The sequence below is a fragment of the Sphingomonas sp. genome (assembly GCF_003248515.1).
Taxonomy (GTDB): Bacteria; Pseudomonadota; Alphaproteobacteria; order Sphingomonadales; family Sphingomonadaceae; genus Sphingomonas_I.
In genome coordinates this window covers 1-54768 of sequence record NZ_QFOB01000008.1, presented here as the reverse complement: position 1 = coordinate 54768, position 54768 = coordinate 1, and the positions used below count along the sequence as shown (strand labels likewise).

At 67.6% G+C, this 54768-nt stretch carries 58 protein-coding genes (1 of these 58 only partly in view); 18 read left to right on the top strand and 40 right to left on the bottom strand.

What is annotated here, in order from left to right; all coding sequences use genetic code 11:
• Window positions 1-116: the start of an alpha/beta fold hydrolase gene (locus DI605_RS14090; protein WP_293975070.1), read on the bottom strand. It extends 2149 nt beyond the left edge of the window; 116 of the gene's 2265 nt are visible here — the first part of the coding sequence; it begins with the start codon at window positions 114-116; its stop codon lies beyond the left edge, outside the window.
• Window positions 117-255: 139 nt separating this feature from the next.
• Between DI605_RS14090 and DI605_RS14085 the strand changes: the two genes are divergently transcribed.
• Window positions 256-939: a hypothetical protein gene (locus tag DI605_RS14085; protein ID WP_293975067.1), complete on the top strand. Its 684-nt coding sequence runs from the start codon at window positions 256-258 to the stop codon at window positions 937-939.
• Between the two features lie 130 nt (window positions 940-1069).
• On the opposite strand, the gene dnaJ is transcribed toward DI605_RS14085, so the two are convergent.
• Both dnaJ and dnaK read right to left on the bottom strand, forming a co-directional pair.
• Window positions 1070-2197 carry a molecular chaperone DnaJ gene (dnaJ, locus tag DI605_RS14080; protein ID WP_293975064.1) on the bottom strand — a complete coding sequence of 376 codons (1128 nt, stop codon included), beginning with the start codon at window positions 2195-2197 and terminating at the stop codon, window positions 1070-1072.
• Window positions 2198-2301: 104 nt separating this feature from the next.
• Window positions 2302-4212: a molecular chaperone DnaK gene (dnaK, locus tag DI605_RS14075; RefSeq protein WP_293975061.1), complete on the bottom strand. Its 1911-nt coding sequence runs from the start codon at window positions 4210-4212 to the stop codon at window positions 2302-2304.
• A 211-nt stretch (window positions 4213-4423) separates the two neighbouring features.
• Between dnaK and DI605_RS14070 the strand changes: the two genes are divergently transcribed.
• Entirely contained in the window at window positions 4424-4873 is a 450-nt protein-coding gene (locus DI605_RS14070) for a copper chaperone PCu(A)C (protein ID WP_293975058.1), read from the top strand.
• A gap of 4 nt (window positions 4874-4877) precedes the next feature.
• Here the strand turns inward: DI605_RS14070 and DI605_RS14065 are convergent, their stop codons facing one another.
• From DI605_RS14065 to DI605_RS14035, 7 genes are all read right to left on the bottom strand, one after another.
• Window positions 4878-5897: a glycosyltransferase family 61 protein gene (locus DI605_RS14065; RefSeq protein ID WP_293975056.1), complete on the bottom strand. Its 1020-nt coding sequence runs from the start codon at window positions 5895-5897 to the stop codon at window positions 4878-4880.
• Entirely contained in the window at window positions 5897-7075 is a 1179-nt protein-coding gene (locus DI605_RS14060) for a glycosyltransferase family 4 protein (RefSeq protein ID WP_293975053.1), read from the bottom strand. Before DI605_RS14060 ends, DI605_RS14065 begins: the two co-directional genes overlap by 1 nt.
• 92 nt (window positions 7076-7167) lie before the next feature.
• Window positions 7168-7704: a nucleotide exchange factor GrpE gene (grpE, locus tag DI605_RS14055; RefSeq protein WP_293975051.1), complete on the bottom strand. Its 537-nt coding sequence runs from the start codon at window positions 7702-7704 to the stop codon at window positions 7168-7170.
• Complete coding sequence (hrcA, locus tag DI605_RS14050) at window positions 7701-8738, bottom strand: heat-inducible transcriptional repressor HrcA (RefSeq protein ID WP_293975048.1); 1038 nt, start codon at window positions 8736-8738, stop codon at window positions 7701-7703. The genes grpE and hrcA overlap by 4 nt, the downstream gene beginning before the upstream one ends.
• 170 nt (window positions 8739-8908) lie before the next feature.
• Window positions 8909-10183 carry an MFS transporter gene (locus tag DI605_RS14045; RefSeq protein WP_293975045.1) on the bottom strand — a complete coding sequence of 425 codons (1275 nt, stop codon included), beginning with the start codon at window positions 10181-10183 and terminating at the stop codon, window positions 8909-8911.
• Window positions 10180-10608 (bottom strand): MarR family winged helix-turn-helix transcriptional regulator, encoded by a 429-nt coding sequence (locus tag DI605_RS14040; protein ID WP_293975042.1) that lies wholly within the window; start codon window positions 10606-10608, stop codon window positions 10180-10182. Before DI605_RS14040 ends, DI605_RS14045 begins: the two co-directional genes overlap by 4 nt.
• A gap of 194 nt (window positions 10609-10802) precedes the next feature.
• Window positions 10803-11441: an alpha/beta hydrolase gene (locus DI605_RS14035; protein WP_293975039.1), complete on the bottom strand. Its 639-nt coding sequence runs from the start codon at window positions 11439-11441 to the stop codon at window positions 10803-10805.
• Between the two features lie 114 nt (window positions 11442-11555).
• On the opposite strand from DI605_RS14035, the gene DI605_RS14030 reads away from it, so the two are divergent.
• Genes DI605_RS14030 through DI605_RS14020 form a run of 3 tightly spaced genes read left to right on the top strand, consistent with a single transcriptional unit; the run spans window position 11556 to window position 14103 of the window.
• The gene (locus tag DI605_RS14030) at window positions 11556-12659 is read left to right on the top strand and encodes an aminotransferase class V-fold PLP-dependent enzyme (protein ID WP_293975323.1); all 1104 of its coding nucleotides are present in this window, start codon (window positions 11556-11558) and stop codon (window positions 12657-12659) included.
• Complete coding sequence (locus DI605_RS14025; RefSeq protein WP_293975036.1) at window positions 12656-13768, top strand: cysteine desulfurase family protein; 1113 nt, start codon at window positions 12656-12658, stop codon at window positions 13766-13768. The genes DI605_RS14030 and DI605_RS14025 overlap by 4 nt, the downstream gene beginning before the upstream one ends.
• Complete coding sequence (locus DI605_RS14020) at window positions 13765-14103, top strand: 2Fe-2S iron-sulfur cluster-binding protein (protein WP_293975034.1); 339 nt, start codon at window positions 13765-13767, stop codon at window positions 14101-14103. The genes DI605_RS14025 and DI605_RS14020 overlap by 4 nt, the downstream gene beginning before the upstream one ends.
• Before the next feature lie 24 nt (window positions 14104-14127).
• Here DI605_RS14020 and DI605_RS14015 read toward each other — a convergent pair whose 3' ends face one another.
• From DI605_RS14015 to DI605_RS13985, 7 genes are all read right to left on the bottom strand, one after another.
• Window positions 14128-16920, bottom strand: coding sequence for a [protein-PII] uridylyltransferase (locus tag DI605_RS14015; protein ID WP_293975031.1), 2793 nt, complete (start codon window positions 16918-16920; stop codon window positions 14128-14130).
• Between the two features lie 139 nt (window positions 16921-17059).
• The gene (locus DI605_RS14010) at window positions 17060-17770 is read right to left on the bottom strand and encodes an SIMPL domain-containing protein (protein WP_293975028.1); all 711 of its coding nucleotides are present in this window, start codon (window positions 17768-17770) and stop codon (window positions 17060-17062) included.
• A gap of 44 nt (window positions 17771-17814) precedes the next feature.
• On the bottom strand, window positions 17815-19713 hold the full coding sequence (locus DI605_RS14005; RefSeq protein ID WP_293975024.1) for an ATP-binding protein: 1899 nt from the start codon (window positions 19711-19713) through the stop codon (window positions 17815-17817).
• 120 nt (window positions 19714-19833) lie between these two features.
• A complete protein-coding gene (ligA, locus tag DI605_RS14000) occupies window positions 19834-21981 on the bottom strand; it encodes an NAD-dependent DNA ligase LigA (RefSeq protein WP_293975021.1) in 2148 nt (715 codons plus the stop codon).
• Window positions 21968-22981 carry an arginine N-succinyltransferase gene (locus DI605_RS13995; protein WP_293975018.1) on the bottom strand — a complete coding sequence of 338 codons (1014 nt, stop codon included), beginning with the start codon at window positions 22979-22981 and terminating at the stop codon, window positions 21968-21970. Before DI605_RS13995 ends, ligA begins: the two co-directional genes overlap by 14 nt.
• A complete protein-coding gene (locus DI605_RS13990; protein WP_293975016.1) occupies window positions 22981-23979 on the bottom strand; it encodes a YdiY family protein in 999 nt (332 codons plus the stop codon). Before DI605_RS13990 ends, DI605_RS13995 begins: the two co-directional genes overlap by 1 nt.
• Window positions 23976-24455, bottom strand: coding sequence for an RNA pyrophosphohydrolase (locus tag DI605_RS13985; RefSeq protein WP_293975013.1), 480 nt, complete (start codon window positions 24453-24455; stop codon window positions 23976-23978). Before DI605_RS13985 ends, DI605_RS13990 begins: the two co-directional genes overlap by 4 nt.
• A gap of 140 nt (window positions 24456-24595) precedes the next feature.
• On the opposite strand from DI605_RS13985, the gene DI605_RS13980 reads away from it, so the two are divergent.
• Complete coding sequence (locus DI605_RS13980) at window positions 24596-25009, top strand: hypothetical protein (RefSeq protein ID WP_293975010.1); 414 nt, start codon at window positions 24596-24598, stop codon at window positions 25007-25009.
• Window positions 25010-25081: 72 nt separating this feature from the next.
• Window positions 25082-26458: a deoxyribodipyrimidine photo-lyase gene (locus DI605_RS13975; protein ID WP_293975008.1), complete on the top strand. Its 1377-nt coding sequence runs from the start codon at window positions 25082-25084 to the stop codon at window positions 26456-26458.
• A 34-nt stretch (window positions 26459-26492) separates the two neighbouring features.
• Here DI605_RS13975 and DI605_RS13970 read toward each other — a convergent pair whose 3' ends face one another.
• Window positions 26493-27203 (bottom strand): SDR family NAD(P)-dependent oxidoreductase, encoded by a 711-nt coding sequence (locus tag DI605_RS13970; protein WP_293975005.1) that lies wholly within the window; start codon window positions 27201-27203, stop codon window positions 26493-26495.
• Between the two features lie 39 nt (window positions 27204-27242).
• Window positions 27243-28712, bottom strand: a complete 1470-nt coding sequence (gene purF, locus DI605_RS13965; protein WP_293975002.1) for an amidophosphoribosyltransferase — start codon at window positions 28710-28712, stop codon at window positions 27243-27245.
• A 248-nt stretch (window positions 28713-28960) separates the two neighbouring features.
• Here purF and hisI point away from each other — a divergent pair, with 248 nt between their 5' ends.
• A complete protein-coding gene (gene hisI, locus DI605_RS13960; protein WP_293974999.1) occupies window positions 28961-29323 on the top strand; it encodes a phosphoribosyl-AMP cyclohydrolase in 363 nt (120 codons plus the stop codon).
• Between the two features lie 284 nt (window positions 29324-29607).
• On the opposite strand, the gene gshB is transcribed toward hisI, so the two are convergent.
• From gshB to rsmI, 3 genes are all read right to left on the bottom strand, one after another.
• Window positions 29608-30564 carry a glutathione synthase gene (gene gshB / locus DI605_RS13955; RefSeq protein WP_293974996.1) on the bottom strand — a complete coding sequence of 319 codons (957 nt, stop codon included), beginning with the start codon at window positions 30562-30564 and terminating at the stop codon, window positions 29608-29610.
• A 184-nt stretch (window positions 30565-30748) separates the two neighbouring features.
• On the bottom strand, window positions 30749-31102 hold the full coding sequence (locus DI605_RS13950) for a YraN family protein (RefSeq protein WP_293974993.1): 354 nt from the start codon (window positions 31100-31102) through the stop codon (window positions 30749-30751).
• Window positions 31099-31950, bottom strand: a complete 852-nt coding sequence (gene rsmI / locus DI605_RS13945; protein ID WP_293974990.1) for a 16S rRNA (cytidine(1402)-2'-O)-methyltransferase — start codon at window positions 31948-31950, stop codon at window positions 31099-31101. The genes DI605_RS13950 and rsmI overlap by 4 nt, the downstream gene beginning before the upstream one ends.
• A gap of 10 nt (window positions 31951-31960) precedes the next feature.
• On the opposite strand from rsmI, the gene DI605_RS13940 reads away from it, so the two are divergent.
• Window positions 31961-33148 (top strand): penicillin-binding protein activator, encoded by a 1188-nt coding sequence (locus DI605_RS13940; protein ID WP_293974989.1) that lies wholly within the window; start codon window positions 31961-31963, stop codon window positions 33146-33148.
• A 171-nt stretch (window positions 33149-33319) separates the two neighbouring features.
• Here the strand turns inward: DI605_RS13940 and hemW are convergent, their stop codons facing one another.
• The 3 genes from hemW to rph are packed head-to-tail and all read right to left on the bottom strand — an operon-like array spanning window position 33320 to window position 35897.
• Window positions 33320-34477 carry a radical SAM family heme chaperone HemW gene (gene hemW / locus DI605_RS13935; RefSeq protein WP_293975321.1) on the bottom strand — a complete coding sequence of 386 codons (1158 nt, stop codon included), beginning with the start codon at window positions 34475-34477 and terminating at the stop codon, window positions 33320-33322.
• Between the two features lie 53 nt (window positions 34478-34530).
• Window positions 34531-35184 carry an RdgB/HAM1 family non-canonical purine NTP pyrophosphatase gene (gene rdgB / locus DI605_RS13930; protein ID WP_293974986.1) on the bottom strand — a complete coding sequence of 218 codons (654 nt, stop codon included), beginning with the start codon at window positions 35182-35184 and terminating at the stop codon, window positions 34531-34533.
• Window positions 35181-35897 (bottom strand): ribonuclease PH, encoded by a 717-nt coding sequence (gene rph / locus DI605_RS13925; protein WP_293974984.1) that lies wholly within the window; start codon window positions 35895-35897, stop codon window positions 35181-35183. Before rph ends, rdgB begins: the two co-directional genes overlap by 4 nt.
• 221 nt (window positions 35898-36118) lie before the next feature.
• Here rph and DI605_RS13920 point away from each other — a divergent pair, with 221 nt between their 5' ends.
• Window positions 36119-36265, top strand: a complete 147-nt coding sequence (locus DI605_RS13920) for a hypothetical protein (RefSeq protein ID WP_293974982.1) — start codon at window positions 36119-36121, stop codon at window positions 36263-36265.
• A 45-nt stretch (window positions 36266-36310) separates the two neighbouring features.
• Here DI605_RS13920 and DI605_RS13915 read toward each other — a convergent pair whose 3' ends face one another.
• From DI605_RS13915 to petA, 4 genes are all read right to left on the bottom strand, one after another.
• Window positions 36311-36484, bottom strand: coding sequence for a hypothetical protein (locus tag DI605_RS13915; RefSeq protein WP_293974980.1), 174 nt, complete (start codon window positions 36482-36484; stop codon window positions 36311-36313).
• Between the two features lie 109 nt (window positions 36485-36593).
• Entirely contained in the window at window positions 36594-37430 is an 837-nt protein-coding gene (locus tag DI605_RS13910; protein ID WP_293975318.1) for a cytochrome c1, read from the bottom strand.
• Window positions 37431-37451: 21 nt separating this feature from the next.
• Complete coding sequence (locus DI605_RS13905; protein ID WP_293974977.1) at window positions 37452-38759, bottom strand: cytochrome b/b6; 1308 nt, start codon at window positions 38757-38759, stop codon at window positions 37452-37454.
• A gap of 16 nt (window positions 38760-38775) precedes the next feature.
• Complete coding sequence (petA, locus tag DI605_RS13900; protein WP_293975315.1) at window positions 38776-39363, bottom strand: ubiquinol-cytochrome c reductase iron-sulfur subunit; 588 nt, start codon at window positions 39361-39363, stop codon at window positions 38776-38778.
• A 178-nt stretch (window positions 39364-39541) separates the two neighbouring features.
• On the opposite strand from petA, the gene hemF reads away from it, so the two are divergent.
• Both hemF and DI605_RS13890 read left to right on the top strand, forming a co-directional pair.
• Window positions 39542-40399: an oxygen-dependent coproporphyrinogen oxidase gene (gene hemF, locus DI605_RS13895; protein ID WP_293974974.1), complete on the top strand. Its 858-nt coding sequence runs from the start codon at window positions 39542-39544 to the stop codon at window positions 40397-40399.
• A gap of 4 nt (window positions 40400-40403) precedes the next feature.
• Window positions 40404-41000, top strand: a complete 597-nt coding sequence (locus DI605_RS13890; RefSeq protein WP_293974971.1) for an N-acetyltransferase — start codon at window positions 40404-40406, stop codon at window positions 40998-41000.
• On the opposite strand, the gene DI605_RS13885 is transcribed toward DI605_RS13890, so the two are convergent.
• Window positions 40997-41785: a hypothetical protein gene (locus DI605_RS13885; protein WP_293974968.1), complete on the bottom strand. Its 789-nt coding sequence runs from the start codon at window positions 41783-41785 to the stop codon at window positions 40997-40999. The genes DI605_RS13890 and DI605_RS13885 overlap by 4 nt on opposite strands.
• Before the next feature lie 99 nt (window positions 41786-41884).
• On the opposite strand from DI605_RS13885, the gene lipB reads away from it, so the two are divergent.
• The 3 genes from lipB (at window position 41885) to DI605_RS13870 (ending at window position 43777) form a co-directional block, all read left to right on the top strand.
• On the top strand, window positions 41885-42595 hold the full coding sequence (lipB, locus tag DI605_RS13880) for a lipoyl(octanoyl) transferase LipB (protein ID WP_293974965.1): 711 nt from the start codon (window positions 41885-41887) through the stop codon (window positions 42593-42595).
• Window positions 42596-42690: 95 nt separating this feature from the next.
• Entirely contained in the window at window positions 42691-42897 is a 207-nt protein-coding gene (locus DI605_RS13875) for a hypothetical protein (protein ID WP_293974962.1), read from the top strand.
• A gap of 202 nt (window positions 42898-43099) precedes the next feature.
• Window positions 43100-43777, top strand: coding sequence for a hypothetical protein (locus DI605_RS13870; protein ID WP_293975312.1), 678 nt, complete (start codon window positions 43100-43102; stop codon window positions 43775-43777).
• 115 nt (window positions 43778-43892) lie between these two features.
• Here the strand turns inward: DI605_RS13870 and queE are convergent, their stop codons facing one another.
• The 8 genes from queE to DI605_RS13830 all read right to left on the bottom strand — a co-directional run bounded on the left by queE (window position 43893) and on the right by DI605_RS13830 (window position 50672).
• The gene (queE, locus tag DI605_RS13865) at window positions 43893-44567 is read right to left on the bottom strand and encodes a 7-carboxy-7-deazaguanine synthase (RefSeq protein WP_293974960.1); all 675 of its coding nucleotides are present in this window, start codon (window positions 44565-44567) and stop codon (window positions 43893-43895) included.
• Window positions 44564-45298 (bottom strand): 7-cyano-7-deazaguanine synthase QueC, encoded by a 735-nt coding sequence (queC, locus tag DI605_RS13860; protein WP_293974958.1) that lies wholly within the window; start codon window positions 45296-45298, stop codon window positions 44564-44566. Before queC ends, queE begins: the two co-directional genes overlap by 4 nt.
• A 247-nt stretch (window positions 45299-45545) precedes the next feature.
• A complete protein-coding gene (locus DI605_RS13855) occupies window positions 45546-46439 on the bottom strand; it encodes an Hsp33 family molecular chaperone HslO (protein WP_293974956.1) in 894 nt (297 codons plus the stop codon).
• A gap of 91 nt (window positions 46440-46530) precedes the next feature.
• A complete protein-coding gene (gene argF / locus DI605_RS13850) occupies window positions 46531-47460 on the bottom strand; it encodes an ornithine carbamoyltransferase (protein WP_293974953.1) in 930 nt (309 codons plus the stop codon).
• A 138-nt stretch (window positions 47461-47598) separates the two neighbouring features.
• A complete protein-coding gene (locus DI605_RS13845; RefSeq protein ID WP_293974950.1) occupies window positions 47599-48795 on the bottom strand; it encodes an aspartate aminotransferase family protein in 1197 nt (398 codons plus the stop codon).
• A 212-nt stretch (window positions 48796-49007) separates the two neighbouring features.
• Window positions 49008-49391: a PilZ domain-containing protein gene (locus DI605_RS13840; RefSeq protein WP_293974947.1), complete on the bottom strand. Its 384-nt coding sequence runs from the start codon at window positions 49389-49391 to the stop codon at window positions 49008-49010.
• A 92-nt stretch (window positions 49392-49483) separates the two neighbouring features.
• Window positions 49484-49942, bottom strand: coding sequence for an RNA polymerase-binding protein DksA (dksA, locus tag DI605_RS13835; protein ID WP_293974944.1), 459 nt, complete (start codon window positions 49940-49942; stop codon window positions 49484-49486).
• A gap of 160 nt (window positions 49943-50102) precedes the next feature.
• Complete coding sequence (locus DI605_RS13830; protein ID WP_293974941.1) at window positions 50103-50672, bottom strand: hypothetical protein; 570 nt, start codon at window positions 50670-50672, stop codon at window positions 50103-50105.
• A gap of 390 nt (window positions 50673-51062) precedes the next feature.
• Between DI605_RS13830 and serS the strand changes: the two genes are divergently transcribed.
• Genes serS through DI605_RS13815 form a run of 3 tightly spaced genes read left to right on the top strand, consistent with a single transcriptional unit; the run spans window position 51063 to window position 54078 of the window.
• Window positions 51063-52340, top strand: coding sequence for a serine--tRNA ligase (serS, locus tag DI605_RS13825; RefSeq protein WP_293974938.1), 1278 nt, complete (start codon window positions 51063-51065; stop codon window positions 52338-52340).
• On the top strand, window positions 52340-53104 hold the full coding sequence (surE, locus tag DI605_RS13820) for a 5'/3'-nucleotidase SurE (protein WP_293974936.1): 765 nt from the start codon (window positions 52340-52342) through the stop codon (window positions 53102-53104). The genes serS and surE overlap by 1 nt, the downstream gene beginning before the upstream one ends.
• Complete coding sequence (locus tag DI605_RS13815; RefSeq protein ID WP_293974934.1) at window positions 53101-54078, top strand: peptidoglycan DD-metalloendopeptidase family protein; 978 nt, start codon at window positions 53101-53103, stop codon at window positions 54076-54078. The genes surE and DI605_RS13815 overlap by 4 nt, the downstream gene beginning before the upstream one ends.
• A gap of 48 nt (window positions 54079-54126) precedes the next feature.
• On the opposite strand, the gene DI605_RS13810 is transcribed toward DI605_RS13815, so the two are convergent.
• Window positions 54127-54414, bottom strand: a complete 288-nt coding sequence (locus DI605_RS13810; RefSeq protein WP_293974931.1) for a hypothetical protein — start codon at window positions 54412-54414, stop codon at window positions 54127-54129.
• Window positions 54414-54768: transketolase C-terminal domain-containing protein (locus tag DI605_RS13805; protein WP_293974929.1), on the bottom strand; the 355-nt coding region annotated here is incomplete at its 5' end. The genes DI605_RS13805 and DI605_RS13810, both read right to left, overlap by 1 nt.

Sequence of the window (54768 nt, the reverse complement as noted above, 5' to 3'; positions counted from 1 at the left end):
TCCAGCGTGAGATCGGCGGCGGGCGACGCGGATGCGGCGGGCGGAGTGGCGGCGGGGGAGGTGGTGGCTGTCACGAGGCTCACGGTGGTGATGGCGGCTGCCAGAAGAATCTTCATGGCAATGTCTTGTAACGACTGAAAGAGGCCGCGCCAGCCCATGCGCTCTCCCCCGCTCTCCACCAGCGCTCGCCGGCCCTGCTTGCCAGCCTTGCACCGTCCGGCGATGATCGCCGCCGCCGGATGGCCGGGGGGCATCATGCGTCAACTCTATTGGGCGTTTCTGTTCGCGTTCGTCGTGATGGTGGCGGGCTTCTGGCCGACGACGGCGGGTTCGTCCGTGCCGCTCGGGCCATTGCGCATCGTCCATGGCAGCCTCGCCGCGCTCTGGATGGCGATGCTGGTCGCGCAGAGCTTCCTCGCCGGGCGCCGGAAGCTCGCATGGCACCGGCGGATCGGCTGGGCCTCGGTCGTGGTGGTGCCGGCGTTCGTGGTGACGGCCTTCCTCGTCGTGCGGGATGGCCTGCGCCACTCCACCTATTTCCCGCGCGATCTGCGGCTGACGCTGACGTGGATCGATCTGTGGTCGCTGGTGCTGTTCACCGGCCTCTGGGGCGCCGCCATCGCCAGGCGCAGGCGCTGGCCGCTCCATGCGCGCTATATGGGCTGCACCGTGTTCGTCGCGATCATCCCCGCGCTCGGGCGCCTGCTGGGGATCAATCTGCCCGCGATCGGCGGCCTCTCGGGCGCGCTCCACCCCAGCTACTGGATCGTGGAGGCGATCCTGATCGGCCTGATCGCGCGCGATATGCGGAAAGGCGGGCATCCCGCGCCTTATGCGATCACGCTGGCGGGGCTGGCGCTTTCGGAGATGACGATGTTCGCGGCACCCCATTGGGGCTGGTTCAACGCCATCGCCGAGGCGATCGGGCCGGTGGGCTAAGTCGCCAACCCGCCACGCCAGACCCGTTCCGGGGTCGAGCGGGCAGGAGCAGGGGCCGTGGAGCGAGCGGACGTGCGGATGCCGGAACAGGCCGGATGTGATGGAGCGCCCGCCACACCCGGCCCGACGCTCAATTGCCCGCCAGCTTGTCCTTCAGGAAGGTGAAGAAGCCGGTCGCCTGCGGGCATTCCTCGCCCGTTTCGGTCGAGCGGAATTCCTCGAGCAATTCCTTCTGGCGCGCCGTCAGCTTGGTAGGCGTCTCCACATCGATCTGGATCACCAGATCGCCCTGCCCGCGCCCGTTCAGCACGGGCATGCCCGCCGCGCGCTGGCGCAGCTGCTTGCCGGACTGGATGCCCGCCGGAATGCGGATTTCATGCGCCGTGCCATCCAGCCCCGGCACCGTGATCGTGCCGCCCAGCGCGGCGGTCGTGATGCTGATCGGCGCATGCGCGAAAAGCGTCGTGCCATCGCGCTGGAACAGATCGTGGCGGGAGACGTGGATGAATACGTAGAGATCGCCGGCCGGCCCGCCGCGCGCGCCCGCCTCGCCCTCGCCGGTCATGCGGATGCGCGTGCCTTCGTCCACGCCGCGCGGAATCTTCAGCTCCAGTGTCTTGGTCTTCTCCACCCGGCCTTCGCCATGGCAATCGCCGCAGGGGCTGGAGATGGTCTGGCCGCGCCCGTGGCAGGTGGGGCAGGTGCGCTCCACCACGAAGAAGCCCTGTTGCGCGCGCACCTTGCCGTGGCCCGCGCAGGTGCCGCAGGTGCGCGGCGCCGATCCTTCGGCGGCGCCGGATCCGTGGCACGTATCGCATGCCGCGGCGACATCGACGCGGATCTGCTCGGTGCGGCCGTGAAATGCGTCTTCGAGGCTGATTTCCAGATCGTAGCGCAGATCGGCGCCGCGCAGGGCAGAATTGCCGCCACGACCGCCCCGGCCGCCGCCGCCCATGAATTCGCCGAAGATATTCTCGAAAATGTCGGAGAAGCCCTCGAAGCCTTGCGCCCCGTGGCCGCCGCCGCCACCATTCTGGAAGGCGGCATGGCCGTAGCGATCATAGGCCGCGCGCTTCTGCGGATCCTTCAGCACATCATAGGCGACGCTGATCGCCTTGAACTTGGCTTCACTGTCGGAACAGCCCGGATTGCGATCCGGATGGCATTGCATGGCAAGGCGCCGGTAAGACGTCTTGATCGTCTTGTCGTCGGCGGTCCGCTCGACCTCGAGCAATTCGTAATAATCGACGTCTGCCATTCAGCGCCCCGGCCAATCGCCCTGCCGATGAGCCCCCGTCCGCCCATCGAAGTTGAGGAAGTTGAAGGACACATCCAACCTGCGCCAGACGCGTCCCTCAGCCCTTACTTGGTGTCGTCGACTTCCGAGAATTCGGCATCGACCACGTCTTCACCCTGGCTCGCGCCCGAGGCACCGGCACCGGCCGCGCCCTCGGCGCCGCCCGCTGCCTGCTGCTTTTCGTAAATGGCCTGACCGAGCTTCATCGCGACCTGGGCGAGCGCGTTGCTCTTCTCGGTCATCTTCTCGGCATCGCCACCTTCGACGGCGGCGCGTGCCTCGACGATCGCGCCCTCGATCTCGGACTTCAGGCCCGCCTCGATCGCGTCGCCATGCTCGCGCAGCTGGCTCTCGGTCGAGTGGATCAGGCTTTCGGCGTTGTTCTTGGCTTCCGCCGAGGCACGACGCTTCTTGTCCTCTTCGGCGAACTGCTCGGCATCCTTCACCATCTGATCGATGTCGGAGTCCGAAAGGCCGCCCGAGGCCTGGATCTTGATCTGCTGTTCCTTGCCCGTGCCCTTGTCCTTGGCGGACACGTTCACGATGCCGTTCGCGTCGATATCGAACGTCACCTCGATCTGCGGCACGCCGCGCGGCGCGGGCGGAATGCCGACCAGATCGAACTGGCCCAGCATCTTGTTGTCCTGCGCCATTTCGCGCTCGCCCTGGAAGACGCGGATCGTCACGGCGTTCTGGTTGTCATCCGCCGTGGAATAGGTCTGCGACTTCTTGGTCGGGATCGTCGTGTTGCGGTCGATCATCTTGGTCATGATGCCGCCCAGCGTCTCGATGCCCAGCGACAGCGGGGTCACGTCGAGCAGCAGCACGTCCTTCACGTCGCCCTGCAGTACGCCCGCCTGCACCGCGGCGCCGATCGCGACCACCTCATCGGGGTTCACGCCGGTGTGCGGCTCCTTGCCGAAGAAATTCTTCACGGCATCGCGCACCTTGGGCATGCGCGTCATGCCGCCGACGAGAACAACCTCGTCGATGTCGCTCGCCGAAAGGCCGGCATCCTTCAGAGCCTTCTTCATCGGCTCGATCGTGCGCGTGATGAGCGGCTCGACCAGACGCTCCAGATCGGCGCGCGTGATCTGCTTCACCAGATGCTTCGGGCCAGTGGCGTCGGCGGTGATGAAGGGCAGGTTGACCTCGGTCGTCGCGGTCGACGACAGTTCGATCTTCGCCTTTTCGGCGGCTTCCTTCAGGCGCTGGAGAGCCAGACGATCCTTGGTCAGATCGATGCCCTCGGAGGCCTTGAAGCCCTGCGCCAGATATTCGACGACCTTGGCGTCGAAATCCTCGCCGCCCAGGAACGTGTCACCGTTCGTGGACTTCACCTCGAACACACCGTCGCCGATTTCCAGCACGGACACGTCGAACGTGCCGCCGCCAAGGTCATAGACCGCGATCGTCTTGTTGGTGTCCTTGTCGAGACCATAGGCCAGCGCCGCGGCCGTCGGCTCGTTGATGATGCGCAGCACTTCCAGGCCCGCGATGCGGCCGGCATCCTTGGTCGCCTGGCGCTGCGCGTCGTTGAAGTAAGCCGGAACCGTGATGACGGCCTGCGTGACGGTTTCACCGAGGTAGGACTCGGCGGTTTCCTTCATCTTCTGGAGCGTGAAGGCGGAAATCTGGCTGGGCGAATAATCCTCGCCGCCGGCCTGCACCCACGCATCGCCATTCGCACCCTTCACGATGTGATAGGGGACCAGCTCGGTATCCTTCTTGGTCACCGGATCGTCGAAGCGGCGGCCGATCAGGCGCTTCACCGCGAAGATGGTGTTGTCCGGATTCGTCACCGCCTGGCGCTTGGCCGGCTGGCCGATCAGGCGCTCGCCATCCTTGGCGAAGGCGACGATCGAGGGCGTGGTGCGCGCGCCTTCCGCATTCTCGATAACCTTGGGGCTTCCGCCCTCCATCACCGCGACGCAGCTGTTGGTCGTACCGAGATCGATGCCGATGACTTTGGCCATTGGGTTCCTCTTGCAAGCAGATTTCTAATATCGCGGCCGGGCGCTCCCTCAACAGGCAAGCGCACCGTTTCCGCAACATGTCACAGGGCGCGATATAGGTGGCGGAACAGGCACCGCAAGGCATGGCCGGAGCAGGCATGCCGGGAAGGTTCCACGATTTTCCGCCGCCCGCGCTTTTGCGGCCGCCGCCCCGCCGCTGTAAGGGGCGCCCATGAAGCGCCTCGCCCTCCTTGCCGCCCCGCTCGCCATCCTCGCCCTGCTGCCCGCGTGCAGCGCGCGCGATGCCCAGCCGAAGGTGACGCAGGCGTGGGTGCGCCTGCCCGCCGTGCCGGGGCGCCCCGCCGCCGCCTATTTCACCATCGCCGGCGGCCGCGGCGCGGAGACGATCGTGCGCGTCGAAAGCGCGCTGGCGAAGCGCGTGGAGATGCACGAGAGCATGGGATCGGGCGGCATGATGACGATGAAGCCGCTCGCCACCGTGCCCGTGCCGGCGCATGACCGACTGGTCTTCGCCCCGGGCGGGCGCCACCTGATGCTGTTCGATGTCGATCCGGTCGTGACGCCGGGCACCGCCATCCCGCTCCGCTTCGGCTTCGCCAGCGGGCGCACGGCCGAGGCCGAGGCCAAGACGGTCGCGGCGGGCGAGGACGCGCCCTACTGACGGGTCAGGCGGCGAACTGTTCCTGCGCGAGATCCAGCGCCACCCGCAGGCTGACGGGATCCACCTCGAACGGCTTCAGCGAATTGGCGGTGTACATTTCGCCGAACGCATAAGCGGCGGCGGCATCGGCGGGCGTGATCCGCCCCCGGACGCCGACATAGACGCCGCCCACCCCATCCAGGAAATAACGGTGCACGTTCGTCATGTGCGCGGCGGGCAGGATTTCCACCAGCATGATCGGCCCACGCGCCGGATCGCGATAGAGGAGCGGCCCCATGCCCGCTCCGTGGATGGCGACGACATGCGTCGCCTCCCCCAGCAGCCGGAACTGATCCGAGACCGACAGATCCTCCGGATAGACGGTCTCGTAGCCGAGCGGGGCCAGCACCGCCTCGATCTCCGCCTGATTGGAAATGAAGCGGGTGCCGCGCCGCGCCAGAAACACCCTGGCCGGCAGCGCCCGCTCGCCGCCGGGCCGGGAGGCGAGAATGGCCTCCGCGATCCGCCGCAGCGGCGGCGTGCCCGTATCGCGCAGCATGTTGTACATATTGTCGCGCTCGACGCGGACGATATCGCCCGGCACCCCATATTCGGTGGTGACGATCGGATAGCCGCACGCCCCGAACACCCGCCGCACATAGCCGGGCGTGTCGGACGGGAGGACCACCGTGAAAGGCGCATCCAGCACGCGGCGCGCCACCTCGCACATCGGCAGATGCACGCTGATCGAATGGTGGAAATTCTGGGGCGTGCCCTCGCGCATGTCCACCAGCAGGCCGGATACGGGCTCGGGCGGGCGATCCGCGCGGAGCTTGTGGCGCAGCATCCGCAGGCCGCCCCGCGTCGGCGCAAGGCCTGCCCCGCGCTCGATATCGTGCACGGTGATAGTGCCGCCCGAATAATAAGCCGGGGGCAGCCACATGCGCTCCACCGCCGGCACGACCCGATCGATCAGCAGCGTCTCCGCCCCGATCAGCCAGTGCGCGCCGGTGGTGAAGGGCGGGACGATCTCGACGTGCGGCATCAGATCGTCTCGATGACGCGGCGGAGCACCGCCTCCAGCCCCTGCTCGCGATCGTAGAATTGCGCGGCCAGCGGCGCGCAGGCCGCCTGCAGGCGCCGGTAGAGCGCCCGATCCTGTGCCAGCGCGAGCACCGCCTGTGCATGGCTTTCATAATCCTCGGCGCGGGCGGCCATCGCGGCCGGCTGGAGGATTTCCAGCGCGGGCACGATCGGATTGCTGATGAGCGGGCGCCCGGCGAGGATCGCCTCCGCCGCCGTCATCGCCAGCCCCTCGCAAAAGCCGCTGCGCGTGGGCACGATCGAGGCGTGGCTTTTGGCATAGACGTCCTGGATCTGCTCCAGCGTCATCCAGCCCGGCGTCTCGACGACCCCCTCCAGTCCCCGCTCGCGGATGGAAGCGCGCACCGCCTCCAGCGCGGTGCCCTTGCCGCAAAGGGTCCAGCGCACGGCGCCGGGCGCGCGATCCTCGATCCAGCGCGCCATCAGCGGGATATCCAGCACGCCCTTTTCCTCGACCACCCGGCCGATGAACATCACATGGAATGGCGTGGCATCCGGATCGGCGGGCGGGATGGCATCGAACATTTCGCGGCGGAACTGCGCGCGCACCTGCACCACGGGGCGATGCTTCGGGCCGGCAATCTCGTCCACCTGTCGCTCGCATTCGGTGGATACGGCCAGGGTCGCCAGCGGCACCCGCCGCCAGAAGCGGCGATCCAGCCACTGGATCACGCGCTGCCGCATCGATGTCGGGCGGAAGCCGCTCGCCCACAGGCTGTTGTGCAGCACGGGGATCACCGGAATGCCGAACAGGGGGAACAGCGCCATCATGAAGAATTGGGTGACGCCGCTGTCCAGTATGGCGACGTCCGCGCCGAAGGCGCGCGCCTCCCGCAGCATCATGAACGCGTAGCGCAGGTCTTCCCAATAATAACCGAGGCCGCTGGCGGGCCGCTTGGGCCGGTGCAGGAAGGTGAAGGCGCCGTCCTTCAGCGTTTCCGCCTCTCCCCGGTCGGAGGTGAACAGCCCCTCCGCGCCGAGATCGACGCAGAGATCCTGGATCTGCGAGGAGAAGGTGATGGAGACTTCGCTGGGATCGAAGCGCCCTTCCCGCCAGTGGCGATGCGCGCCGATGATATTGGCGCGACCCGACGAGGCGTAGAAAACCTTCTTGACCATTACACCCCCAGCGGCCGCGCGGGCCGGATCATCCGATTTCCCCGATCGGACGAAAAGGTTTCGATTTCATCCCTCGACGGGCCGCTCGACCCTTACCCGGCCTTGGCGACACCCACCATCGCGGGGCGCAGCAGCCGATCCTTGATCATGTAGCCGGCCTGCATCTCCTGCACGATCGTGCCCGGCTCCTGATCGCTCGGCAGTTCGATCATCGCCTGATGCTTGTTCGGATCCAGCTTCTGGCCAACGGCCTCGATCTTGGTGATGCCGTGGCGCTGGAACACATTTTCCAGTTCCTTGGCCGTCATCGCGATGCCGGCGATGATGCCCTTCACGCTCTCATCCTCCTGCGCTGCGGCTGGAATGGCGGCGATCGCGCGGGCCATGTTATCGGAAACGGAGAGCATATCGCGCGCGAAGCTGGTCGCGGCATAGGCGCGGGCGTCGGCCGCGTCCTTCTCCATCCGGCGGCGCACATTCTGCGTCTCGGCCTGCGCGTAGAGAACCTTGCTGCGAAGCTCCTCGATCTCGGCTTCCAGCTTCTGCGTCAGATCATGCTCGGCCACTTCGGGGGCCTGCTCGGCCGTCTCGGCGCGCAGATCGTCGGGGGTGGTCGTTTCATCAGTCATGCCATCAATCTCGTCAGTGTTCGGGCGGTGAAATCCACCATGGGAACGACACGCGCATAGTTCAACCGCGTCGGGCCGATCACGCCCACCACGCCCACCACGCGGCCGTCCGTGCCGTGATAGGGCGCGGCGATAACCGAGGAACCCGATAAAGCGAACAGCTTGTTCTCGGATCCGATGAAGATCTTCATCGCCCGGGCGCCCCGCGCGCTATCCAGCAGGCGGGCAATCTCCTCCTTGCCCTCGATCTCGTCCATCAACTGGCGCACGCGTTCCAGATCGGCGGCGGCGGCCGGATCGATCAGGTTGGCCGCCCCCCGCACGATCATCACCGGCCTGCGGCTGCCATCCTCGGACCAGACGGCCAGCCCGCGCGTCACCAGATTCTGCGCCGTCCGGTCCAGCGCCGATCGCCCCATCGCGATCTCGTCTTCCAGGCGCACCTGAGCTTCCGCCAGCGTCAGGCCGCCGAGCATCGCGGTCATGTAATTCGCCGCCTCGCCCAGCGCGTGCGCGGGCACGTCCAGCGGCAGATCCATCACGCGATTTTCGACCGATCCGTCCGCGCCCACCAGCACGGCCACCGCGCGGCCCGGCCCCAGCGGCAGGAAAGCGAACTGCTTCAGCACCGGCTCCGCGCGCGGCACCAGTACGATGCCGGCGCAGGCCGAGAGGCCGGACAGGACCTGGCTGGTCGCGGCGAGCGCATCCTCCAGCGGCCCGGCAGCACGCGTCTGGGATTCGATCGCGGCGCGCTCCTCGTCCGAAAGCGTCGTCGTCTGCATCATGCCATCGACGAAGAGGCGCAGGCCCGTCTCGGTCGGCATCCGCCCGGCCGAGGCATGGGGCGCGGCGAGCAGCCCCATCTCCTCCAGATCCTGCATCACGTTTCGGATCGAGGCGGGCGAGAGATTGAGCCCGCCGAAGCGCGCGATCGTGCGCGATCCCACTGGATCGCCGCTCTCCAGATAACCCTCCACCACCATGCGAAACACGTCGCGCGCGCGCTGGCCGAGTTCGGGGACGGAGGTCATGCGGCAGATGTAAGGGGACGGCGGAGGAGCGCGCAAGGCCCGCATTCCTCCCCGGAAAGCGGAGGTCGCATCGCAAGGCGATGACGGAGGGGGCTCCTTCAAGCGAAACGCCAGAAGCGGCCCCGCTTCACCATCCTTCGGACGCCCCCCCCCAACTTCAGGGCAGGCTGCTAGGTCGCCGCCAGCGGTTTCCGCTCCACCCGGCCCACCAGCACCACGAGCGAGGCCAGCACGCCGATCGCGCCCGCCACCAGGAAGGCCGGCAGATAGGTTCCCGTCGTCTCGCGGATCAGGCCCGCGCCGAAGGCGGCCGTCGCGGCGCCCAACTGGTGCCCCACCATTACCCAGCCGAACACGATCGGCGCGTCCCGCTCGCCGAATGCCAGGTTCGTGAGCTTCACGGTCGGCGGCACCGTCGCGATCCAGTCGAGCCCGTAGAATATGGCGAACACGGTGAGGCTGCCCGCCCCGAAATCGAGGAAGGGCAATGCCATCAGCGAAAGCCCGCGCAGGCCGTAATAGACGAACAGCAAGCGGCGCGGATCATAACGGTCGGTCAGCCAGCCCGAGGCCGTGGTGCCGAACAGATCGAACAGGCCCATCAGCGAAAGCAGCCCCGCCGCCTGCACGGGCGGGATGCCATGATCCCCGCAGAAGGCGATCATGTGTGTGCCGACCAGCCCGTTGGTGGTGAGCCCGCAGACGAAGAAGGTGCCCGCCAGCAGCCAGAAGACCGGCTGGCGGATCGCCATCATGAGCGTGCGGATCGCCAGCAGGGGATCGGTGGCGCGGCGGATAGGCGCGGCGGCCGCCTCCGCGCTCTCGCCGAAGCGGCGCGTGCCGACGTCGCCCGGATGTTCGGGCACGAACAGGATCACGAACGGGATCAGGCTGGCGCAGGCGATGCTGACGGCCATCGCCACCGGCTGCCACGCGCCCTCTCGCGAGAGCCAGGCGATGAAGGGCAGGAAAATGAGAGCGCCCGTCGCCGTGCTCGCGCTCAAAAGGCCCATGACGAGCCCCTGCCGCGTCGCGAACCAGCGATTCACCACGGCCGCGCCCATCACCGAGGCGACCGCGCCCGATCCGATCCCCGAAAGCACGCCCCATGTGAGGATATAATGCCAGGGCTTCGACATGCCGAGGCTCAGCAGGGTCGCGATCGACATCAGCGCGAGGCCGCCGATCATCGTGCGCCTTATGCCGACAGACTGCATCAGCGCCGCCGCGAACGGGCCGACCAGCCCATAAAGCACGATGCCGATCGCGGCGGAGGCGGAAACCGTCGCCCGATCCCAGCCGAACGCCGTCTGCAACGGGATCATCAGCACGCCGGGCGCCGCGCGCGATCCCGCCGAGACGAGCAATGCCACGAAGGTGACGGCCACCACCGCGAGGATGCGGTTGCGCGCCGAAAGCGGCAGGCTGCGGGCGATGGCGCTCATGCCGCGATCTCCTCTGCGGCGCGGGTGGCATCCGCCAGCAGCACCCGCAACGCCTGCCACTTCTCCTCGCCCAGAGCGCGCACGAACCGCGCCTGCGTCGCGTCCCAGGTCCCGGCGATCCCGTCGATGATCGTGCGCCCCTCGGGCGCCAGCGCCGCGACGCGGGCACGCCCGGCGCCCTGCGTCACGCTCACCAGCCCGCGCGCCTCCAGCGGGGCGATCATCCGGTAGAGCGAGGTGCGCTCCATCACCATCTCTTCGGCCAGCTGGCTGAGCGGGGTCGGCCCCATCCGCCCGAGCGTGCGCAGCAGGGCGAACTGGCTGATGCTGAGGCCGCTCGCCGCGATCGCCTCATCATAGAAACGCGTCACGGCGCGGGATGTCTTGCGCAGCACCGTGCAGGCGCAGGGATTCGGGTTGCTCATGCATATGATGCATATACATCATATCACCCCTGCACAATCACCATCCGGGCCTGTTCCGCTGCCGATAATGTGCGCGCCCGGCGATCGGCGCGCTTCCGTCATCGAGTCGCCAACGGGCTCTGAAACACGCTCAGGAGGACGAGCGAGGGCGAGAGGAGCATGCCACGCGCGGCAAGCGCGCTCCTCTCCCGGCCTTACTTCAGGCGCATGTCCAGATAATCGTCCACCGACTTCATCAGATCCGGCATCTCATGCTCGAAGAAATGGTTCGCGCCGGGGATTGTGTCGTGATGGATCGTGATGTGGCGCTGGGTGCGCAGCTTGTCGACCAGCTTCTGCGTCGCCAGCGGCGTCGCCACCTCGTCCGCCTCGCCCTGGATGATGATCCCCGAAGAGGGGCAGGGCGCGAGGAAGGTGAAGTCGTAGAGATTGGCCGGCGGCGCGATCGAGATGAAGCCCTTGATCTCCGGGCGGCGCATCAGCAGCTGCATGCCGATCCACGCGCCGAACGAGAAGCCGGCGATCCACGTCGTCTGCGCCTCGGGGTGGATCGACTGGACCCAGTCGAGCGCGCTCGCCGCGTCGGACAATTCGCCGATGCCGTTGTCGAACACGCCCTGGCTCTTGCCGACGCCACGGAAATTGAAGCGCAAGGTCGCGAAGCCGCGCTTCACGAACGTCTGGTAGCAGGCCTGCACGATCCGGTTGTTCATCGTGCCCCCCGCCTGCGGATGCGGGTGGAGGATCATGGCAACCGGCGCGCGCGGACGCGGACCCGGATTGAAGCGGCCTTCGAGACGCCCTTCCGGGCCGGGGAAAATGACTTCTGGCAAGGTCGTCCTGCTGAACTAGGCGTGGCGTGCCGTCACCGCTAGGGCGAGGCCGATCGTGCGCCTATATAGGGGCCGCGCTAAGCCGCGCAATCATTCCGAAACGGAGCATCCGAACTGACCGCCGCCCGCATCTATCTGGATCATGCCGCAACCACGCCGATGCTGCCGGCCGCGCGCGCAGCGATGATCGAAGGGTTCGGGCGCTGGGCGAATCCCTCTTCGCCCCACCGCGAGGGCCGCGCCGCGCGCGCCGCGCTGGAAGAGGCGCGCGCGCGCATCAGGGCCGCTCTCGGCTGGCGACACGATCTGATCTTCACGAGCGGAGCCACCGAAAGCGCCGCCATCGCGCTCCACCGGCAGGCACGGGCGCGGCCGCTGCTGGTCAGCGCGGTGGAGCATGCCGCCGTGCTGCGCCAGCGCGCGGATGCCATTATCGCGCCCGTGGACGAAAGCGGGCTGGTGGAGCCCGCCGCCTTCGGCGCGCTGATGCGGGCGCATCCCCAGCCGCTGGTGGCGATCCAGCATGCCAATTCCGAAACCGGCATCCTCCAGAAGATCGGGGAGATCGTCGAGGTCGTCGATGCGGCAGGCGGTCTGCTGTTCGTCGATTGCGCGCAGACGGCGGGGAAATTGCCGCTCCCGCCGGCCGATCTGATCGCGATTTCCGCGCACAAGTTCGGCGGGCCGCCCGGCATCGGCGCGCTGCTGGTGCGCGATATCGGCACTCTGGCCCCGCTCGGCGGCGGGCAGGAGCGGGGCTATCGCGCGGGGACCGAGAATATGCCCGCCATCCTGGGGTTCGCCGCCGCGCTGGATCCCGCGCTGGGCGGTGCGCAGCCGCCATGGCTGCTGGAACAGATCGATTGGCGCCTTTTCCTCGATCATGCGGTGGGGCAGGCGGGCGGCATGCCGGTCGGCGGCCCCCTTCTGGATGGCGCCGCGCGGACGCCCACGATCGCCGCCTATCGGCTGCCCGGCCTGAGCGCCGAGGCGCAGCTGATCCGGCTCGATGCGGAAGGCTTCGCGGTCTCGGCCGGCAGCGCCTGCTCGTCCGGCTCGCTCCACGCCAGCCATGTGCTGCGCGCGATGGGCCTGGGCGAGGGCGAGGCGCGCGAGGTGATCCGCGTCAGTTTCGGCTGGTCCACCACGCATGCGGAGGTCGAGGCGTTCGCCGCCGCTTATGGCCGGATGGCGCAAGGCGTGGCGCGCGCGGCATGATCTATCTCGATTATCAGGCGACGACGCCGCTGGCCCCTGAAGCACGGAGTGCGATGGTGCCGCTGCTGGATGCGGGCTTCGGCAACCCCCACTCGCCCCACCGCATGGGCCGCGAGGCACGCGCGGCGGTGGAAGTGGCACGCGAACGGATCGCCGCGCCCTTCGGCCCCGGCGGCCGCATCGCCTTCACGAGTGGCGCGACCGAGGCGCTCAACTGGGCGATCAAGGGCATCGCCAAGCCGGCACGCGCCAGCCGCCCGCGCATCGTCACCACCGCGATCGAGCATGCCGCCGTGCTCGATACGGCCGGCTGGCTGGCACAGCAGGGGCATGAGCTGATCGTGCTGCCCGTCTCGGCCGGGGGAATCGTCGATCTCGATGCGGCCGAAGCCGCCATCGACGGCCGCACCGCGCTCGTCGCCGCGATGCTCGTGAATAATGAGATCGGCACGATTCAGCCCATCGCCGAGCTGGGCCGCATGGCGCGTAACGCGGGCGCGGTGATGCTGTGCGATGCGGTACAGGGCTATGGCCGCGTGCCCCTGCCTGTCGACGCCTGCGATCTGGTCGCGCTTTCCGCCCACAAGATCCATGGCCCAAAGGGCATCGGCGCGCTCTGGCTGCGCGACGGCGTGAACCCCGAGCCGCTGCTCCACGGCGGCGGCCAGGAAGCCGGGCTGCGATCGGGCACGCTTGCGCCGGCGCTGTGCGCCGGTTTCGGCGTCGCCGCGCAACTGATGCGGGAGCGCGCGGAGGAGGACAGCGACCATGTCTTCCGATTGTTCGGCCATGCCCGTTCGATCATGGGCAACTGGCAGGTCAACGGCGCGCTCGATCATCGCTATTTTGGTAATCTCAATATCCGTCGCGCGGGGCTGGACGTTGCCCGCCTGATATCTGACGTGCGCGAGGTGATGTTTTCGGCGGGCTCCGCCTGCGCCAGCGGGTCCGGGCGAACGAGCCATGTGCTGAAGGCGATCGGCCTCACCGATGCCGAGGCGAAATCCTCGATCCGGCTGGGTTTCGGCCGCTATACGACGATCGAGGATCTGGATCGGGCGATGGCATTGATCCTGGCGGCGGCCGCAACGCAGAAGGAATGGGCATGAGCGTGGCGATCACCTTCGTCTCCGCCGATGGCGTCGATGTCCGCACGGTCCAGGCCGCACCGGGCACGAGCCTGCTGGAGATCGCGCAGAATGCCGGCCAGCCGCTGGAGGGGACGTGCGAGGGGCAGATGGCCTGCTCCACCTGTCACGTCATCGTCGATCCGGCCGATTTCGCGCGCCTCCCCCGCGCGAGCGAGGAAGAGGATGATCTGCTCGATCTCGCCGCCCATGTGACGCGCACGAGCCGGCTGGCCTGCCAGATCATGCTGGACGATGCCCTGGGCAGCCTCAAGGTGCGGATGCCCGCCGAAGCGCGGGACATGCAGGGGCGCTAGCCGGCCCGTTTCCGGGGTGCCGGCTCAGGCCTTCACCTTTTCCTTCTCGCGTTCCTTCTTCGGCGTCTCGTCCGCCGGGGTCTCGCCGCCGGCGGCCGCGAGCAGCAGCCGCTCCAGCGTCCGCAGGCGGGCGGGCGCATCGATCCGGTCACCGAGCAGGTCGGTCAGGTAGAATGTGTCCACGGCGCGCGTGCCATAGGTGGCAACATGGGCGGAGCGGATCGTGACCTTCGCCTGAAACAGGGCATAAGCCAGCGCATAGAGCAGGGCCGGCCGGTCATGCGCATTCACCTCCACCACCGTGTAGCGATTGGAGGCCTTGCTATCGATCAGCACGTTGGGCGCGACCACGAAGGCGTCCGCGCGCGTGCGATGCGAAGGCTTGGTGGCAAGCTTGGCGGCAAGCTGGCTGCGATTGGCGAGAGCATCCTCGATCGCGGTGGCCAGGCGGCGCAGGCGCAGCGGATCGTCGAACGGCTTCCCGAACGGATCCTGCACCAGCAGATTATCGATCGCCATGCCGTCGCGCGTCGTATGGATGCGCGCATCGATGATGCTCGCGCCCGCCAGATGGATGGCGCCCGCGATCCGGTAGAACAGGCCGGGATGGTCGGCGGCATAGATGGTGACGAGCGTCGCGCCGCGCTTCGAATCCGGCTGGGTCGCGATCGAGAGCGGCTTTTCGGCCGCGTCCGCCGCCGCGATCAGCCGCGCGTTGCGCTCCAGGATATCGACGCCCTCGGCCACCCAGTAGCTGTCCGGGAAGCGCTTCTGATAATCGTCGAAGCGATGCCGGGTCCAGCCCAGCTCCACGCCCAGTTCGGCCTGCTTCAGGTTGATCCGCTCGGCGCGGCCGGTCTGCTGGTGGCCCAGCCGCAGCACCTCTTCCGCGCTGGTGAAGAGCGTGGCCAGCAGCTGCCGCTTCCAGTCATTCCACACGCCGGGGCCTACCGCGCGTATGTCCACGGTGGTCAGCAGCAGAAGCTGGCGCAGCCGCTCGGGGCTCTGCACGCGCTCGGCGAAATCCATCACCGTCTTGAAGTCGGCCAGGTCACGCTTGAAGGCGGTGGCGGACATCAGAAGGTGCTGCTCGACGAGCCATGCCACCGTCTCGGTCTCGGCGGGCGTCAGGCCGAAGCGCGGGCAAAGCTTCTGCGCCACTTCCGCGCCCAGCACCGAATGATCGCCGCCACGCCCCTTGGCGATATCGTGCAGCAGCACCGCGACATACAGCGCGCGGCGGCACACGATCTGCTCCAGGATCTTGGCCGCGCCCGGATGCTCCTCCTCCAGCAGGCCGCGCTCGATGCGCGAAAGCAGGCCGATCGCGCGCAACGTATGCTCGTCCACCGTATAATGGTGGTACATGTCGAACTGCATCTGCGCCACGACGCGGCCGAAATCGGGCACGAAGCGGCCGAATATGCCCGCCTCGTTCATCGTCCGGAGCACGCGTTCGGGATCGCGGCGCGATGCGAGCACCTGCATGAAATAGCGATTGGCCTGCGGATCGGCGCGGACACCGGCGTCGATCGTCTTGGCGTCGCGGCCCGCCATGCGCAGCGTGAGCGGATGGATTTCCAGCTCATGCTTGTCCGCCAGCGCGAAGAGCTGGAGCAGGCGCACCGGATCCTCCGCGAAGAAGCCGTCGTCCGGCGCGGCAAGGCGGCCGCGATCCAGCACGAACCCTTCCAGCTTGCGCGGTCGGCGCCCCGCCAGCTTGATGCCGAAGCGCCGCCCCTTGGCGGCGAACGTCTCGTCCAGATGCGCGAGGAAGATGGCCGTCAGGTCCCCCACTTCCTTCGCGATCAGGAAATAATGCTGCATGAAGCGTTCGACCGCCGATTTGCCCGGCCGGTCGGCATAACGCATCCGTCGCGCGATTTCGGACTGGACGTCGAAGGTCAGCCGGTCCTCGGCGCGGCGCGAAAGGATGTGGAGGTGGCAGCGCACCGCCCACAGGAAATTCTCCGCCTTGCGGAAGCGGCGCAGCTCCTGCGCGGTGAAGAGGCCGCGCTCCACCAGATCGCCCACGTCGCGCACCTGATAGGCATATTTGCCGATCCAGAAGAGCGCGTGCAGATCGCGCAGGCCGCCCTTGCCTTCCTTCAGATTGGGCTCGACCACATAGCGGCTATCCCCCATCCGCTCGTGCCGGCCGTTGCGCTCGGCCAGCTTCTCCGCGACGAAGGCGCGCGCCGTACCCGCCACCACCTGCGCGTCGAAGCGCCGCGCCGCCTCGTCATAGAGCGGCTGATCGCCCCACACGTAGCGCGCCTCCAGAAGCGCGGTGCGGATGGTGAGATCGCTGTTCGCCATGCGCACCATCTCGTCCAGCGAGCGGCTGCTGTGGCCCACCTTCAGCCCCAGATCCCAGAGCGTGTAGAGCATCGATTCGATGACCTGCTCGGCCCAGTGCGCCTGCTTCCACGGGGTGAGGAAGGCGATGTCGATATCCGAATGCAGCGCCATTTCGCCGCGCCCATATCCGCCGACGGCAGCCAGCGTCAGCCGCTCGCCCGTCGAGGGATTGGCCAGCGGATAGAGGCGCTGCGTCGTGAAATCATAGGCCAGGCGCAAGATCTGGTCGGTCAGGAAGGCATAGGATGCGGCAATCTCGTTGCCGGAACTCGGGCTTTCCGCCAGCCGCCGCGCAATCTCCTCGCGCCCGGCCGCCAGCGCCTCGCGCAGCAGCGGCGTGGCCGAAAGCCGCAACGCATTGGTATCCGCCGCCGGCAGCGCGTCGAGCGCGTCGGCGATGGCGCGGCGATCGATGATCGCGCGGCGCGAGGGCAAATTGTCGAAACGGGTCGTCATTCTTGCGCTCAGATAAGGCTGTCGCGAGGATTCGCCATCCTAACGCATCAGCTATTTACGGATCGTTGCATTCCGTCCGGATCATGATCCGCACCCGCAAGGAGCCGGCGGACGGAGAGGCCCGTCCGCCGCGCGGGGCTCATTCCAGCTCGAACGTCACCTGCAGCGTCACGCCCAGCGTCTCCTCGCCCGGCTGCACCGGGGTCGAATCCATCTTGGCGCGCGCGCTCATCAGCATCATCGGGCGCACGGGCGGCTCGGCCCCGCCGGATTCGCCGATGCGCACGATCCGCTTCACCCGAAGGCCCGCCGCGCGCGCATAGAGATCGGCGCGCGCCTTCGCCGTCGCCAGCGCCTGGGTCCGCGCTTCGTCCAGCGCCGCCTCGGGCTTGTCTACGGTGAAATTCGGCCCGTCGATCTGGTTGGCGCCCGCCGCCACCAGCGCATCGAGGATGCCGCCGGCCTTCGCGATTTCGCGGAAACGCACCGTCACCTGATTGCTCGCCTGATAGCCGGTCAGCACGGGTGGCTGATTGTCGGCATAGCGATATTGGGGCGAAAGGCGCAGAGATGCCGTGCGGATGTCGCGATCGGCGATACCGGCCTTGCGCAGCGCGGCGATCGTCGCCGTCATGCGCTGCGCATTCTCGGCCATGGCGGCCGCGGCGGTGGCTGCCTGCGTCACCACGCCGGCGCCGATCGTGGCGACATCGGGCGCGCGCGTCACTTCCCCGGTCGCGGAAATGTCGAGGCGCGTGCCGGAAAGGCCCGGCGTCGCGACCACATCCTGAGCCTGAGCGGCGGCAATGGGCGCCATGGCCGCGAGCGCGACCGCCGTGAAACGAAACATCCTTCCTCCTTCGTGCGGCCGATCCCTACCGCCGCTCGGCCGCGCTATCGGGTGGCGTCGCTGGACACGGGCTGAACAGCGGCCGGCCCGCGCCTGTCCATCACGTCGCGCAATTTCTGGGCGAGCTGCGCCACGGTGAAGGGCTTCAGCAGCACGTCCGCGCCCGGCTCCAGCAGCCCTTCGCGCGCGATCGCCTCGTGCGCATAGCCGGTGGTGAAGAGAATGCGGATATCGGGCCGCCGCGCGCGGACGGCGGCGGCCAGTTCCGTGCCGCTCATGCCGGGCATGACGACATCAGTGAAGAGAATGGCGAAATCGGGCGACTGATCGATCGTGGCCAGCGCCGCCGCGCCATCCGGCACCGCGACGACGATGTAGCCGAGGTCCGCCACCGCATCGAGCGAGAACTGGCGAACGCGATCATCATCCTCCACCAGCAGGATCCGCTCGCCGCCCCTGGCCGGGGGAAGCGGTTCACCCACCGCCGCCGCCTCCTCGACGACCGGCGCCTCCGCATGGCGGGGCAGGAACAGCCGGATCGTCGTGCCCTCGCCCACCGTGCTCTCGATGCCGATATGGCCGCCCGATTGCTTGATGAAGCCGAACACCTGGCTGAGGCCGAGCCCCGTGCCCCGGCCGACCCCCTTTGTGGTGAAGAAGGGATCGAAGGCCCGGGCGAGCACTTCGGGTGGCATGCCGCATCCGAAATCGCGGACCATGATCATCACATAATCGCCTGGCACCACATCGGGATGCGACCGGACATATTCCTCGTCCAGCGTGGCATTGCCGGTCCGGATCGTCAGCCGTCCGCGCCCGCCCAGCGCATCGCGCGAATTGACGGCGAGGTTGACGATCGCATTTTCCAGCTGGAGCGGATCGACGAAGGTGGCCCAGATATCGGGCGCAAGCTCGGTTTCCACCTCGATGCCTTCGCCCAGCGTGCGCCCCAGCAGGTTGGACATGTCGCCCACCAGTTCGTTGGGATCGACGGCGGCCGGCGCCAGCGACTGGCGCCGCGAATAAGCGAGCAATCGGCTGACGAGCGAGGCCGCGCGCCCCGCGCCCTCCATTGCGCTGGCCAGGCTGCGCTGCAATCGATCCGGATCGTCCAGCCGGCGCCGGGCCATATCCAGGCTGCCGATCACCACGGCCAGCATATTGTTGAAATCGTGCGCGATACCGCCGGTGAGCTGGCCGATCGATTCCATCTTCTGGATCTGGCGGAGTTGATCTTCCACCTGCTCCCTCGCGCGCATCTCGGCCTGCGCTGCCTGCGCGGCGGCACGCGCCTCGGCATGCGCGACTTCGATCGATTCGAACCGCGTCCGCGCCTCCCGCACCGTGAGATAGGCGATCACGACCACGAAGAAGACGGTGGCGGCCAACCCTACCGAAAGCAGGGCCGTGCGCTGCTGCGCCTGCCGCTGGCGTTCGGCAAGGAGAGCCGATTCCGCCGCAAACAGGCGGCCGAGATGCTGGCGAATGGCCAGGATCAGCGGCAGGGCATCCGGCTGGCCGATGCTGATATCGATCCGGTCGAGCGGCAGATGCTCGCGCTGCGCCACAAGCTTGCGGGCGAAGATCATGCGCTGGTGGATCAGTGGCGTCACCGCATCCAGTTCGCTGCGCTGGATATCGTTTTCGCCCAGCAGGGCGCTCAATTCACCAAGCCGGACGAGGATATCGTGCCGGCTGTCGCTCAATTCCTCCCGCATCGCCGGCTGGCGCGAGATCAGATAGCCGCGCAGCGCGCCGTCATGCGTCGCGATCCGCTCGCCCAGCTCGATGATGCGCGTCTGCACCTGCACCGAATGATCGACCCAGCGGTTGCTGGAAGAGACGCCGTTGGCGATCAGCAACGCGACAAGGCCCGCCACGAGGACGATACCGAGACCGGCCAGTCGCATCAGGGGCACCTTGCGCGGCATTGCGTCAAGCATGGCCTGTTGTGACGGGAGCGCCGGGCCGGTGCAAGCGCGCAGCGCCGAACGCCGCGCCAATCGCAACGATGAACCATGAACCGAACGCGGAAACGGCCGGCAACCGCAGCACGCCCCCTGTCAGCCGGCGGCCGCGACGATCTCCGCCCAGGACGCCTCGTCGATCACCGGAATGCCGAATTTCGCCGCATCCTTGAGCTTGGATCCCGCCCCCGGCCCCGCCACGACCAGATCCGTCCTGGCCGAAACCGATCCCGCCGCCTTCGCGCCCAGCCGCTCGGCCTGGGCCTTGGCCTCGTCGCGGCTCATCGTCTCCAGCTTGCCGGTGAATACCACGGTCTTGCCGGAAACATCGCTCGCCTTCGTTTCCACGATGAAGTCTGGTGGCGAGACCTGTTCCAGCAGATCGCCCCACACCTGCCGGTTATGCTCCTCGTGGAAGAAGTCCGCGAGCGCGTGGCCGACGGCGCTGCCCGCATTCTCGACCCCGATGAATTCGGCGATCGCCTTGTCCATCCGGTTGCGGAAGCGCCCTTCCTCCTCGCCCAGCGCGCGCTGGAAACCATCGCGCAGGGCGATGATTCCGTCCGCCAGCGCATGGATCGCGGGAAGCGTCGTGTAGCGCTTCAGCAGATCGCGCGCCGTGACGATGCCGACATGGCGTATGCCCAGGCCGAACAGCAGCCGCGCCCCGTCCGGCTGCCGCTTCGCCTCGATCGCGGCGAGGAGATTGTCGACCGATTTCTCCTTCCAGCCCTCGCGCCCGAGCAGATCCTCGCGATGCGCGCCCAGCCGGAAGATGTCGGCCGGCTCGCGGATCCAGCCGAGATCGAGGAACTCCCCGATCGATTTCTCGCCCAGCCCCTCGATATCGAGCGCGCCACGGCTCACGAAATGGCGCAGCCGTTCGAAACGCTGGGCGGGGCAGATCAGGCCACCCGTGCAGCGATAATCGACCTCGCCCTCCTCGCGCACGGCCTCCGATCCGCATCCGCCCGACTCGACGGGGCAGTGGGTGGGAAAGACATAGGGCTCGCGTGGCTCGTCCCGGCTGAGATTGTCGACCACCTGGGGAATGACGTCGCCCGCGCGCTGCACCACGATCCGGTCACCCGGCCGCACGCCGAGACGCGCAATCTCATCGGCATTGTGGAGCGTCACGTTGGAGACGACGACGCCGCCCACCGTCACCGGCACCAGACGCCCCACCGGCGTCAGCTTGCCCGTGCGCCCCACCTGGATATCGATCGCCTCCAGCGTCGTCTGCGCCCGCTCGGCCGGGAATTTGTGCGCGATCGCGAAGCGCGGCGCCTTGGCCACGAAGCCCAGCCGCTGCTGCCAGTCGAGCCGGTCGACCTTGTAGACCACGCCATCTATATCGAACGGCAGGTCCGCGCGCCGGGCCTCGATCATCCGGTAATGGCCGAGTATCTCGTCGAGCGTTTCGACGCGGGTCAAAAGCTCCGAAACCGGAAGCCCCCAGCCGCCGATCGCGCGCATCACGCCCCATTGCGTGTCCGCCGGCAGCGCGCTCGTCTCGCCCCAGCCATGGGCGAGGAAGCGCAAGGGGCGGCGCGCGGTGACGGCCGCGTCCTTCTGCCGCAGCGATCCAGCCGCCGCGTTGCGCGGATTGGCGAACTGCCTCGCCTTTTCGGGATCATCCGCCTCCGCCAGCAGGCGGGCGTTGAGCGCGGCGAAATCCTCCTTCGCCATATAGACCTCGCCACGCACCTCGAAGATTTCGGGCACGTCCTCACCCGCCAGCGTCTGCACGATATCGCCGATCGTGCGCACATTGGCGGTCACGTCCTCGCCGGTCGTGCCGTCGCCGCGCGTCGCCGCCTGCACCAGCTGGCCGTGTTCGTAGCGGAGCGAACAGGAAAGGCCGTCAATCTTGGGTTCGGCGGTCAGCGCCAGCGCCGCATCATCCGGCAAGGCGAGGTAGCGCCGCACGCGCGCGAGGAATTCGGCGATGTCCTCGTCCGAAAATCCGTTGTCGAGGCTCATCATGCGCACGGCATGACGCACCTTCTTCAGCGCTGAAGTCGGCTCCGCGCCTACCAGCGCATTGGGCGAATCCGCGCGCACCAGATCCGGAAAGGCGGCTTCCAGCGCAGTGTTCTCGCGGATCAGCGCATCATATTCGGCATCCGAAATCTCGGGCGAATCCTGATCGTGATACAGGCGGTTATGGTGCGCGATCGCGCCGGCCAGCACGGCCAGGCGCGCGGCGGCCGCTTCCCGCTCCATCGTCTCAACGGGGGACATGCAGCACCTCCTGCCCCGCGCGCAGCGCCAGCGCCTCGGCCGCCTGCCCGTCAATCTCCAGGCCGGAACCCGCCTCCCCCAGCAGGGCGAAGGCCGTGCGGAAATCCCGCAGGCGCCCCGTGCCCACGATCGATCTGATCCCGCCGCCCTCGCCGATCGAGGCGATCCTCCCCTCACGCGCATCGCGCACGCTGCGCAGCCGGTCCACCGCCGCCGTTAGCGTCGGCCCGCCCTCGAAAATATCGAGATAGCCCTCGTCGACGAAGCCTTCCTCCTCCAGCATCCGCATCGCCGCGCGGCCGGTGGCATGGGGCACGCCGATCACGCCGCGCGCCATTTCCGAAAGCATGGCCAGATAGATGGGATGGCGCGGCATCAGATCCGCCAGATGCTGGTTGCCGTGGCGGGCATTGTAATCGTCGGCCTCGCGGAAGCTCATCTGGAAAAAGCGTCCGCCGACCCCGTCCCAGAAGGGCGATCCGCCGCCCTCGTCGATCACGCCACGCAGCTCCGCGATCAATTTGTCGGCGAAGCGGGCGCGATGCAGCCGGATAAACAGATAGCGGCTGCGCGCCAGCAGCAGGCCCAGCCCGCCCGCCCGGTAGCGCGGATGGAGAAACAGGCCGCCCACCTCGCTGCACCCTTCCAGATCGTTGGTCATCACCAGCATCTCGGCGCGAAAACTGCGGCCGAAGGCGGCGCTGTGCTGGGTCAGCGTGGTGCGGCGATAGGAATGGAAGGAGCCTTTCTGGCCGGTGCGCGTGATGATCTGCGCGGTGCCGGCGATCCGGCCGGTCTCCAGATCCTCCAGCATCAGCAGATAGACGTCGTCGCCCAGCGCATCCTCCTCGCGCGCATAGGCTGCCTCGGATGCGGCCAGCCGCTCGGACAGGGCATCGCGATCGGCCGGCAGGTTGGTGAAGCCGCCGCCCGTGAGCTTCGCCATCTCGTAGAGCGGCTCCAGATCCCCGGCGCGCGCCGCGCGGACGACCGCGCTCATCAGAAACCGTAGACGAGCGTGGCGCGCGTCACCGTATCCAGCTGGCGGCTGGTGGTGGGCGTCTCCCGCTCGAACTGGAGATTGTAGGAGAATTTCGCCTTCAGCGCGCCGATCAGCTTGGTCTCCAGCGCGGTTGCGCTGGAGGCGGTGGCATCGTCGCCCTCGAAGAAGAAGGACGCATCCTGGCGGAAGGTCAGCGTCGGCGAGATCTTCCACATGGCGGAAAGCGATCCACGCCCGGCCAGCTTGGTCGTGTTCGCCTCGTCGATGAACACGGTGCGGCGCAGCGCCGGGCCCGCTTCCAGCGCAATGTTCAGATCGGGCCTGCTCGCCACCTGCCAGCCGACACCGGTGCCCAACGTCCCGCGGGACTGGATGCCCAGGAAGCGATCATGCTCATATTGGGCCAGGCCGTAAGCGTAGCGAACGTCGCTGAACTTGTAATTGGGCTGCCAGGCGGCCAGCCAGCGCTCGGTCGTCCGCTCGTGATCGGTTTCCTGATAGTCCAGCCGGGCGTTGAACTTCTGGCGCCACCGGATGCCGTCGCGCTGCAATTTGGCAGAGGCATAGATGCTGGTGGTGCGGGTGGTGCCGGTCGAGCGCGATCCGCCCGCCTCCAGCTCGCCCTTCCAGATCTGGAGGAAGCTTGCGGCCATGATGCGCGCCTGCTCCCTTTCCTGCGCTTCCTTGCGCACGCCCGCCAGCCGCTCTCCCTGCAATTGGGCGAGGCCGTTTATCTCCGCGATGTAGGTCGGGAAATTGTCCTTCGCGAGGCCCACGACATCGCTGATCGTCTTGTCGTTGCCCGTCTTGTAGGCGGCCTCGATCATCGTGCGGATCGGCGCGGGAAGGCCGGGCGCGGGCGGCGCCAGCACCAGCATCGGCTGCGGCAGCACGGGCGCGTCCGGCGGATAGGGCAGGCGCGGCGCGGTGGTTTCCAGCGGCAGGTCCGGGCCGAGGGCGGCGGCGGCCGTCGCGATCAGCAGCATGGCGCTCATCCCGCTTCAGCCAGCCGGTCCGCGAACGTATCCAGCACCTGCCGGTAGAGATCGCGCTTGAACGGCACGATCAGATCCGGAAGGTCGGCGGGCGGCGCCCATTTCCAGGCGCGGAATTCGGGATGCGCGGTCTCGATGTCGATCTCCTCGTCGCGGCCAAGATAGCGCAGCAGGAACCAATATTGTTTCTGCCCGCGATATTTGCCGCCCCACACCTTCTTTCGCAGATCGGCCGGGAGATCGTAGAATAGCGGCTCGGCGGCTGCGGCGATCACCTCCACCTTGTCGGCGGGGATGCCGGTTTCCTCCTCCAGCTCGCGCAGCGCGCCGGCGCGCGCATCCTCGCCGGGATCCAGCCCGCCCTGCGGCATCTGCCAGGCTTCCACCTTCGTATCGATCCGGCACGCCACGAACACCTGCCCCTGGCCGTTCAGCAGCATGATGCCCGCAGCCGGACGATAGGGAAGATCGGTCATGGTCATCGCTCCGCTGGCTGGAAGGGGCCGACTTCGACCATGTCGGCGGCCCGATCAAGGGGGTCTCCGCGCCGCGCGCCGCGCGCGCCATTGCTGGCACGGGGACACGGCCCTAAGGAGCGCCGAAAGGAGGATCGCGCATGCGTCCGGTCGATCTGCTCGCTCTCGCCCTGATGGTCCTCACAGCCCTACCCGCGACGGCCCAGACGCCGCCTGCCGCGCCCGCGCCGGCGCACCGGCCCACCAATCTTCCCGGCGTATCGCCCGCGGGCAATGCGATCCTGACGAAGCTGGATGCGCAGGGCGATCCCCAATATTCGCAGCTTCGCCGCCAGCAGCAGGGCCTGAAGGATCAGCTTTCGAACGCGATCATGGTTTCGGAAATCGATGTGGATCGCGTGGCGGGCCTCATGCGGCAGATGGATCTCGTCCAGGGCCAGATGCGCACCCGCTCCAGCGAGCGCGTGCTGGCGGCGCTCAAGGCCCTGCCGGAGGCGGATCGCGGCCCCTTCCTGCGCGCGATCGCCCGGCAGGTGGGCCCGGCGGCGAATTGAGCCCCCTTCCCTCGCCGGACGGGAGGGAAGAATGATGAAGGAGCGTGGCGCGCCTTCGCCCGTTCAGCGCGCATGACCAAGCCCACCATCGTCTGGTTCCGACAGGATCTTCGCCTCGCCGATCAGGCCGCGCTCGCGGCGGCCGCCCGCGAAGGCCCGATCGTCGCGCTCTACGTGCTGGACGACAATGGCCCCCGGAAATGGCGGATGGGCGGCGCGCAGCGCTGGTGGCTGCATCACAGCCTGGATGCGCTCGCCCGCTCGCTTGGCCGCCATCATGTTCCGCTGATCCTCTGCAGCGGCCCCGCCGCCGCCCAGGTGGCGGCCGTCGCGAAGGAGGCGGGCGCCACGCGCGTTCACGCGCTCCATCATGTCGAGCCCTGGTGGCAGGCGGCCGAGGAGGCTCTGGCCGGCACTCTCGATCTCGTCCTCCACCCCGGCCAGCATCTGGCCGATCCGCGCGAGGTGCGCACCGGCGCGGGCGGGCGCTACCGGATCTTCACGCCTTTCTGGCGCGCCCTGCAGGCCCAGTTGCCGCCGCCCGCGCCGCAGCCCGCACCCGAACATCTGCACGCTCATGGATCGCTCCGCTCCGAGGCGCTCGGTGACTGGGCATTGCTCCCTACCCGCCCGAACTGGGCTCGCGGCTTCGATATCTGGACGCCGGGCGAGGCGGGCGCGGCCGAGGTGCTCGAGGATTTCGCGGATCGCGTCGCCGCCTACGATCACGATCGCAACCTTCCCTCGATCGAGGGAAGCTCGCGCCTTTCGCCGCATCTCCATTTCGGCGAGGTTTCGCCCACCGCCGTCTGGCATGCGGCGCGCAAGGCCGCGCCGCGATCGGCCGATCCCTTCCTGCGCGAGGTGGGCTGGCGCGATTTCACCGCCAATCTCGTCGATCTCTTCCCCAATATCGGCGCGCGGAATGGCCGCGACACGTTCGATCGGCTGCCCTGGCGGGAAGGCGCCGCCGCCGATCGCGATTTCCGCGCATGGACGCAGGGGCGGACGGGCTATCCCATCGTGGATGCCGGCATGCGCCAGCTCTGGACGTCAGGCTGGATGCACAATCGCGTGCGGATGATCGTGGCAAGCTTCCTCACCAAGCATCTGCTGATCGATTGGCGGCGGGGCGAGCGCTGGTTCTGGGATACGCTCGTCGATGCCGATTACGGCAACAATGCCGTGAACTGGCAATGGGTGGCCGGCACCGGCATCGACAGCAATCCTTTCGGCCGGATCATGGCCCCTCTCACCCAGTCCGCCAAATTCGACGCGGCCGATTATATCCGGGAATGGGTGCCCGAGCTTCGCGATCTCGCCGATCCGGCGATCCACGATCCGCACGGATCGGGTTGCGCGCCGCCCGATTATCCCGAACCGCTGATCGGCCACCGCGAAGGCCGCGAACGCGCGCTCGCGGCGGGCGCGAAGGTGCGCGGCTCATAACGCCCCCTTCCCTTCGGGGGAGAGGCGGACGGGCTTATCCGGCCACGCGCATCCGGTGGCCGCTCTCGAAATCGCCCGTCACCAGATCGGTGATCGCCTGGCCCACCACATCCGGCGACTTGAGCGTCGCGGCGTCCTCGCCCGGAAAGGCCTTGGCACGCATCGCCGTCGCGGTGGCGCCCGGATCGACGATCGCCACGCGCAGATCGCCCAGCGAACGCATCTCCTCGCCATAGGCCGTCACGAGATTTTCGAGAGCGGCCTTCGAGGAGCCATAGGCCCCCCAGAAGGGGCGCGGCTCCGCGCCCACGCTGGAGGTGACCGCCACGATCCGCGCCCGCGCGCTGCGGCGGAGCAGCGGATCGAATGCGGCGATCAGCGCCTGCGGCGCACCGACATTCAGTGTCAGCAGCCTGGCATATTCCTTGGGGTCGATCGCCGGCACCGGGCTCACCGTGCCGAGCATGGCCGCGTTGATGACGAGCAGGTCCAGTTTCTCCCAGCGCCCCGCCACCGCATCGGCGAGGCGCCCGATCGAGGTGCCGTCCGTCAGATCCAGGGGCGCAATGGTGGATGTGCCGCCTGCCGCGTGGATCGCCTCCTCCGTTTCCTCGAGGCCGCCTGTCGTGCGGGCGACGAGCAGCACATGCGCGCCGGCGGCGGCAAGCGCCTTCGCGGTGGCCGCACCGATTCCGCGGCTGGCGCCGGTGACGAGGGCGATCTGGTCCTGAAGCGGCTTGGTCATGATGCGGGCGTCGGCTCCTCTCGGGAACCGGGGCGGCTATCAGGCCAGCACGCGCTCGTCGAGCAGGGCGAACTGATCGGGCACGGTCTGCGCGTCATGATCGGTCAGCGGCGTCGGATAATCGCCGGTGAAGCAGGCGTCGCAGCGCGTCGGCTGGGCGGCGTTGCGCCCCGCCTCGCCCAGCGCGCGATACAGGCCGTCGACGGAGATGAAGCCCAGGCTGTCCGCGTTGATGAATTCGGCCATCTGCTGCACGGTCATGCGCGCGGCCAGCAGCTTGGCGCGCTCGGGCGTGTCCACGCCATAGAAGCAGCTGTGCCGCGTCGGCGGGCTGGCGATGCGCATGTGCACCTCGGTGGCGCCGGCATCGCGCATCATCTGCACGATCTTCAGGCTGGTCGTCCCGCGCACGATCGAATCGTCGATCAGCACGATCCGCTTGCCCTGGATCAGCGCGCGATTGGCATTGTGCTTCAGCTTCACGCCCAGGTGGCGGATATTGTCCGCCGGCTGGATGAAGGTGCGGCCCACATAATGCGAACGGATGATGCCCAGCTCGAAGGGGATGCCGCTTTCCTGCGCATAGCCGATCGCCGCCGGCACGCCCGAATCGGGCACGGGGATCACGAAATCGGCGTCCACCGGGCCTTCCTTGGCCAGTTCCGCACCGATCGCCTTGCGCACCGAATAGACGGACTGGCCCTCCATCACCGAATCCGGGCGCGAGAAATAGACATGCTCGAACACGCAGGGGCGGCCGCGCGTCTTGCCGAAGGGGCTGATCGATCGGATCCCGGCATCGGATACGGTGACGAGTTCGCCCGGCTCCAGTTCGCGCACGAAATCCGCACCCACCACGTCGAGCGCCACCGTCTCGGACGCGAAGATCGTCGCATCGCCCAGTTTGCCCATCACGAGCGGGCGGATGCCCAGCGGATCGCGGCAGGCGATCATGCCCTCCGGCGTCATGCAGATCAGCGAATAGGCGCCTTCCACCTTGCGCAGCGCATCGATGAAGCGATCGATCAGCGTGCGATAGGTCGAGGTGGCGACGAGATGGATGATCGTCTCGGTATCGCTGGTCGACTGGAAGATGCTGCCCGAGCGGATCAAATCCCGCCGCAGCTTCATCGCGTTGGAAATATTGCCGTTGTGGGCGATGGCGAAGCCGCCGCTCGCCAGCTCGGCGAAGAGCGGCTGGACGTTGCGCAGCGCCGTCTCGCCCGTGGTGGAATAGCGCACATGGCCGCAGGCCACGGGGCCGGGAAGGGCGCGGATCACATCGTCGCGATCGAAATTGCCGGCGACATGGCCCATCGCCCGATGCGTGTGGAAATTGTGGCCGTCCCAACTGGTAACGCCGGCCGCCTCCTGCCCGCGATGTTGGAGGGCATGGAGGCCGAGCGCGACGATCGCGCTGGCCGATTCGGCATCATAGACGCCGAACACGCCGCATTCCTCGCGCAGCGTATCGCCGTCGGCAGTCTCAAATGGATTGGTGGTCAGCATCGTCCGTCCCGTCGCTGGCGCACGCCCATAAGCGATCAATCGCGACTTGTCGCCCCATCCGGAAGGACGATCGGCGCATTTCCTGTTTTCCGGCGCGGCGTTGCGCCTCGCGTGCCCCTGTCGATGATCGCCCCCTCCCCCGCCGCCGATCGATAGCAAGAGCCTGCCCCCTTGCCGAAAAAGCGAACGCGATCGAGGCGGCCTCCCGCCGCTTCCGCGCGCGCCGAAGACCTCCTACATGCGCAGCCATGACCGATGATCGTGAAACCGGAACCACCCTCATGCCGCGCTGGGATGCGGCGGGCCTCGTCACCGCGGTCGTCACGCATGCCGAAACGGGTCATCCGCTGATGGTGGCGCACATGAATGCCGATGCGCTGGATCGCACGATCGAAAGCGGCGAGGCCTGGTTCTGGTCGCGCTCGCGCGGGCGGCTGTGGAAGAAGGGCGAAACCTCGGGCCATGTGATGAAGGTCGTCGAGCTGCGCGTCGATTGCGATCAGGATGCGATCTGGCTGCGTGCCGAACCGCACGGCCCGGCCTGTCACACCAATGCCGCGAGCTGCTTCTACAGGCGGCTGGAGGATGGCGCGCTCGTCCGCGTGGTCTGAAGCGCAGGCCTGAGGCGCGCGCCTCCACCGGGCCGCTCCATCCCGGCCGCCATACATATGGCGTTCATGCAACCGACAAGTCTTGTGCGCGTTCAAAGCGCGCAAGGCCGGGAAAAGAGCGTTCCCGTTGCTTTCGCGGGTAAAGTGAGTTGCGTGTCTTTTGTACCAGTAGCGTTTAGTCGACTTTCGAGCCCCTGCCCTCCCGCCTTGCCGTTTCTTTCCCGGGCATCCGCCCGTTAACCATATTTTCGTGCGCCACCCGATCCTTTAAGGCAGATATCTTATCAGGATTGGCGGTGTGTGAGCTTCGTTTCGATCGCGTCCCAGATCAGCGCCGGCGTATCGGTGCCGTTGAAGCGATCGATCGCGACGATGCCGGTGGGCGAGGTCACGTTGATCTCGGTAAGGTAGCCCGCGATCACGTCGATGCCGACGAACAGCAGCCCGCGCTTCGCCAGTTCCGGCCCGATCGCGGCGCAGATTTCCAGCTCGCGCGGCGTCAGTTCGCTCTGGGCGCCAGTGCCGCCCACCGCCAGGTTGGAGCGGATCTCGCCCGCCTTGGGCAGGCGGTTGACCGCGCCGGCCGGCTTGCCGTCCACCAATATGATGCGCTTGTCGCCCTTTGACACGTCGGGAAGGAAGGCCTGCACCATGAAGGGCTCGCGCCACACCTGCCCGAACAATTCGGTGAGCGCGGCCAGATTGGCGTCCTTGCGCGCCACATGGAACACGGCCGAACCCGCATTGCCGTACAACGGCTTCACCACCACCTCGCCATGCTCGGCATGGAAGGCGCGCGCCTCCTCCAGCCCGCGCGTGATGAGCGTGGGCGGCATGAATTCCGCATAATCCAGCACGAACAATTTTTCGGGCGCGTTGCGGACGGAGGCGGGATCGTTGACCACGAGGGTCCGGTGCTGGATCCGCTCCAGCAGATGGGTTGCCGTGATATAGGCGAGATCGAACGGCGGATCCTGCCGCATCAGGATCACGTCCGCGTCCGCGCCCAGATCCAGCACCTTCTCTTCCAGCACCGCGAAATGATCGCCCGCCACGCGCTGCACGCTGATGCGGCGCGCGGGCGCGGTCAGCCGCCCTTCGCGATAGGAGAGGTCGCCCGCCGCATAATGCCAGAGCGTGTGGCCGCGCGCCTGCGCGCCCAGCATGATGGCGAAGGTGGAATCACCCGCGATGTTGATCGATTCCAGCGGGTCCATCTGGACGGCTACGGTCAGCGACATGTCATCCTCCGTTCGTGCTGAGCCCTTCGACTGCCTGCGAAGGCAGGCGCTCAGGATAAACTTCAGCCCAAAGGGCTAAAGCCGAAGGACGGGCTGCGGGCGTGCCGTGAGAAGCACGGGGCTTCGACTACGCCCAGCCCGAACGGGGAGCAAGAAAGCGAGGCTTGAGAAAGAGCGAGAAAGTCTAGCCGATCCACGCATTTTCGATGTGGCGCAGCGCACGGCCCGGCGCGATCAGGATCACGTCGATGCGGACATCCTGCCCCTCGCCCGCATAACGCGGCGCCAGATAGCCGGCGGCGGCCGCCACGCGCGCCAGCCGGCGCTCGTCGATCGCGAAATCCAGTTCGGCCGCCGTCGCGCGGCGCTTCACCTCCACGAACGCCACGAGATCGCCCCGCGCCGCCACCAGATCCACCTCGCCCACAGGCGTGCGCACGCGCCGTGCGAGGATGCGCCAGCCCTTGAGACGGAGCCACCAGGCCGCGGCCGTCTCGGCGATGCGCCCGCTCCTTTCGGCGGAGCGCCTGTCCCTCACCCCTCGCCCTTCAGCGCCAGCGCGCGGGCATAGAGATCGCGCCGGTTGAGCCCGGTCGCCTGCGCCACCTCGGATGCCGCCTTGCCGACCGGCAGCCGCTCCAGTGCCTCGATCAGCAGCGCATCGGCATCCGCCTCGCTGGCGGGCGCCGCCTCGCCGGGGGGCGCCACGACGATCACGATCTCCCCTTTGGGGGCCGCCTCGGCATAGCGCGTGGCCAGTTCGGAAAGAGTGCCTGTCACGCATTCCTCGAACATCTTGCTGATCTCACGCGCCACCGCCGCCTCGCGATCGCCCAGCCGGGCGGCCAGCGCCGTCAGGCTCGCGCCGAGGCGCGGCCCCGATTCGTAGAGGATCAACGTCGCCCGGATCGCCGCCATCTCGTCGATCGATTCGTCGCGCGCCTTGGCCTTGGCGGGGAGGAACCCCGCGAACAGGAAGCGATCCGTGGGCAGCCCCGCCAGCGTGAGCGCCGCCACAGCCGCGCAGGGGCCGGGCAAGGTCGTCACCGCATGGCCCGCCGCGCGCGCGGCACGCACCAGCTTGAAGCCCGGATCGGAAATGAGCGGCGTGCCCGCATCGGAGACCAGGGCGATCGCCTGTGTGCCCAGACGCGCCACCAGATCGTCCCGCACCCGCTCCGTGCTGTGATCGTGATAGGGGATCATCGGCCGCTTCACGCCGATATGACGCAGCAGCCCGCCGGTGACGCGGCTATCCTCCACTGCGATCGCATCGGCGCGCGAAAGGATGTCGGCGGCGCGCGGCGAAAGGTCGCTCAGGTTGCCGATCGGCGTCGCGACGATGTAGAGGCCGGGTTTGAGAGGTTCTGGATCGCTGAGAGACATGATCGCAAGCATGGCAGACCCCGGCCTAAGGGGGCAAATCGGCGGCCGGAGAAATCTGGCGGCGACCCTCCTCGCATTGCTGCTGGCCCTGCTGCTCGCCGCCTGCGCCGGCGGCCCGCGCACCGCGCCCACGCGCGCGCCCGCCAAGGCGCCGCCCACGACGACCGCGCCCGTTACCCAGCAGGGCCTGCCCGAGGATGTGGACCGGCATCGCGTGGCCCTGCTCGTGCCGATCACCGGCCCGAATGCCGGCGTCGGCCAATCGATCGCCAATGCCGCCGTGCTGGCGCTGACCGATACGAAGGATCGCTCGCTGCGCGTAACGACCTACGATACCGGCCCCGGCGCCGCCGCCGCTGCCGCGAAGGCGCTGGCGGAGGGCAATGCGCTGATCCTGGGGCCGCTGCTGGGCGATGATGTCCGCACGGTGGCGGGGCCGGCGGCCGCGCGCGGCGTGCCGGTCATCTCCTTCTCCAACGATACCAGCGTGGCGGCGGACAATGTCTGGCTGCTCGGCTTCCAGCCCGCCCAGTCGATCGAGCGGGTGGTGCGCTATGCCCGCTCGCGCGGGCTCACGCGGTTCGCCGGCCTCGTGCCGCAGGGCGCCTATGGCCGCACCGCATCCAATACGCTGATCCGCGTGGCGGAAGCGGCCGGCGGCAGCGTCGTCTCGATGCAGAGCTATGATCGCTCGGCCGGCATCACGGCGGCGGTGACGGCGCTCGCCAAGCAGAAATTCGATGCCGTGCTGATCGCGGACAGCGGCCGCATCGCTGTCGTCGCCGTACCCCTGCTGCGCAAGCAGGGCGCCACGTCGGCGCAGGTGCTGGGCACCGAATTGTGGAATGCGGAACCGGGCCTCGCCTCGGTCGCAGCGATGAACGGGGCCTGGTTCGCAAGCGTGGACGATCGCATGTTCGGCCAGTTGCAGACGCGCTATCGCGCCCGCTACGGCAAGACGCCCTATCGCCTTGCCAGCCTCGGCTATGATGCGGTGCTGCTTGCGGTGCGAATCGCGCGTGAATGGAAAGCGAACACGCCTTTCCCCACCGATCGGCTGGGCGATCCGGGCGGGTTCGCCGGCGTGGACGGTGCCTTCCGCTTCGGCAGCAATCGCATCGCCGAACGATCGCTGGCCGTGCACCAGCTGGGCGGCGGCACCCGCACCATCGTCTCGCCCCCGCCAACCGGATTCTGATCCCATTCTATCCGGCGCGGGAAAAAAGCCCCGCCGGATGTGTGACGGGGGCTGTCGGCCACCTCCGCCGGCGGCGACACTCACACGCCCCAACGCTCCGGCAGAAGCGCGAGCCCGAAGCATCTCGCCTCCTGCCCGGTCTGGCAGGGCTCCTGCTGGAGCCCCGTGGCGTCAGGCGGCCAGCGCGCCCAAAATCCCGTCCAGCACCAGCATGTTGCCGGGCGTCACGCGCAGCCTGTCCTCCTCGCGCTCCAGCAGCCCCTGCGCGATCAGCCGCGCCATCGCCGCCGGATCGATCGCCGCCGCGCACCGCGACAGGCTTACGCCTTCCTCCAGCCGCAGGCCCATCAACAGCGCCTCGGTCGCCTGCGTCGCGGGATCGAGCACCTCTTCCTCGGCGATCCCGCTGGCCTGCGCATCGATCCGCGACAGCCAGTTTTCCGGCTTCTTCGCCCGCACCGTCGCCACGCCCGCGCGCCGGCCATGCGCGCCGGGGCCGACGCCAAGATAATCGCCATAGCGCCAGTAGGTTAGGTTGTGGCGGCTCTCCTCCCCCGGCCGGGCATGATTGGAAACCTCATAGGCCGGCAGCCCCGCCGCCGCCGTCATCTCCCGCGTCAGCTCGAACAGGGCCGCGCCATGATCGGGATCGACCGCCTCCAGCTTGCCTTGCGCCGCCAGCGTGGCGAAACGCGTGCCGGGCTCGATCGTCAGCTGATAAAGCGAGAGATGGCCGGTGCCGAAGCCCAGCGCGGTCGTCAGCTCCAGCGCCCATTGCGCCTCGCTCTGCCCGGGGCGCGCATAGATCAGATCGAAGCTCACGCGATCGAAGCAGGCCTGCGCCGTCTCCAGCGCCCCCAGCCCTTCCTCCACGCCATGCGCGCGGCCGAGGAAGCGCAGCACCTCATCGTCCAGCGCCTGCAATCCCAGGCTCACGCGATTGACGCCCGCCGCCGCCAGATCCGCGAAGCGCGACGCCTCCACCGAGGAAGGATTGGCTTCCAGCGTGATCTCGATGTCGGGCGCGAAGCCGAAGCGCCGCTCCGCATCGGCGAGGATCGCGGCCACCGTCGCGGGCGGCATCAGCGAAGGCGTGCCGCCACCGAAGAAAATCGATGTCAGCGGGCGTTTCGGGCCGATATTCGCCTCGAACGCCAGATCGGTGAGCAGCGCATCCCGCCAGCGATCCTGATCCACGCTCTCGCGGACATGGCTGTTGAAATCGCAATAGGGGCATTTGGAAACGCAGAACGGCCAGTGGACGTAGAGGGCCAGAGCCTGCGCATCCTCGCCCGCCTGCGAACCGGATCGGGGCCGGCCCTGCGGCAGCGGAGCCGGGCTGCCCACCCCCGTCCCCTCCCGCCGATGGGAGGGGAGAAAGCTCACCCCAGACACGCCGCCACCAGCTTGCGGAACGCATCCGTGCGATGGCTGATCGCCTTCTTCTCGGCCGGATCCAGTTCGGCGAAGGTGCGCGTGTCGCCATGGGGTACGAACACCGGATCATAGCCGAAGCCCACGGTGCCGCGCGGCGGCCAGGTCAGCGTGCCTTCCACACGCCCCTCGAAGCTTTCCACATGCCCGTCCGGCCAGCAGAGCGAGAGCACGCAGACGAAATGCGCGTCGCGGCCCGCCTCCGGCCCCCTAGCCTGGATCGCGTCCTCCACCTTGCGCATGGCCATCGGCCAGTCGCGCGTGCCATCGGCGGTTTCGGCCCAGTTGGCGGTATAGACGCCCGGATCGCCACCCAGCGCATCCACGCACAGGCCGCTATCGTCCGCCAGCGCGACCAGGCCGGAAAGATCCGCCGAATAGCGCGCCTTCAGCTCGGCATTGGCGAAGAAGGTCGTGCCCGTCTCCTCCGGCTCGGGAATGCCGAGCGAGGCGGCCGAGACGGGCTCGATCCCATAAGGCTCCAGCAGCGCGCGAATCTCGCGCACCTTGCCCTCATTGTGGCTGGCGATGACGATCCTGCCGGGCTCCAGCCGGCGATGCGGCACGGCCGGCGGCTCGTCGTCGATCAGCCGGATGCTCATTTGCCGACGGCCTTCCGCTGGGCGGCGAAGATCTCGCCGCAGCCGATGCGAGCGAGGCGCAGCAGGCGCAGCAGCGCCTCCTCGTCATAGGTCGCGCCCTCGGCGGTGGCCTGCGCCTCGGCGATATTGCCATCCGAAAGCAGCACGAAATTGGCATCGGCATGCGCGTTCGAATCCTCGATATAATCGAGGTCCAGCACCGGCGTGCCCTCATAGATGCCGCAGGAAACGGCTGCCACCTGCGCCTTGATCGGATCCGCCACCAGCGCGCCCGAGGCCAGAAGCTTGTCGACCGCGATGCGCAGCGCCACCCACGCGCCGGAGATGGAGGCGGTGCGCGTGCCGCCGTCTGCCTGGATCACGTCGCAATCCAGCGTGATCTGCCGCTCGCCAAGCAGGGTCATGTCGCAGACGGCGCGCAGCGAACGGCCGATCAGCCGCTGGATTTCCTGCGTGCGGCCGGATTGCTTGCCCTTGGCCGCCTCACGGCTGCCGCGCGTGTGCGTGGCGCCGGGCAGCATGCCATATTCGGCCGTCACCCAGCCCTGGCCCTTACCGCGCAGGAAAGGCGGCACGCGCTCCTCGACGGAGGCGGTGACGAGCACCTTCGTGTCGCCGAAACCGATGAGCACGCTGCCCTCGGCATGGACGGTGAAGTTCGGCTGGATCGTGATCGCCCGCATCTGATCGGGGGCGCGGCCGCTGGGGCGCATGGAAGCTCCTTCAAAGTTCGGGGAGCGCCCTAGACCTTTGCAGGGCCGGAAGGAAGCGGAGGCGGCCGAATGGGCGCTTGAACGCCCGCGCCGCCACCCCATATGCCGATCAAGGCCACCTCCGTAACCGACAACCGATCCCGATACTGAACCGATAACCGAAACCTTGGGCGGCCCCCAACGACGACTGCACAGCGGTCGCTGGCTGAGGTTTTCTGGTTATGAACAAATGGCAGTTTGGAATTGAGATTGTCCGGATCTTCAATGAGAAGAAGCGGCCCGACCTCGCTTTTATCGCATTCGTGATATTCGTGGTGCTGGCTTTTACGCCGGCTCTGGTGGCGGCTTTCCTGTTGCTGAAGCAATGATCGCGGGCAGGCGTGCCGCAACGGCGAAATAGCCAGTCGGGCGCGCTAGCCGATCGGCATCACCCAGATCAGCACATTGCCCAGCAGCACCGCAGCGGCAATCAGCATCAATATGCCCCGCCTGCGATCGCGCCGTTTGGCGATGAGCCAGATGCCGCCCCAGGCCAGCGCGAGGCAGGCGAGCATGGCGAGCGAATAAGCGACGGAAGCCGGGATCATATTTGAGACCGCCGGCCGGATATGGGATCCGGGAGGGGAGCGGGATCCGGGATCATGTCAGGGATGAGGAAGGGGCGCGGCGCGAAGGTCGCCACGCCCCTTTCCGGGCTCAATGCTTCTTGTCGCGCCAGATATTCTGGTACGAGCCATAGGCCAGCGCCGTCGCGATCAGCAGGAAGATCACGACCGCGATGCCCGTGCGGTGGCGATTTTCCAGCTTCGGCTCCGCCGTCCACATCAGGAAGGCCGAGACGTCCGTCGCCATCTGATCGATCGTGGCCTTGGTGCCGTCCGCATAGGCGACCTGATCGTCCGCGGCGAGCGGCGGCGGCATCGCGATGTTCAGGTTCGCGAAGGCCGGATTGTAATGCAGCGTTTCCGGCGTCTTGATGTCCGGGAATTTCTTCACGAGATCCGCCGGCTGCTCCTGATAGCTGGTCAGCAGATCGTGCGTGTAATGCGGGCCGCCCTCGCGCGCCTTGGCGATATCCGAAAGATCCGGCGGCAGCGCATTGTTGTTGGCCACGCGCGCCGCCGTATCGTTCGCGAAGGGCGACGGGAAATAGTCGCTCGGGATCGCCTTGCGGGTGGCAGGCTCGCCGGTCTGCTCGTTGATCGAGGGCACCTCCGTCGACCACTGCTTGGCGATCGCCTTCACCTCGGGCTTGGTGAAGCCGATCTCCTCCAGATCGCGGAAGGCGACATGCTTCAGCGAATGGCAGGCCGAGCAGACTTCCTTGTAAACCTGGAAGCCGCGCTGGAGCTGCTGGCGATCATATTTGCCCCACACGGGATTATCGAAGGAGAAGCTGATCTTCTTCTCCTCGCGATGCTCGTGAACATATTGGGCGGCCGTCTCCTCCACCTTCTCGCGAGGCATGACGAAGGCGACGAGCAGCGCCGAGACGAAGGCGAGGCCGGCGAAGAAACCGACGATCCGGACGATCATGTGCCTATTCCCCCCGGCTCAGTGCGCATGGCCGGCGGCGGCCGGCGTCTCGGCGCCTTCCGGCGCTTCTTCGGTCTCGCCCTTCAGCACCGCCTCGGTGATCGAGTTGGGCAGGGGCTTCGGCACCTCGAACATGTTGATGATCGGCACGATGATCAGGAAGTGCGCGAAATAATAGGCCGCCGCCAGCTGGCCGATGCGCACATAGGGCTCCTCCGCCGGGCTCTTGCCGATCCAGCCGAGCACCAGCACGTCCAGCACCAGCACCCAGAAGGCCCATTTATACATCGGCCGGTAGCTGGCCGAACGCACCGGCGACTTGTCCAGCCAGGGCAGGAAGAAGAGCAGGGCGATCGCGCCGAACATGGCGATCACGCCCCACAGCTTCGCCGGCACCCAGAACCAGTTCACCGTGAAGGCGCGCAGAATCGCGTAAAAGGGCCAGAAATACCATTCGGGCACGATGTGCGCGGGCGTCGAAAGCGGGTTGGCCGCGATATAATTGTCGGGATGGCCCAGCGCGTTCGGCGCGAAGAAGGTGAGGCAGGCGAAGACGAGGAAGAACACGCCCGCGCCGAAGCCGTCCTTGGCCGTGTAATAAGGATGGAAGGGCACCGTATCCTGCGGCCCCTTCACCTCCACGCCGGTCGGGTTGTTCGATCCCGGAATGTGCAGCGCCCAGATGTGCAGGATGATGACGCCCGCGATCACGAAGGGCAGCAGATAATGGAGCGAGAAGAAGCGGTTCAGCGCGGCATTGTCCGGCGCGAAGCCGCCCAGCAGCCAGGTGTGGATCGGATCGCCGATCAGCGGCAGTGCCGAGAAGAAGCCGGTGATCACCTGCGCGCCCCAGAAGCTCATCTGCCCCCAGGGAAGCACATAGCCCATGAAGGCGGTCGCCATCATCAGCAGGAAGATGACCACGCCGAGCAGCCACACCATTTCGCGCGGCGCCTTGTACGATCCGTAATAGAGGCCACGGAAGATGTGGATATAGACGACGATGAAGAACATCGAGGCGCCGTTCATGTGCGCGTAGCGCAGCAGCCAGCCCTGGTTCACATCGCGCATGATGCTTTCGACGCTGTTGAAGGCGACGTCGGCATTGGCGGCATAATGCATCGCCAGCACGACGCCGGTGACGATCTGCACGACGAGCGCGAGGCCCGCCAGGACGCCGAAATTCCAGAAATAATTGAGGTTGCGCGGCACCGGATAGCCGGCGCCCACCGCATTATAGACGAGACGCGGCAGCGGCAGGCGGCTGTCCACCCACTTCATCAGCGGGTTCTTCGGCTCGTAATGCTTGGCCCAGGGAAAGCTCATGTTCCTTTATCCCCCCTCAGCCGATCTGCACGACGGTGTCGGACTTGAAGCTGTATTCCGGCACCTGCAGGTTCAGCGGCGCCGGCCCCTTCCGGATGCGCGCGGCCGTATCGTAGACCGATCCGTGGCAGGGGCAGAAATAGCCGCCATATTCGCCACGCGTCTCGCCCTCGCCAGCGCCCAACGGCACGCAGCCGAGATGGGTGCACACGCCGAGCGTGATGAGCCAGTTCTTGTGGCCTTCCTTGGTGCGCTCGGCCAGGGTCTGCGGATCGCGCAGCGTGGCGACCGGCACGGCATCCGCCTCCTGGATTTCCTTCGGCGTCAGGTTGCGGATGAAGACGGGCTGCTTGCGCCACATCGTCTTGATCGCCTGCCCCGCCGTGATCGCCGAGATATCCACCTCGATCGAGGCGAGCGCCAGCACGTCCGCGCTGGGGTTCATCTGGTTGATGAGCGGGAAGACCGCGGCGACCGCACCCACTCCGGCAAAGCTGGCGGCTGCGATGTTCAGGAAATCACGGCGGCGCGGGCCGGCGTCCCCTCCATCTGCTTCCCCGATGAACGGCGAATGCTGATTGGGATCGTCTGACGTCTGCGACATCGCCATTCGCAAAAACCCTCTGCCTGTGCCCCTTTTGCGTCTCCTTGCGGGACGCGGCTTATCTAGCGCTGTAGCCGCCGGATTAGCCATTTGCCAACTGCCTTTGCGGCTTTTGCAGCGGACGTGCAACGATTGCCGCACTTGCAAGGCGGGGAAGCGCGCGGCAAGCGCCGCTGCCATGACGAACCCTGCCTTTCCGATCGATGCCGAACAGGCGCTGGCCCGCGACTGGTTCGAGGCGCTGCGCGATCGCATCTGCGCCGCCTTCGAGGAGATCGAGCGGGAGGCCGGGAGCGACGCCGCCTTCGATTACGCGCCGTGGGATCGCACCGATCCCGATGGCGCACCGGGCGGCGGCGGGGTGCGCGGGCTGATGAAGGGTCGCGTGTTCGAGAAGGTCGGCGTGAACGTCTCCACCGTCGGCGGGCGCTTCGATGGCGAATTCGGCAAGACCATCCACGGCGCGGCCGAGGATCCCCGCTTCTTCGCAACAGGCATCAGCCTCGTCGCGCACATGGCCAATCCGCATGTGCCCGCCGTGCACATGAACACGCGCTTCCTGGCGACCACGAAGCGCTGGTTCGGCGGCGGCGCGGATCTCAATCCCCCGCTCCCGCGCGAGGAGGATACGGCCGATTTCCACGATATCTTCCGCGCCGCATGCGATGCGCATCCCGGGCCGGGCGATTATCCCGCCTACAGGAAATGGGCGGACGATTATTTCTGGATCCCCCACCGCGGCGTGCATCGTGGCGTGGGCGGCATCTTCTTCGATCATCTGGAAGGCGATTTCGAAACCAACTTCGCCTTCGTCCGCGCGGTGGGCGAGGCGTTTCTGGAGATATTTCCGCGAATCGTGCGTCGGCGCATGGGCGAGCCTGCCAGCGACGCGGATCGCGCGGCCCTGCTCGCCTATCGGGGCCGCTATGCCGAATTCAATCTGGTCTATGATCGCGGCACGCTGTTCGGCCTCAAGACGGGCGGGAATGTGGATGCGATCCTGATGAGCCTGCCCCCGGTCGCGACATGGGCCTGATCCCGTGGCGCTGACGCCGGTCGGCGCGGGCGAGCTCGCCGCGATCGTCACCTCGCTGGAAATGCGCGAGCGGCCGAGGCCGCGCCCGCTGCCCTCCACGCCGCTGCGGCTGGCGCGCTGGGCCAGCCCCCAGCCGGCTGCCTATCGCACGCTCTTCACGCGGGTGGGCGCGCCCTGGCTGTGGTTCTCGCGGCTGATGCTGGAGGAAGGGGCGCTCGCCGCGATCATCGGGGATCCGGCGGTGGAAATATATGCCGTCGTCGATCGCGCGGGCGTGGAGCTTGGCATGCTCGAACTGGATTTCCGCATTGCCGGGGAATGCGAGATCGGCTTCTTCGGGCTCGTCGCGGAACTGAACGGCAAGGGGCATGGCCGCTGGCTGATGGCCGAAACGCTGGCGCGCGCCTGGCGGCCGGGCATCGGCCGCGTCTGGGTGCACACCTGCACGCTGGATCATCCCTCTGCCCTGAATTTCTATCGCGCGCAGGGCTTCACCCCCTTTGCCCGCGCGATCGAGATTTTCGCGGATCCGCGCCTGCTGGGCGTGCTCCCGCGCGAGGCCGGCCCGCACGTGCCGCTTCTGGAAGAAGCGCGCGACTAACCCTGCACGCGCTGGCGATAGAAGCAGGCGATCAGCAGGTAGAAGGCGCTCCATTCCATCGCCGAGACGAGCGCGGCGAGCAAGGCAACGAGCGTCTGGCCCAGATCGGGCTGGCCGATCAGGCGGCCGATCAGCAACAGCACCGATCCGAGCGCGACCTGCATCGCCATCGCCACCACCCAGGCGGCAGCGAGGAACAGAACCAGCCCCGCCACCAGCCGCACCAGCTGACCACGATAGAAAGCGAGGCCCTCGCGCAGCGCGGCGACCGGCCCCAGCGAGGTTTCCACGATCAGCGGCATGATAAGCGCGAGATTGACGCCAGCCGCGACCATCCCGACGCAGGTGACCATCACCAGAAGGCCGGCCCCCGCCGGCACCGCGCCGAAGATCAGCCCCAGCACGATCAGCAGCGCGAAGAGGATCGCGAACACCACCAGCGCCGCCCCGATCCAGACCGGCAGGCGGCGCAGCGCCCGCACGATCGCCTCGCCCACGCTGATCCGGGGCAGCAGCAGCAGCGCCTGCAGCGCCATCGCCCCCACGATCGTGACGACGCCCCCCAGAAGAGTGACCGGCATCACCCAGCCCGGCATGGCGAGGCCGAAGGCGCGCATCCCTTCCAGGTCGGACGGCATCTGCAGCATCAGCGGCGCGAGGATCAGGCCGAGGATGAAGGGCGGCAGGGCCAGGAAGGCGAGCGCGACCGGCAGCGCCAGCCGCCATTCGGCCGCGATGAAGCGCTGGAGCGCGCGCAATCCCTGCTCGATCGAAATCTTGTGCACGCGCCGCTCCTGCCGCGATTCGCCGCGAAAAGCGAGCGCCCGCGCAGCGACTTTCTTCCATGGCTTGCCAGCGCGGCCCCGGCGCCACACATCGGCGGCATGATCGCCTGCGACCTCACCGCCCCGGCCCCCGCCGGCCCACCCCCCGGCCCCGCCGTCGAATGGCGCGTCAGCCCCGGCCTCGTCGACTATGCCGATGCGGTCGCGGAGATGGAGGCGCGCGCCGCCGCGATCCGCGAGGGAACCGCGCCGGAGCTGGTCTGGCTGCTGGAACATCCGCCCGTCATCACGGCGGGCACCAGCGCGCCGGCGGAGGAATTGCTCGCGCCCGATCTCTTCCCGGTCCACCGGTCCGGCCGGGGCGGGCGGCACACCTATCACGGGCCGGGCCAGCGCGTGGGCTATGTGATGCTGGATCTGAACGCGCGCGGCCGCGACGTGCGCTGCTATGTCGCCAAGCTGGAGCGGTGGCTGATCGCGTCGCTCGGCCGGCTCGGCGTCGCGGCGCGCACCGCCGAAGGGCGGATCGGCATCTGGACGGACGAGCCCGCCATCGACGGGATCGGCGGCGGCGAGGCCAAGATCGGCGCCATCGGCGTACGCGTGCGCCGGTGGGTCACGCTCCACGGTTTTTCGATCAACGTGGCACCCGATCTCTCCCATTTCGGGGCGATCGTGCCGTGCGGCATTGCGGAACATGGCGTCACCAGCCTCGACCGGCTCGGCGCGAATTCGGGCATGCCCGCGCTGGACGAAGCGCTTCATGCTGAATTTCCAAACTTTCTTTGGAGCTTATCGCAAGTGCGGTAGACTCTTGAGGAGACGTGGCTTTCTGCTAGGATCGCCGCCGATTTGGAAAATGGCAGCCTAAGCCCAGGCCAAATCGCACTAGGGAGTCTGGACTAATGCGCACGATCATCAAGAACACCGTGGCTGTCGCCATGATCGCGGGTGCCGCGCTGGCCGTTTCGGCCTGCGGCAAGACCGAGAACACGAACATCACCGAGACCAACGTCACGGACATGAACACGATGGCGCCGGAAGAAGGCACCATGAACGACATGTCGGGCATGGAAATGGGCAATGAGAGCAACAGCTCGAACATGATGTAAGTCCTGCCCGGACAAGCGTTTCGGGGCTGTCGGGTTCGACCCGGCAGCCCTTTTGATTCCGGCCGGGGCGAAGGCGCGCCGGCTACAAGATTCGCAGGCGAAACGGCATCTTGCTTGCCGCACGCCCCGCTAGGCTGTTTAAGTCGCGTCGGGAGAAGACTTGATGGCAAGGGTTTGGAAAGGGGCGGTTCCCGCGGTGGCGATGGCCTGTCTGGTCGCGACATCGGTGGCGGAGCCCGCATCGGCTTATCTGTTCTGGCGTTCGCCGCAGTTGAAGGGCGAGCCCGTCACGGGCGCCGAGCCCGGCCTGCTCGTGCCGCTGCCGAACGCGACGCCGAAGGAAGTGAGCGCCAATCTTCTGTGGGGGATGCGTGCCGGCCTGAACGTGGCCGCGCTGCAATGCCAGTTCGCGCCGGCCCTGCTCACCGTCGGCAATTACAACAATCTGCTGAAGAACCATTCGGCCGAGCTGCAAAGCGCCTATGAAACGCTGACCGCCTATTTCAAGAGGCAGGCGGCGGGCGGCGCCGCGCCGGCAAAGGGCAAGGGCAAGGCGGCGGCCGCCGCGAAGCCCAAGGGCATTTCCTGGTCCACCGCGCTCGATCAATATTCGACGCGCACCTACAATGGCTTCTCCACCTTCCACGGCCAGATGGAATTTTGCGAAACAGCCTCGTCGATCGGACGCGAGGCGCTTTCCACGCCGCGCGGCAGCCTGCTCTCACTGGCAACATCGCGCATGCGGGAATTCCGCAACAGCCTGAGCCATGCGGGCGACATGGTCTTCGCCTATGGCACGAACAGCATCGTGATGGCGCCGATGCCGGCGATCACCTGCGTCAACAAGCGCGGCAAGCCCATTCCCTGCCAGACCAACTGAGGCGGGCTGGCGGCGGCGCGGGCGGGAAGCTTCCGCCCGCGCCGCCGCCAGCCAGAAGATGTCGTCCCTCGCCCGTCGCCCTGCTCCGGTGAAGGCCGGGGCGGGCAACCCCTTCCTATCGCACCCCGATCATCTTGTGGGTCTGCACCGAAAGCCGCCAGCGCGGATTGGCCAGCACGAAATCGATGCAGGCCTGGCGGGTATCGCCCAGCGATCCGCCCTCGGGCCATTGGCCGCCCAGCGCGGTGCCGTCCATCGGCTGGACGAGCCGGTGCCGGAAATTCCAGCCTTCCAGCATGGCGGGATCAAGGCCCGGCTGCGGCCACACCAGCTTCAATTCGTCGCCCTCGGTCTGCACGATCGTCGTGCCCGCCTTGGGGCTCACGCAGATCCAGTCCACGCCGGCGGGCACGGAGTTTGTCCCGTTCGTCTCGATCGCGATCTCGAAGCCCCGGGCGTGCAGCGCCGCGATCGCGTCCGCATCCAGCTGCAGGGTCGGCTCGCCACCGGTGATGACGGCAAAGGGCCGCGCATCGGCCGCCTCCAGCCCGTCATCCCAGAAAGCGCGGGCGCGATCCGCCAGCGCGGCGGCATCGGCGAAGCGGCCGCCACCCTCCCCGTCGAGCCCCACGAAATCCGTATCGCAGAAGCGGCATTGCGCGTCGGCGCGATCCTCCTCCCGGCCGGACCACAGATTGCAGCCGGCGAAGCGGATGAACACGGCGCGCCGCCCCGCCTGGATGCCCTCACCCTGAAGCGTCAGGAACATCTCCTTCACGGCATAGCTCATGCCGGCGGCGCGCCCGCATAGAGGGTGGGATCGGGCAGGCCGGCCTCGGCAAAGCCCTTCGCCCGGAGGCGGCAGGCATCGCAGGTGCCGCAAGCCTTCGCGCCGTCGTCGGTCGGCACGGGATCGTAGCAGGACCAGCTGATCCCGGCATCCAGCCCCAGCCGCGCCGCCTCGGCCGCGATATCGGCCTTGGTCATGTGCAGCAGCGGCGTCTCGATCCGGAAGCGATCCCCCTCCACGCCAGCCTTGGTGGCGAGATTGGCGAGATCCTGGAAGGCGCGCACGAATTCCGGCCGACAATCAGGGTAGCCGGAATAATCGAGCGCGTTCACGCCGATCCAGATGCTGCGCGCGCCGCACGCCTCGGCGAAGCCCAGAGCCAGGCTCAGGAAGATCGTGTTGCGCGCGGGCACGTAGGTCACGGGAATGCCGCCGGCCGCGCCGCCGTCCAGCCCCACGCCCTCCTTCGGCACGGCGATATCGGCGGTCAGCGCCGATCCGCCGAAGCGGGTGAGATCCAGCGGCAGCACGATGTGGCGCTCCACGCCGATGGCTGCGGCCACGCGCGCCGCCGCCTCCAGTTCCACACGGTGGCGCTGGTTATAGTCGATCGTCAGCGCGCAGACATCGCGCCCGGCCTCGCGCGCAAGGCCGGCCACGACCATCGAATCGAGGCCGCCGGACACCAGCACGACCGCCTTCTCGCGGCCTTCGGAAACATTCGTCGTCATGGCGCGCCACATAGGGGCGAGAGCGGCGCGGCGGAAGAGCGCGCCCGCCTTGCCGCAGGGCGGAAACACGACAGGAGCCGCCGGGAAAAGAAATGGGCCGCTCCCGTGGGGTGGAGCGGCCCAGTACGGGCCACATGGCCCACTAGGGAGGACAGTGCCGGAAGCACTGAGTCGCTTATGCCCCCGTCATGGTAAATAGACGGTGAACATGCCGATCCGGCGCGGCTTCGGAGCGGCCGGACCATCGTCAGGCCGCGCTCGCCTCCAGCGAGAAGCGGCGGGCGCAGAATTCGCAATCGACGTGGATCAGGCCGCTCTCGTCCGCCATCGCCGCCTGCTCCTCGGCCGGGAAGCGGGCGATCACCGAGCGGACATGATCGGGATCGCAGCGGCAGCCCTTAGCCAGCGCGACCGAGGGCAGCACGCGCACCTCATCCTCGTTGAACAGGCGCCACACCAGCGTTTCCAGCGGCAGGGACATATCGGTCAGTTCGCCCGCGCGGACGCTGCCACCCAGCGCCGCGACATGGTCCCATTCCGGATGATCCAGTCGCGTGTGCAGCCGTTCGCGCCCTTCCTCGCCTTCCGGAAGATGCTGGAGCAGCAGGCCCCCGGCGACATGCGCCCCGTCCGGCAGCCGCTCCACGCCGACGCGGACGAGGCTGGGAATCTGCTCCGATTGCGCGAAATAGCTTTCGGCCGCCTCCGCCAGCGATCCCCCCTCCAGCGGCACGATGCCCTGATAGCGCTCGCCCGAGACGGCCTGATCGAAGGTGATCGCCAGATAGCCCTTGCCGAACAGGGCGAAGAGCGAGGGATCGACCGGCAGCTCCGCCAGCCGATCGGGATCGTGGCGCACATAGCCGCGCATCTCGCCGCCCCGGAAATCGCAGACGAGCAGGTCGATCGCGCCGCCCTCCGTCTGCGCCTGCAGGGTCAGCTGCCCGCCCGCATCCTTCAGCGTCGAGCCGAACAGGGCCGCGAGCACGAGCGCCTCCGCCAGCACGCGCTCGATCGCGGGCGGATAGCCGTGCGCGCCGAGGATCGTGTCCAGGGTGGAGCCGAGCCGCGCGATGCGGCCGCGTGCGTGGCGGCCTGGGATCGTGAAGCCCAGCGCCCGATCGGGGGTCGAGATCGTCATGGCGGCCATGTCGGGATGAGGCGGCCGAATGTCCACCCCATGCCCCCGCACCGTGCCGGGGCGACGGCTCACGACCGCGGATGATCGCGCGTCAGATCTTCCCGAAGCACCACAGCAGGATGGCCTTCTGCGCGTGCAGGCGATTTTCCGCCTCGTCCCAGATGGCGGATTTCGGCCCGTCGATCACGGCATCCACCACTTCCTCGCCGCGATGCGCGGGCAGGCAGTGGAGGAACAGGCCATCCGCCTTCGCGCCGGCCATCAGCCCTTCGGTCACCTGATAGGGGGCCATCGCCGCCAGCTTCTGCTCGGCATGGGCCTGCCCCATCGAGATCCACGTATCGGTGACGACCACGTCCGCCCCGGCCACCGCCTCGTCGGGATCGCGCGTCAGGATCGGCGGATGATTGCCCACGCGGCGCGCCTGATCGACGATCTCCGGATCGGGATCATAGCCTTCCGGGGTCGCCGCCGCGACGTCGAAGCCCAGCAGGCTGCCCGCCTCGATGATCGAGTGCAGCACATTGTTGCCGTCGCCCAGCCACGCCCAGCGGCTGCCCTCCACCGGCCCGCGCCGCTCGATGAAGGTGAGCAGATCGGCCATGATCTGGCAGGGATGGCTCCGGTCGGTCAGCCCGTTGATCACCGGGATGCTCGCCTCTTCGGCCAGCTCCACCACCTTGGCGTGATCGTCCGTGCGGATCATGATCGCGTCGACATAGCGCGACAGCACCCTGGCGGTGTCGCTCACCGTCTCGCCCCGGCCGAGCTGGGTAGAGCCGGCCTCCATGATGATCGTCGATCCGCCGAGCTGGCGCATCGCCATGTCGAACGAGACGCGGGTGCGCGTGCTGTTCTTCTCGAAGATCATCGCCAGCGTATGGCCGGCGAGCGGCGCATCTGCATCCGCCTGCCCCTTCGGCCAGCCCGAGCGCGCCTCCTTGCGGCGCTGCGCCTCGGCGAGGATCGCACGCAGCCCTTCCGGCCCGGCGTCGGCAAGATCGAGAAAGGAACGGGTCATCTTGGCATCTCTCTCTCTCCGTTCGCTTCGAGCGAAGCTTCGAGCCTGCCGAAAACCGAGGCCGAGAATCTTTCTCGACGGACGCTTCTCGATTTCGCTCGAAGCTGCTCGAACCGGGCGGGTGGGGAATGGTGAGCGTTACGCCGCCTCCGGCACCGGAAAGCTCCGCGCACCGGCGGAAAGCTTCTCGACACATTCGGCGATGTGGCTGTCGTTGATGTTGAGCGGCGGCAGGATGCGCACGACATTGTCGCCGCCCGCAACCGTCAGCAGCCCGTGATTGTCGCGCAGATGGCCCACGAAGGCGCGCGCCTCCGCACCGGGCTTCAGCTTGATGCCCAGCATCAGCCCGATCCCGCGCACTTCCTGGAAAAGGTGATCGTGATTCGGGATCAGCTGCTCCAGCGCGCCGCGCATCCGATCGCCCACGGCGCGCACATTGGCGAGGAATTCGTCGGTGCCGACGATATCCAGCACCGCCTGCCCCACCGCCATCGCCAGCGGATTGCCGCCATAGGTGGATCCGTGCGTGCCGATCACCATGCCCCTGGCCGCCTTTTCGGTGGCGAGACAGGCGCCGAGCGGGAAGCCCGCGCCGATCCCCTTGGCCACCGCCATGATGTCCGGCTCGATCCCGTAATGCTCATAGGCGAAGAAGGCGCCCGTGCGCCCATAGCCGCACTGCACCTCGTCGAGGATCAGCAGCAGGCCATGCTCGTCGCACAGCTGGCGCAGGCCCTTCAGGAATTCCGGCGTGGCCGCCAGGATGCCGCCTTCACCCTGCACCGTTTCCAGCATGAAGCCGGCCGCATCGGGGCCGATCGCCGCCTTCGCCGCTTCCAGATCGTTGAAAGGCAGCACGGTGAAGCCCGGCACCAGCGGCTCGAAGCCGTCGCGCATCTTCGGCTGGTCGGTGGCGGAGATCGCCCCCATCGTCCGCCCGTGGAAGGCGTTGGAGAAGGTGATGATCCGGTGCCGCTCGGGATGACCGTCGGCATAATGATAGCGGCGCGCCGTCTTGATCGCGCATTCCACCGCCTCGGTGCCCGAATTGGTGAAGAAGAGGGTGTCGGCGAAGGTCTTGGCGAGCAAAGCCTCGGCGAATTTCTCGCCCAGCGGCATGCCGTAGAGGTTGGAGATGTGCATCAGCGTCGCCGCCTGATCGGCGATCGCCTTCACCACCGCCGGATGGCTGTGGCCCAGGATATTGACGGCGATGCCCGCCGCCATGTCGAGATAGGCTTCGCCGCGCTCGCCATAGAGATAGGCCCCCTCGCCGCGAACCGGACGCACGCCACACCGCGGGTAAACGGGCATCAGCGGCGTGATAGTCATCGACGTGCTCCTCACTATGACGGAAATTGGGACAGAAACGCGAACCGGGCTCCGGAAACGACAAAAGGCGGCCCATCGGGCCGCCGGAGCGCGCGCCTATAGAGAGCGCAAGCGACAGGCGCAATCGGTTAGAGGAAAAGGGCGCCCCCACGGGCCTCGCGGGCACCGCGCTGAAACTCCCGCCGGACGCAACCTCCCCCAAGAGGATCGGCTCAGCGCAGGCCCGGGCGCCACATCGATTTGGAAGCCTTCACCAGTTGCGGCTGGGGATTGCCCGTGACGGGCTTGCGCGCGAGCTTGGGATCGATCTCGCGATCGAAGGCGATGCCCACCTTGCCGCCCGCCGTCCACGCGATCCGGCCGGAAACCGCGCCGATCCCACGCAGATCAGCCTCGACCGCCTCGTCACGCGAGAAGCTGGTCGCGCATTCCGCCATCATCCCGCCGCTCGAAAGATTGCGCACCTTGACCGGAATGTCCGCGCCGCCCGGGCGACGAATCATGGCGAGCAGGAACATGCTATCGCGCGGCGCGGCGCGAAGATGCGCAAATCGCTCTTCCTCGCTCACGTCCATGCCGCTCACTGGCGCGTCCACACTCTGCCTCGATGAATCCACTGCACGGCAGGGTTAGCGCAAGGTGACTGAAATCCGGTTAACGAGGCTGCCATAATTTCGGCGGCCGGCGGTCAGTCGTCGCGCGAAACCTTTTCCTGCCGCTCGTGGCGCTCCTGCGCCTCGACCGTCATGGTCGCCACGGGGCGCGCCTCAAGGCGCGCGAGCGAGATCGGCTCGCCGGTCACCTCGCAATAGCCATATTCGCCCTCGTCGATGCGGCGCAGCGCGGCATCGATCTTGGAGATCAGCTTGCGCTGGCGATCGCGTGTGCGCAGCTCGATCGACCAGTCGGTCTCGCTCGAGGCGCGATCGGTCACGTCCGGCTCGCGCAGCGGCTCGATCTGAAGCTGGTTCAGCGTCTCGCGCGATTCGCGCAGGATCGCGTCCTTCCAGTCGAGCAGCTTGCCGCGGAAATAGGCCTGCTGGAGCTCATTCATGAAAGGCTCGTCAGGCGAGGGCCGATAATCTCGCGGTAGATTGATCTCTCTGCCGGAGCCCCGGCCGTCTACGTCGTCCGCCACACTCGCCATGCCGCTCTTCCAACCCGACGGGCAGGACGAAAATCCGGCCCGTCCCCCGTCCCGTGCCGGGCCTATAGACACCGGGCGGCATGCCGACAAGCTGCCTGAATCAACGGGGCGCCGCGGTCTCCCGCGGCGCCCCTGCATTTCCGGCCGTGCGCGCTCCCGATCAGGAAGCGCTGTCGGTGGGCTTGGCGCCGCCGGCCGCCTTGGCCGCCGCATCGAACTGCGCCGGGCTCATCGCGATGACGAGGCCGCCCTCACCCTTGGCGAACGAGGCCTTGGGCAACTTGGCCATGGCCGTATCGGAGGCCACGGTAATGCCATCGGCCCCCACTTCCTTCACGGTGCCGACCTTGGCGCCCGAAGGATCGCTCACGAGCGCGCCGACCGTGATCTCCACGGGCGCGCTGCTCGCCTGCGCCACCTTCGATTCGATATCGGCCTTCGTCATGCCGAAAACGAGGGCGTTCGGCCCCTTGGCGAAGGACGAGACCGGCACGGAAACCTTGGCTACGCCGGTCGAAAGGACGGCGTTGCCGTTGGCGATCGATTCGATCGTACCGACATCGGCGCCCGCCGTATCGACCACCTTCGCGCCGGCGACGACGCCCGCACCGGGAGCTGCGGCCGGTGCTGGTGCGGCCGTGGCGGCGCCGGCCGCCTCCGGAGCGGTCTGCGCCAGAGCCGGCGTGGCAATCAGCGCGACGCCAGTCATCAAAACAAACATACGGGACATGGCTATTCTCCTGATGATTTCGTCAATGAAACAGATAATGTCCACTACAGGTTCCCGAGAGTCGGAATGCGACGACCCGTGGCATCAGGGCGATGACTGCCCCTGTTCACAATGGAGAAATATCTCAACTACCATCGTTGATTCCATTCCCCCGGATAATCCAGGGGATGCGCCCCGCAAGATCGTCGGGAAATTCGAAAGATCATCGCGTCTCGAATTTTGATCGACAATGCTTGAACAGGATCTCTGGCAGACTGTTCGACAGGATGAGCATGGGGAGCTGGCGGGCGAGACTCTCCGTACAGTCCCCGCGCCTTTCCGGTTCGCAATCCGGTCCGCTTGGCACTCGCAAGGGTTGCGTGCCTTCCATGGCCCGGCCATAGCCCGGCCATGCACGACATACGCGTCATCCGCGACGATCCGGCGGCCTTCGATCAGGGCCTCGCGCGCCGGGGGCTCGGCCCCGCGGCAGCCGGCCTGCTCCAGCTCGACGAGCGCCGCCGCGCCTTGCTCACCGAGGTCCAGACTCTCCAGGCCCGCCGGAACGAGGCTTCGAAGGCGATCGGCGCCGCCAAGGCGCGGAAGGACGAGGAGACGGCCGCCGCGCTGATGGCGGAGGTGGCCGCGATCAAGGATCGCACCGCAGCCCTCGATCATGAGAGCGGCCATGCCCAGTCCGAGCTGGATGCGGCGCTGGCCGCGCTTCCCAACATCCCCGTGGCCGATGTGCCGGCGGGTGAGGATGAGGACGGCAATGTCGAGCAGTCGCGCTGGGGCAACCCGCGCGAATTCGGCTTCGCGCCGAAGGATCATGCTGATCTGGGGCCGCCGCTCGGCCTGGATTTCGAGGCCGGCGCCGCCATTTCCGGCGCGCGCTTCACCGTGCTGCGCGGGGCGATGGCCCGGCTGCATCGCGCGCTCGGCCACTATATGCTCGATACGCAGAGCGGCACGAACGGTTATGTCGAGACCGCGCCGCCCCTTCTGGTGCGCGACGAGGCGGTGTTCGGCACGGGCCAGCTGCCCAAATTCGCCGAGGATCTGTTCCGCACCACGGATGGCCGCTGGCTGATCCCCACCGCCGAGGTAAGCCTCACCAATCTCGTGCGTGAGCAGATCCTGCCCGCGGGCGCCCTTCCCACGCGCCTCGCCGCGCTCACGCCCTGCTTCCGATCGGAAGCGGGCGCCGCAGGGCGCGACACGCGCGGCCTGATCCGCCAGCACCAGTTCGAGAAGGTCGAGCTTGTCGTGATCGCGCATCCCGACGAATCGGATGCCGAGCATGAGCGGATGACGCGCGCGGCCGAGGGCATTCTGGAGGCGCTGGAGCTGCCCTATCGCCGGATGCTGCTCTGCTCGGGCGACATGGGCTTCACCGCGCGCAAGACCTTCGATCTGGAGGTCTGGCTGCCCGGCCAGCAGCGATATCGCGAAATTTCGTCCTGCTCCAACTGCGGCGATTTCCAGGCGCGGCGCATGGATGCGCGCTTCCGCCCCGAAGGCGAGAAGGGCACGCAGTTCGTCCACACGCTCAACGGCTCCGGCCTGGCGGTCGGCCGCACGCTGGTCGCCGTGCTCGAAAATTATCAGGAGGAGGACGGCTCCGTCACGGTGCCCGCCGTATTGCGGCCCTATATGGGCGGGCTCGATCGGCTGACGGCCGCCTGATGCGCATCCTCGTCACCAATGATGACGGGCTCGGCGCCAAGGGCATCGCGTTGCTGGAGCGGATCGCGCTGACGCTGACCGACGATGTCATCGTCGTGGCGCCTGCGGACGAACAGTCCGGCAAGGGCCGTTCGCTCACGCTCACCGCGCCGCTGCGGATGCGCAGTTATGATGCGCGCCACCATGCCGTCCATGGCACGCCCACCGATGCGGTCATCATGGCGCTGGGCGAGGTGATGAAGGATAGTCCGCCCGATCTCGTTCTTTCGGGCATCAATCGCGGCGCCAATCTGGCCGAGGATGTCAGCTATTCGGGCACCGTCTCGGCCGCGATGGAAGGCGCGCTCGCCGGCATCCCCGCCATCGCGCTCAGTCAGATCTATCCCCGCCGGGGGATGGGCGACGCCGTCACGTTCGAGGCGGCCGAGGGCTGGTGCGCGCGCGTGCTGGATCGGCTGATCGGCATGGAATGGACTCCGCGCACGCTCATCAACGTCAATTTCCCGCCCATCCCGTCGGAGGATGTGAAAGGCATCAAGGTCGTCCGCCAGGGCCTGCGCGACTGGTCGAAGCCGCGTCTGGAACATGGCCTGGATCCGCGCGGCTACAGCTATTGGTGGATGCATCACGGCCTCACCCCGCGCACGCCCGGCGCGGACACCGATCTGGAGGCTTCCGCGCAGGGTTATGTGACGGTCACGCCGCTGCATCTGGATCTCACCCACGATCCGTCCAAGGCGGCGCTGGAAGCACGCTTCGGGTGAAGCCGGTCGCGCCCTGGGCGGCCCTGAGCCTCACGCTCGCGCTGCCCGCGGCCGCCGCCCCGCCGCCCTCGCCCCCCGCCGAGGAAACGCCGCCCACCACGCCCGATGCGATGGAGGTGGCGGCGCAGACCTATGTAGTGAAGGCGGGAGACACGCTCTCGCGCGTCGCCACGAAAACGGGCGCTGCCTTCATGGCGATCGCGCGCGCGAACGGGATCGAAAGGCCCTTCATCGTGCGGCCGGGGCAGAAGCTGAAGATCCCGGCGGGCCGCTACCATCTCGTGCGCAAGGGCGAGCGCGGCATCGCGATCGCGCGCGCTTATGGCGTGGACTGGAGCCGCATCGCGGAGATCAACCACCTGGAGGAGCCCTTCCTGCTGCGCGCGGGCGAACGCCTGCTGATCCCCAGCACGCGCGAGGTGGCGGACATGTCGATGGAGGAGCGTGCGAAAGCCTTCCACATCGATATCGACGATCTCGCCACCGGCAACGAGCCCGCGCTCGCGCCGAGGGCGAAGCCTGCCCCGCCGGTGCGGACGGCCGCCCGGCCTGTCCCGCCCAGCGTGCCGGTGGCGGAGCCCGCCCAGACCTTCTCGGGCAAGTTCGTCTGGCCGGTCGTGGGATCAATCATGCGTCGCTATGGCCTCCAGCCCTCCGGCGCGCGCAACGATGGCGTCAATATCCGCGCGAAGATGGGCGAGACGGTGCGCGCCGCCGCCGACGGGGTGGTCGCCTATGCCGGCGATCTCGCCGCCTTCGGCAAGCTCGTGCTGATCCGCCATGGCGGCGGCTGGCTCACCGCCTATGGCCATGCCGATTCGCTGCTGGTGACGCGCGGCCAGGCCGTGAAACAGGGCCAGCCGATCGCGAAAGCCGGCGCCACCGGCTCCGCGCGCGAACCCCAACTCCATTTCGAGATTCGCGACGGCCGCAAGCCCGTCAACCCGATGGACTGGCTGCCCAAGCTCCGCTGATCGATGCGCCGCTGCTATGCGGCCAGCATCGTCGCCCTCTGTGCGCGCCTAGAAGCGCCGCGCCGCGCCACGAAAGCGCCTCGCCACCAGGCCGAAGAGGCGCAGCAGGCCGAAGGCGAGACCGAACAGGGCCAGCGGCCACAGCACCATCATCAGAAGGCCGAGGAAATAGAAGCTGCCGGCGCCCACCTGCTTCTGCACCGCCCAGTAGAGAGGCTCGGCGATCACGTAGATCGAGAACCACGTCGCCACGAACACCACGGCGATCAGCACGACTGCCACGATCCACAGAAGCAGCAGGATCAGCCCGTCCTTCACCCCCCGGCCCAGTTGCATCAGGCGCGCGCGCCCTGGGCCACCGTGGCCGAATTGGATCGGAGAGCGGTGAGGACGGTTTCGACCATGGCGTCTGCGTCGAGGCGGGCCTCGGCATATTGGCGGTCGGGCTTGTCGTGGTCCTGGAATGTATCGGGCAGGCGCAGGGTGCGCAGCTTGAGGCCGGCATCGATCAGGCCCTCGTCGGAAGCGAGCGTCAGCACATGCGCGCCGAGGCCACCGACCGCGCCCTCCTCCACCGTGATCGCCACTTCGTGCGTGGCCAGCAGCCGGCGGATCAGATCGCTGTCCAGCGGCTTGGCGAAGCGCAGGTCCGCCACCGTCGTCGAAAGCCCCTGCGCCTCCAGCCTGTCC

Excerpts from the sequence above, each read along its gene's own strand:
- DI605_RS13875 (WP_293974962.1), top strand. The coding sequence starts at position 42,691 with ATGCGCACGATCATCAAGAACACCGTGGCTGTCGCCATGATCGCGGGT.
- DI605_RS14045 (WP_293975045.1), bottom strand. The coding sequence starts at position 10,183 with ATGAGCGCCATCGCCCGCAGCCTGCCGCTTTCGGCGCGCAACCGCATC.
- grpE (WP_293975051.1), bottom strand. The coding sequence starts at position 7,704 with ATGACTGATGAAACGACCACCCCCGACGATCTGCGCGCCGAGACGGCC.
- DI605_RS13905 (WP_293974977.1), bottom strand. The coding sequence starts at position 38,759 with ATGAGCTTTCCCTGGGCCAAGCATTACGAGCCGAAGAACCCGCTGATG.
- dnaK (WP_293975061.1), bottom strand. The coding sequence starts at position 4,212 with ATGGCCAAAGTCATCGGCATCGATCTCGGTACGACCAACAGCTGCGTC.
- rph (WP_293974984.1), bottom strand. The coding sequence starts at position 35,897 with ATGCGCCCCAGCGGCCGCGCCCCCGATCAGATGCGGGCGATCACGATC.
- DI605_RS13985 (WP_293975013.1), bottom strand. The coding sequence starts at position 24,455 with ATGACCGATCTTCCCTATCGTCCGGCTGCGGGCATCATGCTGCTGAAC.
- DI605_RS14005 (WP_293975024.1), bottom strand. The coding sequence starts at position 19,713 with ATGCTTGACGCAATGCCGCGCAAGGTGCCCCTGATGCGACTGGCCGGT.
- DI605_RS14025 (WP_293975036.1), top strand. The coding sequence starts at position 12,656 with ATGATCTATCTCGATTATCAGGCGACGACGCCGCTGGCCCCTGAAGCA.
- DI605_RS14065 (WP_293975056.1), bottom strand. The coding sequence starts at position 5,897 with ATGCCGCACGTCGAGATCGTCCCGCCCTTCACCACCGGCGCGCACTGG.
- DI605_RS14020 (WP_293975034.1), top strand. The coding sequence starts at position 13,765 with ATGAGCGTGGCGATCACCTTCGTCTCCGCCGATGGCGTCGATGTCCGC.
- DI605_RS14040 (WP_293975042.1), bottom strand. The coding sequence starts at position 10,608 with ATGAGCAACCCGAATCCCTGCGCCTGCACGGTGCTGCGCAAGACATCC.
- hisI (WP_293974999.1), top strand. The coding sequence starts at position 28,961 with ATGACCGATGATCGTGAAACCGGAACCACCCTCATGCCGCGCTGGGAT.
- DI605_RS13940 (WP_293974989.1), top strand. The coding sequence starts at position 31,961 with ATGGCAGACCCCGGCCTAAGGGGGCAAATCGGCGGCCGGAGAAATCTG.
- dksA (WP_293974944.1), bottom strand. The coding sequence starts at position 49,942 with ATGGCGAGTGTGGCGGACGACGTAGACGGCCGGGGCTCCGGCAGAGAG.
- DI605_RS13845 (WP_293974950.1), bottom strand. The coding sequence starts at position 48,795 with ATGACTATCACGCCGCTGATGCCCGTTTACCCGCGGTGTGGCGTGCGT.
- DI605_RS13990 (WP_293975016.1), bottom strand. The coding sequence starts at position 23,979 with ATGAGCGCCATGCTGCTGATCGCGACGGCCGCCGCCGCCCTCGGCCCG.
- DI605_RS13920 (WP_293974982.1), top strand. The coding sequence starts at position 36,119 with ATGAACAAATGGCAGTTTGGAATTGAGATTGTCCGGATCTTCAATGAG.
- DI605_RS14070 (WP_293975058.1), top strand. The coding sequence starts at position 4,424 with ATGAAGCGCCTCGCCCTCCTTGCCGCCCCGCTCGCCATCCTCGCCCTG.
- DI605_RS13870 (WP_293975312.1), top strand. The coding sequence starts at position 43,100 with ATGGCCTGTCTGGTCGCGACATCGGTGGCGGAGCCCGCATCGGCTTAT.
- rsmI (WP_293974990.1), bottom strand. The coding sequence starts at position 31,950 with ATGTCTCTCAGCGATCCAGAACCTCTCAAACCCGGCCTCTACATCGTC.
- surE (WP_293974936.1), top strand. The coding sequence starts at position 52,340 with ATGCGCATCCTCGTCACCAATGATGACGGGCTCGGCGCCAAGGGCATC.
- DI605_RS13970 (WP_293975005.1), bottom strand. The coding sequence starts at position 27,203 with ATGACCAAGCCGCTTCAGGACCAGATCGCCCTCGTCACCGGCGCCAGC.
- petA (WP_293975315.1), bottom strand. The coding sequence starts at position 39,363 with ATGTCGCAGACGTCAGACGATCCCAATCAGCATTCGCCGTTCATCGGG.
- queE (WP_293974960.1), bottom strand. The coding sequence starts at position 44,567 with ATGAGCTATGCCGTGAAGGAGATGTTCCTGACGCTTCAGGGTGAGGGC.
- DI605_RS13995 (WP_293975018.1), bottom strand. The coding sequence starts at position 22,981 with ATGAGCGCGGTCGTCCGCGCGGCGCGCGCCGGGGATCTGGAGCCGCTC.
- queC (WP_293974958.1), bottom strand. The coding sequence starts at position 45,298 with ATGACGACGAATGTTTCCGAAGGCCGCGAGAAGGCGGTCGTGCTGGTG.
- DI605_RS13980 (WP_293975010.1), top strand. The coding sequence starts at position 24,596 with ATGCGTCCGGTCGATCTGCTCGCTCTCGCCCTGATGGTCCTCACAGCC.
- DI605_RS14085 (WP_293975067.1), top strand. The coding sequence starts at position 256 with ATGCGTCAACTCTATTGGGCGTTTCTGTTCGCGTTCGTCGTGATGGTG.
- lipB (WP_293974965.1), top strand. The coding sequence starts at position 41,885 with ATGATCGCCTGCGACCTCACCGCCCCGGCCCCCGCCGGCCCACCCCCC.
- DI605_RS13810 (WP_293974931.1), bottom strand. The coding sequence starts at position 54,414 with ATGCAACTGGGCCGGGGGGTGAAGGACGGGCTGATCCTGCTGCTTCTG.
- argF (WP_293974953.1), bottom strand. The coding sequence starts at position 47,460 with ATGACCCGTTCCTTTCTCGATCTTGCCGACGCCGGGCCGGAAGGGCTG.
- DI605_RS14015 (WP_293975031.1), bottom strand. The coding sequence starts at position 16,920 with ATGACGACCCGTTTCGACAATTTGCCCTCGCGCCGCGCGATCATCGAT.
- ligA (WP_293975021.1), bottom strand. The coding sequence starts at position 21,981 with ATGTCCCCCGTTGAGACGATGGAGCGGGAAGCGGCCGCCGCGCGCCTG.
- DI605_RS14010 (WP_293975028.1), bottom strand. The coding sequence starts at position 17,770 with ATGTTTCGTTTCACGGCGGTCGCGCTCGCGGCCATGGCGCCCATTGCC.
- DI605_RS13915 (WP_293974980.1), bottom strand. The coding sequence starts at position 36,484 with ATGATCCCGGCTTCCGTCGCTTATTCGCTCGCCATGCTCGCCTGCCTC.
- serS (WP_293974938.1), top strand. The coding sequence starts at position 51,063 with ATGCACGACATACGCGTCATCCGCGACGATCCGGCGGCCTTCGATCAG.
- DI605_RS14060 (WP_293975053.1), bottom strand. The coding sequence starts at position 7,075 with ATGGTCAAGAAGGTTTTCTACGCCTCGTCGGGTCGCGCCAATATCATC.
- hemF (WP_293974974.1), top strand. The coding sequence starts at position 39,542 with ATGACGAACCCTGCCTTTCCGATCGATGCCGAACAGGCGCTGGCCCGC.
- DI605_RS13855 (WP_293974956.1), bottom strand. The coding sequence starts at position 46,439 with ATGACGATCTCGACCCCCGATCGGGCGCTGGGCTTCACGATCCCAGGC.
- hrcA (WP_293975048.1), bottom strand. The coding sequence starts at position 8,738 with ATGACCTCCGTCCCCGAACTCGGCCAGCGCGCGCGCGACGTGTTTCGC.
- DI605_RS13975 (WP_293975008.1), top strand. The coding sequence starts at position 25,082 with ATGACCAAGCCCACCATCGTCTGGTTCCGACAGGATCTTCGCCTCGCC.
- gshB (WP_293974996.1), bottom strand. The coding sequence starts at position 30,564 with ATGTCGCTGACCGTAGCCGTCCAGATGGACCCGCTGGAATCGATCAAC.
- dnaJ (WP_293975064.1), bottom strand. The coding sequence starts at position 2,197 with ATGGCAGACGTCGATTATTACGAATTGCTCGAGGTCGAGCGGACCGCC.
- DI605_RS13830 (WP_293974941.1), bottom strand. The coding sequence starts at position 50,672 with ATGTCCCGTATGTTTGTTTTGATGACTGGCGTCGCGCTGATTGCCACG.
- rdgB (WP_293974986.1), bottom strand. The coding sequence starts at position 35,184 with ATGAGCATCCGGCTGATCGACGACGAGCCGCCGGCCGTGCCGCATCGC.
- purF (WP_293975002.1), bottom strand. The coding sequence starts at position 28,712 with ATGCTGACCACCAATCCATTTGAGACTGCCGACGGCGATACGCTGCGC.